The organism is Kribbella capetownensis (assembly GCF_004331485.1).
Taxonomy (GTDB): Bacteria; Actinomycetota; Actinomycetes; order Propionibacteriales; family Kribbellaceae; genus Kribbella; species Kribbella capetownensis.
Map to the genome: position 1 here is coordinate 224,992 of NZ_SJKD01000002.1, position 55,149 is coordinate 280,140.

Annotated in this window: 60 protein-coding genes and 2 tRNA genes (2 of these 62 cut by a window edge); 37 read left to right on the plus strand and 25 right to left on the minus strand. The window is 67.9% G+C overall.

Features of this window, described 5'->3' with window-relative positions:
* Positions 1–192: the 3' portion of an OsmC family peroxiredoxin gene (locus E0H75_RS11315; protein ID WP_131513461.1), read on the plus strand. The gene continues 237 nt to the left of window position 1, outside the view; 192 of the gene's 429 nt are visible here — the last part of the coding sequence; the start codon falls outside the window, past its left edge; the stop codon is at positions 190–192.
* A 93-nt stretch (positions 193–285) separates the two neighbouring features.
* The gene (locus tag E0H75_RS11320) at positions 286–987 is read left to right on the plus strand and encodes a GNAT family N-acetyltransferase (RefSeq protein ID WP_131513462.1); all 702 of its coding nucleotides are present in this window, start codon (positions 286–288) and stop codon (positions 985–987) included.
* On the opposite strand, the gene E0H75_RS11325 is transcribed toward E0H75_RS11320, so the two are convergent.
* On the minus strand, positions 935–1,726 hold the full coding sequence (locus tag E0H75_RS11325) for a mechanosensitive ion channel family protein (RefSeq protein ID WP_131513463.1): 792 nt from the start codon (positions 1,724–1,726) through the stop codon (positions 935–937). The genes E0H75_RS11320 and E0H75_RS11325 overlap by 53 nt on opposite strands.
* A gap of 45 nt (positions 1,727–1,771) precedes the next feature.
* Here E0H75_RS11325 and E0H75_RS11330 point away from each other — a divergent pair, with 45 nt between their 5' ends.
* The 7 genes from E0H75_RS11330 (at position 1,772) to E0H75_RS11360 (ending at position 7,646) form a co-directional block, all read left to right on the plus strand.
* On the plus strand, positions 1,772–2,773 hold the full coding sequence (locus E0H75_RS11330) for a DUF2157 domain-containing protein (protein WP_131513464.1): 1,002 nt from the start codon (positions 1,772–1,774) through the stop codon (positions 2,771–2,773).
* 53 nt (positions 2,774–2,826) lie between these two features.
* Positions 2,827–4,944 carry a 4-alpha-glucanotransferase gene (gene malQ, locus E0H75_RS11335; RefSeq protein WP_131513465.1) on the plus strand — a complete coding sequence of 706 codons (2,118 nt, stop codon included), beginning with the start codon at positions 2,827–2,829 and terminating at the stop codon, positions 4,942–4,944.
* 122 nt (positions 4,945–5,066) lie between these two features.
* Entirely contained in the window at positions 5,067–5,663 is a 597-nt protein-coding gene (locus E0H75_RS11340; RefSeq protein WP_131513466.1) for a lytic polysaccharide monooxygenase auxiliary activity family 9 protein, read from the plus strand.
* An 82-nt stretch (positions 5,664–5,745) separates the two neighbouring features.
* The gene (locus E0H75_RS11345; protein ID WP_131513467.1) at positions 5,746–6,249 is read left to right on the plus strand and encodes a hypothetical protein; all 504 of its coding nucleotides are present in this window, start codon (positions 5,746–5,748) and stop codon (positions 6,247–6,249) included.
* Between the two features lie 137 nt (positions 6,250–6,386).
* On the plus strand, positions 6,387–6,668 hold the full coding sequence (ctaJ, locus tag E0H75_RS11350; RefSeq protein WP_131513468.1) for an aa3-type cytochrome oxidase subunit CtaJ: 282 nt from the start codon (positions 6,387–6,389) through the stop codon (positions 6,666–6,668).
* Positions 6,655–7,053 (plus strand): DUF5130 family protein, encoded by a 399-nt coding sequence (locus E0H75_RS11355; RefSeq protein ID WP_131513469.1) that lies wholly within the window; start codon positions 6,655–6,657, stop codon positions 7,051–7,053. Before ctaJ ends, E0H75_RS11355 begins: the two co-directional genes overlap by 14 nt.
* The gene (locus E0H75_RS11360) at positions 7,050–7,646 is read left to right on the plus strand and encodes a GNAT family N-acetyltransferase (protein WP_131513470.1); all 597 of its coding nucleotides are present in this window, start codon (positions 7,050–7,052) and stop codon (positions 7,644–7,646) included. The genes E0H75_RS11355 and E0H75_RS11360 overlap by 4 nt, the downstream gene beginning before the upstream one ends.
* Here the strand turns inward: E0H75_RS11360 and E0H75_RS11365 are convergent.
* The 4 genes from E0H75_RS11365 to pepN all read right to left on the minus strand — a co-directional run bounded on the left by E0H75_RS11365 (position 7,616) and on the right by pepN (position 12,654).
* Positions 7,616–8,320, minus strand: coding sequence for a hypothetical protein (locus tag E0H75_RS11365; protein WP_131513471.1), 705 nt, complete (start codon positions 8,318–8,320; stop codon positions 7,616–7,618). The genes E0H75_RS11360 and E0H75_RS11365 overlap by 31 nt on opposite strands.
* Positions 8,321–8,565: 245 nt before the next feature.
* Positions 8,566–9,345 (minus strand): SDR family oxidoreductase, encoded by a 780-nt coding sequence (locus E0H75_RS11370; protein WP_131513472.1) that lies wholly within the window; start codon positions 9,343–9,345, stop codon positions 8,566–8,568.
* A gap of 122 nt (positions 9,346–9,467) precedes the next feature.
* Positions 9,468–9,998, minus strand: a complete 531-nt coding sequence (locus E0H75_RS11375; protein ID WP_238162960.1) for a hypothetical protein — start codon at positions 9,996–9,998, stop codon at positions 9,468–9,470.
* Positions 9,999–10,083: 85 nt separating this feature from the next.
* Positions 10,084–12,654, minus strand: a complete 2,571-nt coding sequence (gene pepN, locus E0H75_RS11380) for an aminopeptidase N (RefSeq protein WP_131513473.1) — start codon at positions 12,652–12,654, stop codon at positions 10,084–10,086.
* 108 nt (positions 12,655–12,762) lie between these two features.
* On the opposite strand from pepN, the gene E0H75_RS11385 reads away from it, so the two are divergent.
* From E0H75_RS11385 to E0H75_RS11395, 3 genes are all read left to right on the plus strand, one after another.
* Positions 12,763–13,377, plus strand: coding sequence for a mycothiol-dependent nitroreductase Rv2466c family protein (locus E0H75_RS11385; protein ID WP_272948901.1), 615 nt, complete (start codon positions 12,763–12,765; stop codon positions 13,375–13,377).
* A 75-nt stretch (positions 13,378–13,452) separates the two neighbouring features.
* The gene (locus E0H75_RS11390) at positions 13,453–14,262 is read left to right on the plus strand and encodes a serine hydrolase (RefSeq protein ID WP_238162961.1); all 810 of its coding nucleotides are present in this window, start codon (positions 13,453–13,455) and stop codon (positions 14,260–14,262) included.
* A 16-nt stretch (positions 14,263–14,278) separates the two neighbouring features.
* A complete protein-coding gene (locus E0H75_RS11395) occupies positions 14,279–14,746 on the plus strand; it encodes a ribose-5-phosphate isomerase (RefSeq protein WP_131363925.1) in 468 nt (155 codons plus the stop codon).
* Here E0H75_RS11395 and E0H75_RS11400 read toward each other — a convergent pair.
* Positions 14,710–14,916: a hypothetical protein gene (locus tag E0H75_RS11400; protein ID WP_131513475.1), complete on the minus strand. Its 207-nt coding sequence runs from the start codon at positions 14,914–14,916 to the stop codon at positions 14,710–14,712. The two genes, E0H75_RS11395 and E0H75_RS11400, sit on opposite strands and share 37 nt — an antisense overlap.
* 16 nt (positions 14,917–14,932) lie before the next feature.
* Here E0H75_RS11400 and E0H75_RS11405 point away from each other — a divergent pair, with 16 nt between their 5' ends.
* The 7 genes from E0H75_RS11405 (at position 14,933) to E0H75_RS11435 (ending at position 20,129) form a co-directional block, all read left to right on the plus strand.
* Positions 14,933–15,757, plus strand: coding sequence for an Fpg/Nei family DNA glycosylase (locus E0H75_RS11405; protein WP_131513476.1), 825 nt, complete (start codon positions 14,933–14,935; stop codon positions 15,755–15,757).
* 66 nt (positions 15,758–15,823) lie between these two features.
* The gene (locus E0H75_RS11410; RefSeq protein ID WP_131513477.1) at positions 15,824–16,921 is read left to right on the plus strand and encodes a PP2C family protein-serine/threonine phosphatase; all 1,098 of its coding nucleotides are present in this window, start codon (positions 15,824–15,826) and stop codon (positions 16,919–16,921) included.
* Positions 16,922–16,954: 33 nt separating this feature from the next.
* Entirely contained in the window at positions 16,955–17,404 is a 450-nt protein-coding gene (locus tag E0H75_RS11415) for a hypothetical protein (protein WP_131513478.1), read from the plus strand.
* 43 nt (positions 17,405–17,447) lie between these two features.
* Entirely contained in the window at positions 17,448–17,876 is a 429-nt protein-coding gene (locus E0H75_RS11420) for an SRPBCC domain-containing protein (RefSeq protein WP_131513479.1), read from the plus strand.
* Between the two features lie 69 nt (positions 17,877–17,945).
* On the plus strand, positions 17,946–18,389 hold the full coding sequence (locus tag E0H75_RS11425) for a nitroreductase family deazaflavin-dependent oxidoreductase (protein ID WP_131513480.1): 444 nt from the start codon (positions 17,946–17,948) through the stop codon (positions 18,387–18,389).
* Positions 18,390–18,554: 165 nt separating this feature from the next.
* On the plus strand, positions 18,555–19,283 hold the full coding sequence (locus E0H75_RS11430) for a CDP-alcohol phosphatidyltransferase family protein (RefSeq protein WP_131513481.1): 729 nt from the start codon (positions 18,555–18,557) through the stop codon (positions 19,281–19,283).
* Positions 19,284–20,129: a hypothetical protein gene (locus tag E0H75_RS11435; protein ID WP_131513482.1), complete on the plus strand. Its 846-nt coding sequence runs from the start codon at positions 19,284–19,286 to the stop codon at positions 20,127–20,129.
* Between the two features lie 185 nt (positions 20,130–20,314).
* Here E0H75_RS11435 and E0H75_RS44980 read toward each other — a convergent pair whose 3' ends face one another.
* On the minus strand, positions 20,315–20,866 hold the full coding sequence (locus E0H75_RS44980; RefSeq protein WP_131513483.1) for a histidine phosphatase family protein: 552 nt from the start codon (positions 20,864–20,866) through the stop codon (positions 20,315–20,317).
* 102 nt (positions 20,867–20,968) lie between these two features.
* Here E0H75_RS44980 and E0H75_RS11445 point away from each other — a divergent pair, with 102 nt between their 5' ends.
* The gene (locus E0H75_RS11445; RefSeq protein ID WP_131513484.1) at positions 20,969–22,657 is read left to right on the plus strand and encodes a SulP family inorganic anion transporter; all 1,689 of its coding nucleotides are present in this window, start codon (positions 20,969–20,971) and stop codon (positions 22,655–22,657) included.
* A 15-nt stretch (positions 22,658–22,672) separates the two neighbouring features.
* Here the strand turns inward: E0H75_RS11445 and E0H75_RS11450 are convergent, their stop codons facing one another.
* Positions 22,673–23,884: an MFS transporter gene (locus E0H75_RS11450; RefSeq protein WP_131513485.1), complete on the minus strand. Its 1,212-nt coding sequence runs from the start codon at positions 23,882–23,884 to the stop codon at positions 22,673–22,675.
* 221 nt (positions 23,885–24,105) lie between these two features.
* The gene (locus tag E0H75_RS11455; RefSeq protein WP_165553637.1) at positions 24,106–24,708 is read right to left on the minus strand and encodes a TetR/AcrR family transcriptional regulator; all 603 of its coding nucleotides are present in this window, start codon (positions 24,706–24,708) and stop codon (positions 24,106–24,108) included.
* Positions 24,709–24,782: 74 nt separating this feature from the next.
* Here E0H75_RS11455 and E0H75_RS11460 point away from each other — a divergent pair, with 74 nt between their 5' ends.
* Positions 24,783–25,217 carry a PaaI family thioesterase gene (locus E0H75_RS11460; protein WP_131513487.1) on the plus strand — a complete coding sequence of 145 codons (435 nt, stop codon included), beginning with the start codon at positions 24,783–24,785 and terminating at the stop codon, positions 25,215–25,217.
* Here the strand turns inward: E0H75_RS11460 and E0H75_RS11465 are convergent.
* Positions 25,214–26,362 carry an AAA family ATPase gene (locus E0H75_RS11465; protein WP_131513488.1) on the minus strand — a complete coding sequence of 383 codons (1,149 nt, stop codon included), beginning with the start codon at positions 26,360–26,362 and terminating at the stop codon, positions 25,214–25,216. The two genes, E0H75_RS11460 and E0H75_RS11465, sit on opposite strands and share 4 nt — an antisense overlap.
* Before the next feature lie 112 nt (positions 26,363–26,474).
* Complete coding sequence (locus E0H75_RS11470; protein WP_202872960.1) at positions 26,475–26,996, minus strand: cupin domain-containing protein; 522 nt, start codon at positions 26,994–26,996, stop codon at positions 26,475–26,477.
* 75 nt (positions 26,997–27,071) lie between these two features.
* On the opposite strand from E0H75_RS11470, the gene E0H75_RS11475 reads away from it, so the two are divergent.
* Complete coding sequence (locus E0H75_RS11475; protein WP_131513489.1) at positions 27,072–27,677, plus strand: TetR/AcrR family transcriptional regulator; 606 nt, start codon at positions 27,072–27,074, stop codon at positions 27,675–27,677.
* 97 nt (positions 27,678–27,774) lie between these two features.
* Here E0H75_RS11475 and E0H75_RS11480 read toward each other — a convergent pair whose 3' ends face one another.
* From E0H75_RS11480 to E0H75_RS11505, 6 genes are all read right to left on the minus strand, one after another.
* Positions 27,775–28,704 carry a phosphotransferase family protein gene (locus tag E0H75_RS11480; RefSeq protein WP_131513490.1) on the minus strand — a complete coding sequence of 310 codons (930 nt, stop codon included), beginning with the start codon at positions 28,702–28,704 and terminating at the stop codon, positions 27,775–27,777.
* 85 nt (positions 28,705–28,789) lie between these two features.
* On the minus strand, positions 28,790–30,661 hold the full coding sequence (locus E0H75_RS11485; RefSeq protein WP_131513491.1) for an ABC transporter ATP-binding protein: 1,872 nt from the start codon (positions 30,659–30,661) through the stop codon (positions 28,790–28,792).
* Positions 30,658–32,322: an ABC transporter ATP-binding protein gene (locus E0H75_RS11490; RefSeq protein ID WP_238162962.1), complete on the minus strand. Its 1,665-nt coding sequence runs from the start codon at positions 32,320–32,322 to the stop codon at positions 30,658–30,660. Before E0H75_RS11490 ends, E0H75_RS11485 begins: the two co-directional genes overlap by 4 nt.
* Before the next feature lie 317 nt (positions 32,323–32,639).
* On the minus strand, positions 32,640–33,866 hold the full coding sequence (locus tag E0H75_RS11495) for an MFS transporter (RefSeq protein ID WP_165553639.1): 1,227 nt from the start codon (positions 33,864–33,866) through the stop codon (positions 32,640–32,642).
* 64 nt (positions 33,867–33,930) lie between these two features.
* The gene (locus E0H75_RS11500; protein WP_238162963.1) at positions 33,931–35,715 is read right to left on the minus strand and encodes a vWA domain-containing protein; all 1,785 of its coding nucleotides are present in this window, start codon (positions 35,713–35,715) and stop codon (positions 33,931–33,933) included.
* Positions 35,708–36,769 carry an AAA family ATPase gene (locus E0H75_RS11505; protein ID WP_131513493.1) on the minus strand — a complete coding sequence of 354 codons (1,062 nt, stop codon included), beginning with the start codon at positions 36,767–36,769 and terminating at the stop codon, positions 35,708–35,710. The genes E0H75_RS11500 and E0H75_RS11505 overlap by 8 nt, the downstream gene beginning before the upstream one ends.
* Before the next feature lie 160 nt (positions 36,770–36,929).
* Between E0H75_RS11505 and E0H75_RS11510 the strand changes: the two genes are divergently transcribed.
* The 3 genes from E0H75_RS11510 to E0H75_RS11520 all read left to right on the plus strand — a co-directional run bounded on the left by E0H75_RS11510 (position 36,930) and on the right by E0H75_RS11520 (position 40,089).
* Positions 36,930–38,807 (plus strand): phage tail protein, encoded by a 1,878-nt coding sequence (locus tag E0H75_RS11510; RefSeq protein WP_131513494.1) that lies wholly within the window; start codon positions 36,930–36,932, stop codon positions 38,805–38,807.
* Positions 38,808–38,826: 19 nt separating this feature from the next.
* On the plus strand, positions 38,827–39,348 hold the full coding sequence (locus E0H75_RS11515; protein ID WP_238162964.1) for a DinB family protein: 522 nt from the start codon (positions 38,827–38,829) through the stop codon (positions 39,346–39,348).
* 165 nt (positions 39,349–39,513) lie between these two features.
* A complete protein-coding gene (locus E0H75_RS11520) occupies positions 39,514–40,089 on the plus strand; it encodes a nucleotidyltransferase domain-containing protein (protein WP_131513496.1) in 576 nt (191 codons plus the stop codon).
* Positions 40,090–40,091: 2 nt separating this feature from the next.
* Here the strand turns inward: E0H75_RS11520 and E0H75_RS11525 are convergent, their stop codons facing one another.
* Positions 40,092–40,688 (minus strand): kinase, encoded by a 597-nt coding sequence (locus E0H75_RS11525; RefSeq protein ID WP_337589503.1) that lies wholly within the window; start codon positions 40,686–40,688, stop codon positions 40,092–40,094.
* A 35-nt stretch (positions 40,689–40,723) separates the two neighbouring features.
* On the opposite strand from E0H75_RS11525, the gene E0H75_RS11530 reads away from it, so the two are divergent.
* Positions 40,724–41,104 carry a VOC family protein gene (locus E0H75_RS11530; RefSeq protein ID WP_131513498.1) on the plus strand — a complete coding sequence of 127 codons (381 nt, stop codon included), beginning with the start codon at positions 40,724–40,726 and terminating at the stop codon, positions 41,102–41,104.
* A gap of 89 nt (positions 41,105–41,193) precedes the next feature.
* Here the strand turns inward: E0H75_RS11530 and E0H75_RS11535 are convergent, their stop codons facing one another.
* Positions 41,194–41,826 (minus strand): DinB family protein, encoded by a 633-nt coding sequence (locus tag E0H75_RS11535; RefSeq protein WP_238162966.1) that lies wholly within the window; start codon positions 41,824–41,826, stop codon positions 41,194–41,196.
* A 9-nt stretch (positions 41,827–41,835) separates the two neighbouring features.
* On the opposite strand from E0H75_RS11535, the gene E0H75_RS11540 reads away from it, so the two are divergent.
* From E0H75_RS11540 to E0H75_RS11560, 5 genes are all read left to right on the plus strand, one after another.
* On the plus strand, positions 41,836–42,204 hold the full coding sequence (locus E0H75_RS11540; RefSeq protein WP_131513499.1) for a YciI family protein: 369 nt from the start codon (positions 41,836–41,838) through the stop codon (positions 42,202–42,204).
* A 102-nt stretch (positions 42,205–42,306) separates the two neighbouring features.
* Positions 42,307–42,720 (plus strand): cytidine deaminase family protein, encoded by a 414-nt coding sequence (locus E0H75_RS11545; RefSeq protein WP_202872961.1) that lies wholly within the window; start codon positions 42,307–42,309, stop codon positions 42,718–42,720.
* Positions 42,721–42,814: 94 nt separating this feature from the next.
* A complete protein-coding gene (locus E0H75_RS11550; RefSeq protein WP_131513500.1) occupies positions 42,815–43,402 on the plus strand; it encodes a dihydrofolate reductase family protein in 588 nt (195 codons plus the stop codon).
* Positions 43,403–43,444: 42 nt separating this feature from the next.
* A complete protein-coding gene (locus E0H75_RS11555; protein WP_131513501.1) occupies positions 43,445–43,804 on the plus strand; it encodes a hypothetical protein in 360 nt (119 codons plus the stop codon).
* Between the two features lie 116 nt (positions 43,805–43,920).
* Positions 43,921–44,430, plus strand: coding sequence for a GNAT family N-acetyltransferase (locus E0H75_RS11560; protein WP_165553641.1), 510 nt, complete (start codon positions 43,921–43,923; stop codon positions 44,428–44,430).
* Between the two features lie 375 nt (positions 44,431–44,805).
* Here the strand turns inward: E0H75_RS11560 and E0H75_RS11565 are convergent.
* A tRNA-Gly gene (locus E0H75_RS11565) sits at positions 44,806–44,879 on the minus strand.
* 131 nt (positions 44,880–45,010) lie between these two features.
* Between E0H75_RS11565 and E0H75_RS11570 the strand changes: the two genes are divergently transcribed.
* The 6 genes from E0H75_RS11570 (at position 45,011) to clpX (ending at position 49,766) form a co-directional block, all read left to right on the plus strand.
* Positions 45,011–45,083 (plus strand) — tRNA-Pro (locus E0H75_RS11570).
* 77 nt (positions 45,084–45,160) lie between these two features.
* Positions 45,161–46,564 (plus strand): trigger factor, encoded by a 1,404-nt coding sequence (gene tig / locus E0H75_RS11575; RefSeq protein ID WP_131513503.1) that lies wholly within the window; start codon positions 45,161–45,163, stop codon positions 46,562–46,564.
* Between the two features lie 94 nt (positions 46,565–46,658).
* A complete protein-coding gene (locus E0H75_RS43000) occupies positions 46,659–46,802 on the plus strand; it encodes a hypothetical protein (protein ID WP_165553643.1) in 144 nt (47 codons plus the stop codon).
* A gap of 178 nt (positions 46,803–46,980) precedes the next feature.
* Positions 46,981–47,604: a ClpP family protease gene (locus E0H75_RS11580; RefSeq protein ID WP_131513504.1), complete on the plus strand. Its 624-nt coding sequence runs from the start codon at positions 46,981–46,983 to the stop codon at positions 47,602–47,604.
* A 29-nt stretch (positions 47,605–47,633) separates the two neighbouring features.
* Entirely contained in the window at positions 47,634–48,245 is a 612-nt protein-coding gene (locus tag E0H75_RS11585) for an ATP-dependent Clp protease proteolytic subunit (RefSeq protein WP_131513505.1), read from the plus strand.
* 225 nt (positions 48,246–48,470) lie between these two features.
* Positions 48,471–49,766, plus strand: coding sequence for an ATP-dependent Clp protease ATP-binding subunit ClpX (clpX, locus tag E0H75_RS11590; RefSeq protein WP_131349687.1), 1,296 nt, complete (start codon positions 48,471–48,473; stop codon positions 49,764–49,766).
* 63 nt (positions 49,767–49,829) lie between these two features.
* Here clpX and E0H75_RS11595 read toward each other — a convergent pair whose 3' ends face one another.
* The 5 genes in view from E0H75_RS11595 to E0H75_RS11615 are tightly spaced (at most 24 nt apart) and all read right to left on the minus strand, a layout consistent with a single transcriptional unit that may run on beyond the window.
* A complete protein-coding gene (locus E0H75_RS11595) occupies positions 49,830–51,137 on the minus strand; it encodes an aspartate aminotransferase family protein (RefSeq protein WP_165553644.1) in 1,308 nt (435 codons plus the stop codon).
* A 24-nt stretch (positions 51,138–51,161) separates the two neighbouring features.
* Positions 51,162–52,529 carry a transcriptional regulator gene (locus E0H75_RS11600; RefSeq protein ID WP_131513507.1) on the minus strand — a complete coding sequence of 456 codons (1,368 nt, stop codon included), beginning with the start codon at positions 52,527–52,529 and terminating at the stop codon, positions 51,162–51,164.
* Positions 52,522–53,325, minus strand: a complete 804-nt coding sequence (locus E0H75_RS11605) for an amidohydrolase family protein (RefSeq protein WP_131513508.1) — start codon at positions 53,323–53,325, stop codon at positions 52,522–52,524. The genes E0H75_RS11600 and E0H75_RS11605 overlap by 8 nt, the downstream gene beginning before the upstream one ends.
* Positions 53,322–54,083 carry an amidohydrolase family protein gene (locus E0H75_RS11610; protein WP_165553646.1) on the minus strand — a complete coding sequence of 254 codons (762 nt, stop codon included), beginning with the start codon at positions 54,081–54,083 and terminating at the stop codon, positions 53,322–53,324. The genes E0H75_RS11605 and E0H75_RS11610 overlap by 4 nt, the downstream gene beginning before the upstream one ends.
* Positions 54,076–55,149, minus strand: the 3' end of a protein-coding gene (locus E0H75_RS11615; RefSeq protein WP_131513510.1) for a heparinase II/III family protein. 1,110 nt of this gene lie beyond the right edge of the window; the window shows 1,074 of its 2,184 coding nt (coding positions 1,111–2,184); the start codon falls outside the window, past its right edge; the stop codon is at positions 54,076–54,078. The genes E0H75_RS11610 and E0H75_RS11615 overlap by 8 nt, the downstream gene beginning before the upstream one ends.

The following is a 55,149-nucleotide window of genomic DNA, read 5'->3' on the forward strand; positions in this document are numbered from 1 at the left end:
GACACCCAGGCCGACGTGGACTTCCAGCCGGGTGAGGGCATCACCGGCATCAAGCTGTCCGTGAACGGCAAGGTCCCCGGCATCACCGCCGACGAGTTCGCCGAGTTCGCCGAGACCGCGAAGAAGAACTGCCCGGTCTCCCAGGCGCTGTCCGCCGTCCCGATCACCCTGGACGTCACCTTCACCGCCTGATATCCGCACCCGACACCGACCAGGAGCAGTTGCGCCTGGTCGGTGTCGTGTTTCTGCGAGACAGTTCCGCGCGGTGCTGGGCATACTGCGTCAGTGCGTGACGATGCCGACCTGCTCGACAACCACCTCGCCTTTCTCGCCGCACACCGCGGGGAGGTACGGCGGTCCGCCGCCGCGATCGAGGTGGTGGGGGAGGCGAAGGAGTTCTCGGCGTGGATCCCGCTGACCGGCGAGGCCGAGTTGCCGGAGGGTACGGCGACCGTGCGGTTGGTGCCGTGGAGCGGTGCGGGCTGGGAGGAGCGCCTGTCGGCGGCCGGGTTCGAGCCGGCCGAGGTTCTCGTGCACATGGAGGCGCCGCCGGGTCCGGTCGACGGTAAGCCGCTGCCGGCGATCCAGAGCGACGAGGACGCGCGAGCCTTCGCCGAGGTGCAGGGTGCCGCCTTCCTCGACGACGACGATCCGGACATCGAGTGGTGGCGGGCGATGCTCCGCGAGAAGGCTGTGAAGAACTACTCCGCGCCGGAGCAGTCCCTCTATGTACTACGCGTCGACGGAGACCCGGCCTCGGTGACGCTGGTACTGCGGTCTGGACCGGTGACCGGGATCTACGCGGTCGCGACCAAACCGATGTACCGGGGACGCGGGCTGGCCTCGACGCTGCTCGACCAGGCGCGCCGGGATGCGGCCGGTGCGCGGCTCACACTGCAGGTGGTAGAGGGGTCGGACGCGGAGCGGCTCTACCTCAAGCTCGGCTTCCGTCCTGCCTTCCGCTCGCCGCACTTTCGTCGCCCCTAGCCTCGATCTCCGCTTCGGCCTCCTCCTTCTCGGTGCCGCTGCCGACGCCGGACGACGCGTTGCTGTCCGGGTCGCGGGTGGTCAGGTTGCCGACCCGGAGGACCTCGCCGTTGCGGACGTACCAGGTGGTGCCGTCCTCACCGCGGAGTGTGGTGATCCGCAGCCCGACCGCGACGACCACGCCGGTCGCCTTCTCCATGTCGATCAGGTCGCCGACGCCGTACTGGTCCTCGAAGATCATGAACACGCCGGCCAGGAAGTCCTTCACCAGCGTCTGCGCGCCGAAGCCGAGCGCGACGCCGATGATGCTGGCGGACGCGATCACCGGCAGGATGTTGAAGCCGAGCTCGGCCAGCACCATCACCACCAGGATGGACGTCAGCACGATCGTCACGGTGCTGCACAGCAGGGAGGCGATCGTCTCGGCCCGCTGGGTCCGGCGTTCGCTGGCCAGGTTGTTCTCGACGAAGCCCTGGCCGATCTTCGACTTCGACAGCACCCCTGCGACGGCGCCGTTGCCGGTCCGGCGGGCGAACCGGCGGATCATCTTGTGCAGCAGCCAGCGCAGCACGAAGAAACCGATGATCAGCCCGGCGATCCGGGCCGGGACCATGAAGATCTGGTCGGTCACCTCCAGCTTGCCGTCGTTGCCCATCCGGAAGAACGTCGGGAACTCCGCAGGCAGCGAAAACAGGGGGTGACTGTTCGGGGACACAAGGTAGCTGGTCAGAATAGGCATCTCGCCGCCCGATCTTAGTAAGGCTGACAAGGGAGACGCGACTGCATGCCCAGCCGGCTGGATGACGAGCTGTCCCGGCTCGTGAGCGCTGGTGTGCTGCGCCAGTACCAGGCTGACGCTCTGCGCGACGCGGCGGACGCCGAGATCGCCGTGGCACTGGCCGATCCTGGGCGCGCCCGGCCGGAAGCTCCCGCCCAGCCACCGAAGCCGAAGGCCCCGCCGGTCGTGTCGCACGCGGGCGCGCTCATCGAGGTGCTCGGCTACATCGGCGGTGCACTCCTGCTCGGAGCGGTCGCGCTGCTGACGATCGCGAACTGGGGTGAGATGGGACACGCCGCGCGGGTCACCACGGGTACCAGCGCCGCGATCGTGCTGCTTGGTGCGGCCGCCATCCTCGCGCTGCTGCGTCGTCAGGACCAGCTCAGCTCGGCGCTGGCGGCCCTCGGCTGCTGTGTGGCCGGGTTCGCGACGTACGTCGCCATCGAGGGGGAGACGGGGCGGGTCGTCGGCGTCGCGGTGGCTCTGGCGCTGGTCGCGATCGGAGTGTGGTGGCTGGCCGGCTCTTCGTTGCTCGTAGCAACCTTCGGGATCCTGGCCGTCGGCGTCCTGGTGCTGACCGCGGACGTGCTCACGCCGGACAGCGGTACGGCGACCAACACGGCCGGCATCGCCGGGACCGGGTTCATCCTGGTCGCGTTCGTGATGGCGCTGCTCGGACTGGTGCGGGACCAGGTCACTGCGTGGTCGCTGGCCGGGGCGGCAATGTTCAGCTCGTCGATCTGCTGGCTGGTCCAGGAGCGCGGCGAAATCATGGCTCTGGCCGTCGGCACGGCCGGTCCGGCCGCGCTGCTGGTCGCGTACGGTCGCCGGCATGCGTCGGCGTACGCCGTAGTGGGCTGCGCGATCCTGCTGGTCATCTGGCCGACTGCGCTCTACCAGTTGACCGACAACGTCGCGGGTGTGGCGATCGGTCTGGTCGTGTCCAGTGCCGCGTTGCTGTTCGCCGTACTGCTGCTGAGTCGTCGGCGCTCCAACGCGAACCAGTAAACGCGGCGCGCGGCGTTACGCGGTACGGCGGTTGATGCGGCAGACTCGCTGAGGTGACTGCTCCTACTCCGGCCCTTGTCGAGCTAGCGGTTGCCCATGGGGTGGCGACGGAGTACTGGAACTGGCAGGGCGAGCATGTGATCGTCTCGAGCGAGGTGGTCGCCGCTGTGCTCGCGGCACTCGGGGTGGACGCCTCCACGCCGGAGAAGGCGGCCGACGCGCTCGCCGAGCACCAGCAGACGCGCTGGCGTCGTACGTTGCCCGCCACTGTGGTGATGCGGGAGGGGTGGACGCCCTGGTTCGCCGTACACCTGCCGCATGGGTCCAGTGCTGAGGTGTGGGTGGACATGGAGGACGGTGGGCAGCGGCGGGACATCCCACAGCAGGACCACTGGGTCGAGCCGGAGTGGATCGACGGTGTGCAGATCGGTGAGGCGACGTTCCAGTTGCCGGGCGACCTGCCGCTCGGGTACCACCGGCTCTGCGCGCGGCTCGGGACCAGTCCGGAGATCTCGGTCAGCACGCTGATCGTCACGCCGCGCAAGCTGGAGCCGGAGAACATGCGGCGCACGTGGGGTTGGGTGCTGCAGCTGTACTCCGTCCGCTCGCGCCGGTCGTGGGGGATCGGTGACCTGCACGACCTCGCCGACTTGGCTGCCTGGTCCGCGAACGACCTGGGTGCTGGCTTCGTGCTGGTGAACCCACTGCACGCCGCGGAGACGTCCGGCCGGATGGAGCCGTCGCCGTACCTGCCGGCCTCACGGCGGTTCGCCAACCCGATCTACCTCCGGATCGAGGACATCGACGAGTACGGCGACCTGGCGCCGGCGGAACGGGATCGAGTCCGGGCGCTCAGCCTGCAGACGCGGGCGCTGAGTGAGGACCCGACCGCACTGGACCGGGACACGGTCTGGGCGGCCAAGCGGGAGGCGCTGCAGTTGCTGTTCGGCGTCCGCCCGTCGATCGGCCGGATCGCGGAGTACGGCGCCTACTGCGACCGCGAGAGCCAGGGGCTGATCGACTTCGCCACGTGGGCCGCGATCGCCGACGTGCACGGGCCGGAGTGGAGCAAGTGGCCCGAGGAACTGCAGGAGCCGGCCGCACCGGCTGTTGTTGCCTTCCGCAACGAGAATCCGGACGCGGTGGAGTTCCACTGCTGGCTGCAGTGGCAGATGGACGAGCAACTCGCCCGCACGCAGGCCCGCGCGACGGCCGCGGGCATGTCACTGGGCGTGGTCCATGACCTGGCTGTCGGCGTCCATCCGGATGGTGCGGACGCTTGGGCGCTGCAGAACGTGCTGGCGCCGGGCATCCGTGTCGGTGCACCGCCGGACGCGTTCAACCAGCAGGGTCAGGACTGGTCGCAGCCGCCGTGGCGGCCGAACGCGCTGGCCGAGACCGGGTACGCCGCCTGGCGGGATCTGGTTCGGGCGGTGATGCGGCACGGTGGCGGGCTCCGGATCGACCACATCCTCGGCATGTTCCGGCTCTGGTGGGTGACGTCGCCGGAGCGGCCGACCGAGGGCACCTACGTCCGCTACGACCACGAGGCGCTGGTCGGCATCCTCGTGCTCGAGGCGACGCGGGCCGGCGCGACCGTGGTGGGCGAGGACCTGGGCACGGTCGAGCCGTGGGTGCGGGACTACCTGATCGAGCGAGGCATTCTCGGTACGTCGGTGCTGTGGTTCGAGCGCGACCGCGGCGGCAACCCGCTGGCGCCGGAGCGCTGGCGAGAGCTCTGCTTGGCCACGGTCACCACCCACGACCTGCCTCCGACGGCCGGCTACCTGGCCGGCGACCATGTCGAACTGCGCAACCGGCTCGGTCTGCTCACCAGACCGGTCGAGGAGGAGCTCGTAGTGGACGAGGCCGAGCGCGACTCGTGGCTGAACGCTCTCCGCGAGCGGCATCTGCTCAGCAACAGCGACGGCGACGTGGAGCGCATCGTCGAGGCGCTGCACCAGTACGTCGCTCATACGCCGGCGAAGCTGGTCGGCGTGGCACTGACCGACGCGGTCGGCGAACGTCGTACTCAGAACCAGCCCGGCACCACGGACGAGTACCCGAACTGGCGCGTGCCGCTCGGCGGTCCGGACGGCCAGCCGGTGCTGATCGAGGACCTGCCCAACAACCAGCGCCTCCGCCGACTGATCGGCGCACTGAATATCTAGCTTTCTGTACACGCCTGCTCACGAACCGTTGACAATAGATTTGAACGGTTGTTTTCTATGTGGCAACAAGAAGGCGCCTTCCTTCGCTGTCTCACCGCCCCAACAGTTGAAGGAGTCTTGGCATGCTGCGAGCACGCAAGCTCAGCCTGGCCGGAATCGCCGTCGGTGCACTGGCGCTGGCGGTCAGCACCTCTGTCCCGCTGGCCTATGGGCACGGCTACACGACCACGCCGATCAGTCGCGCGAAGCACTGCGCGAACGGCACTGTCCAGAACTGCGGCGCGATCCAGTGGGAGCCGCAGAGCACCGAAGGGCCGAAGGGATTTCCGGCGTCCGGGCCGGCGGACGGTCTGCTTTGCTCTGCCGGCCTCGCTCAGTTCCACGAGCTGGATGACCAGCGCGGGGGAGCGTGGCCGGCCACTCAGCTCACCTCGGGTGCGAGCTACACGTTCACCTGGCACCTGACCGCACCGCACTCGACTACCGACTTCAAGTACTACATCACCAAGCAGGGGTGGGATCAGAACGCCCCACTCACCCGGGCCGCGCTCGACCTGAACCCGTTCCTGACGGTGCCGATGAACGGTGGCCGGCCGGCGAACGACGTCAGCCACCCCGGCACCCTCCCGAACCGGTCCGGACGGCACATGATCCTCGCGGTCTGGACCATCAACGACACGGCGAACGCCTTCTACCAGTGTTCGGACGTCAATTTCTGATTCAACGGCACGTTTCGTGAATTACTTTCGTGGGAAGTGCACTCCTTGAAATAACCGCCCCGTATTTCGAGGAGTGTCCCCCATGAAGTCAGTGCTCCGTCGTGTCCTCATCCCCGTCGTCGCCGTCGTCGCCGGGCTGCTGCCCGCGGTCGTCGCCGTCGACCAGGCGTCCGCACTCACCAAGATGACGCACTCGCAGGCGACCGCGATCTTCAGCGCCGCCGGCATCACCTGGTCGTCCAGCGGTGGCTGCTCGGACTGGAACAACCCGACCTGTACGTCGTTCACGAACATCAACGACTCCACCGTGTACGGCGTACGCACTCTGAAGCAGGCGAGTGGCTGCGCCATCCGGATCACCGGCGGTACCGAGGTCGGCCACGCCAGCGGCACCTACAGCCACCGCAACGGCTACAAGGTCGATGTCGCGATCACGACCTGTGTGACCAACTACGTGCACAACAACTTCACCCGGATCGCGGACCGCGGTGACGGCTATCCCCAGTGGCGCTCCGGTGCCGGCAACATCTACGCCAACGAAGGCAACCACTGGGACATCACGTACTACAACTGCGGTGGCTGCTGAGTAGAACTGCACGCAGCGCTCCGCGCTGCGCTGGACAGGGAAGCAACTGCGGTGGTTGCTGAGCCTTTCGTCTGACGGTTGCCTCGGGGGTTAGCCCCGGGGCAACCGTGGAGGGGTGGGGGACTAGGCTCTGCAGCGTGATCACTCTGCTCTCCGGCCACACCGTGCTGGTGTTCGTCGGTATCCCCGTGCTGGTCATCGCGGTGGTGGCGCTGCTGGTCTTCGCGCCGTCGATCGCGAAGGGGCCGCGCTATCGCCCGGGCTTGTCCTGGTGGGCTCCACCGGTCTGGATCAATGGTCCGGCCGTGACCAAGCCGGACCCGGCCCATCTGCCCGAGCTGCCCGGTGCGCCGGGGACCCCCGCGACCGCCGGCACCGGCGTCGCCCGCACGACCGGAGGCGCAAGTGCCAGCTGGTGACGCATTCACCCCTGACCAGCTCTACGACATCGAGCGCGCGGTCCGGCACGCCGAGGAGATCTCCGGCCTGCGCTTCTCCGTGTACGTCGGTGGAGCCGACTCCGAGACCCGCCCGTTCGCGCTGGAGCTGCTGAACGAGCTCGAGGACCCCGACCACACCGTCCTGGTGTACGTCGACCCGGCCGGGCGTCGCCTGGAGATCGTCACCGGAGCGCTCGCCAAGCGGCAGCTGTCGGACGCGGCAGCCGGTCTGGCCGCGCTGACGATGCAGACCTCTTTCGCCACAGGTGACCTGACCGGCGGTCTGGTCACCGGCGTCCAGCAGCTGGGCACGCACGCACACCAGCCGACGCTGCTGCACGCGAACGAGCCGCACAAGCAGTGAGCCCGGCGCTCCAGCCACGCCGGATCGAGCTGGGCGACGTCGTACTGCGTCCGTTCGTCCTGTCGGACGAAGCCGCGGTGGCCGACGCCCTGCGCGACCCGGACATCCTGCGCTGGACCGGAGGTACTGCGGTGATCCGCACTCCGGCGGAGCTGCGCGCCAGGCGGTGGCTCGAGCCCCGGATCGACGGCTGGGCACGTGGTAGCGCGGTGTTCGCCATCGCAGACGCCGCGACCGACCAGGTGCTGGGGAACGTGGCGGTCCGGGACGTCAACCGGGTGCCGGACCAGGCAGTCGTCACCTACTGGGTCAACCCCTCGGCGCGCGGCCGCAGGCTCGGCGCCCGTGCCCTGAACGCGGCGGCCCGATGGGCATTCGCGTCGGACGGTCTCCGGCTGCATCGCCTCTCGCTGGACCACTCGCTGGTCAACGAAGGCTCATGCCGGGTCGCGACCCGGGCGGGATTCCAGCTGGAAGGGATCATGCGGGACTACTTCGTCGAGGCGAACGGAGAGCGTCACGACTCACACCTGCACGCGCGGCTCGCGACCGATCCGCCGCCTCAGCTGCCCGGAGCGGCCGCCGGCTCGTAGGTCGGACAGGCGGGGTTGCTGTACGCCTTCTGGGTCTTCGGCGCGGAGCACAGGTCGAGGACCTGCTCCGACGATGCGCCTGGGCCCAGGTAGACGACCCAGCTGTCCGTGATCGGCTCCATGGAACTGTCTGCGAGGCCGGGGTACTGACCGTTGACCAGCATGGCCTTGGCCGGCACACCAGCCGCGATGAGCGTGGCCGCCGTACCCTTCGCGAGCTTGTCGGCCTCCAGGCCGACGTCGGTCGGGTACTTGTCGAGGACCGCGATCCACTGACCGCGTTTGAAGGCCGGCGAGGTCGGCCCGGTGTTAACTGCCGGCGTACTCGCGCGGGTCTTCGGTGCCGGCGTGCTCGGCGGCGGCTTGCGATCCGCCTTGGCCGTGCCGGCCGACGGCTCCGGATCCGGACTCGGTGTCGCAACACCGTCGGCCGGAGCGGCGGCGCCGTTCGGTACGGCACCTGTCCGCAGACCGTCGTCGGTCGTCGGCCCGGTCGATCCCCGCGTCAGGATGAACGCGAACACAGCGAGCATCGCGGCCGCGGCCACGATCGACGCGCCGATGGCGCTGTGCGACCGCTGGGCCTTCCGCGGCTGCTCCGCGGGGGTCTCGCGGTGCCGTGAAGGGTTGTGTTGTCTCCGTGCTGCCCGGGCGGGCGGCCTGCGGTGATCCACGGGTGTCACGGCACGGGTTCCTCCCCACAGTTTCCCCGCAATCGGCTGATTCACCCGCAGCTTAAACCGAACCAGCGAGTAAGTGAGTCTTCTTCAGGCGGCGAGAATCTCCTTCCGCACAAGGGACAGCGGTCCGCGCACGCGTCCTCACGATGCGCCGACGAACAATCGTTTGACCTTTACCGATGGCGTTCGGACTACCACAGTCCGGACACAGCAAGGCCGGATCATCAAGCCCTTGGTCGTCAGAAGGTGGTCTTGGCCAGACCGCCGTCGACCAGGATGTTCTGACCGGTGATGTAGCCGGCGTGCGTGCTGCACAGGAAGGCGCAGGTCGCACCGAGCTCCTCCGGCCGGCCGAATCGGCGGGCCGGGTGCTCGGCGACCCGGCGCTCGTACTCGTCCTCCACTGGGCGACCCGTCTGCTTCGCCAGGAACGCGCTGGTGACCTTCATGCGGTCGGTGGCGAACGGTCCAGGCAGCAGATTGTTGATGGTCACGTTGTGCTGACTGTGCTCGTTGGCGATGGTCGACACGAACGCCGTCAGTCCACCGCGCGCGGTGTTGCACAGCTGATGGATGGCGTTCGGCACCCGCATACCCATCGTGGTGATGTTGATGATCCGGCCGAACCGCTGAGCGATCATCGCGTCGAGGGTCGCCCGCATCATCTCGATCGGCGAGAGCATCACCGCCTGAACGACGTCGACGAACTCGTCGTGGGTGAAGTCACGGAAGTCGCCCATCGGACCGCCGCCGCTGTTGTTGACCAGGATGTCGAGGTGGGGGGTGGCGGCCAGGGCTTCGGCGCGACCCTCGGCCGTGCTGATATCCGCTGGCACGGCGGTCACGGAGACGCCGGTCTCCGTGCGCAGCGCCATGGCGGTGCGCTCGAGAACATCCGGACGCCGGGCAACGATCGTCAGGTCGACGCCCTCCCGGGCCAGCGCCAGCGCAATGGCTCGCCCGAGCCCTTCGCTGGCACCGCTGACCAGCGCCCTGCGCCCACGGATGCCGAGGTTCATCGCTCGGGTCTCCTCCCTTGCGCTGCACCAGCACGGATCGAGGACCCCAAGCTAGGAAATGTTAGGTCTGAAGTCAATAGAATCGATATTTTAAGCCAAAATCTTTCGATGCGGATGTGCGGTCAGGTTCCGGAGGGGATGCCGTCGAGTTTGGGCTGCGGCCGAGTGTCGAGGGCGTCGTCGAGCCAGGCGTCGATGTCGACACCGGCGCCGAGGATGTGAGTCACGTACGACGCACGCTCGTGGCTGAGCACCTCTTGTTCCCAGACACACGCACCCGCTCCGATCGGGGCCGGGCGCAGGTCGTCGGCCTCCATACCGCTGAAGATGCTGAGCCGGGACTGGAAGTCCTTCGCCCAGCTCTGGACGACGAGGTACATCGCGTCGTCGCCCAGATGCAGCACGACCACGGCCAGACCGAGCGCGCCCATCGCGTCGTCGAACTCGAGTTGCCGGGTGGCGGTGGCCTGGGCGACCTCCACCATGTGGTCGTCCCACTGCCGTCCGCGCGCGGTGATCACGTACGGCTTCACCAGCCGGTGTGGGTACCGCCAGGGCATCAGCGGCGTGACAGGGCGCGGACGGTACGCCTCTGCGAGTCCGGTCAGCGCAACGGCTGCCGCACCGGCCAGGGCGGGGTCAGAAGCGGGCACCCCATCAGTTCTACAGGTCACCAGGCCGACCACGACAGCGCCGGCCTCACATCGCAGTGAGGCCGGCGCTGTGCGGGTGGACGGGTCAGCCGACGTCGCGCGCCTGGGCCGCGATCGCGCGGGTCAGGTCGGCCTGGGCCTCGGTGACGTAGCGGAGCGTCGGGGCGTCGACCGACGACGACTCCGCCGACAGCCACCCGGTGAGCGCGTCCAGGGTGGACTGCTCCGGGAGGTGCCGCGGCGACAGGTAGACCAGCACGTTCTCGCCCATCGACGAGCCGAGGCGGGTGTAGACGTCCTTGGCCGCGCTCAGGTACTTCTCGACGTACGGCCGGAGCAGGTCCTCCTGGCCCGGCTGCTGGAAGCCGAGGATGGTCCGGAACTGCGTCTCGTTCGGGGTGTCCCCGGACTCGACCGCGATCCGCCAGGCCTCTTCCTTGGCCTCGGCGGTCGGCCGTGCTGCCCGCGCCTGAGCCGCACGCTCGCCACCGGTGATGGTGGTGTCGCGGGTCAGCTCGTCGTCGATCTCGGCCGCGTCGATCCGGCCCAGCCGGGCCAGCGCGACGATCAGTGTCCAGCGCAGGTCGGTGTCAACGACCAGACCGGGCGGCAGGTCGCGGTCGTCCAGCCACGCCGTCAGCCGGTCCGTGCCGGCGTCGGAGAACACCGCCGAGCTGTAGGCCCGGGCGAACGCGAGCTGGTGGTCGCTGCCCGACTCGGCGTCGGCGAGCAGACTCGCCAGCGTCTCCTCGAACTGCGTCCGCAGCGCCGGCCGGTTCGCCGGGGCGGCGTACAGGTTGATCGCACTCGTCGCTTGCGACAGCAGGGACCGTACGCCGGTCAGGTCGGTCTCGGCGCGGATGCCGCGCAGCACGATGCCGACGTACTGGCTGGCCGGCATCTCCGCGTCGCGGGTCATGTCCCACGTCGCACCCCAGGCCAGTGCCCGCGGCAGCGACTCGGACAGCTGGTCGATCGACTCGACCAGAGTGGCCCGGGACCGCTCGTCCAGGCGGATCTTGGCGTAGGTGAGGTCGTCGTCGTTCAGCAGCACCAGGTCCGGCTGCGTCGCGCCGGTCAGCTCGGGCAGCTCGGTGCGCGGCCCGTCGATGTCCACCTCGAAACGCTCGGTGCGGACCAGTCCGTCGTCGGTCCGGCGGTACAGCCCCACCGCCAGCCGGTGCGGCCGCAGTACCGGGAACTTCTCCGTCGCGGTCTGCTCGATCGCGAACGACGTGAACGCACCCTCGGAGTCCACGGCGAAGTCGGCCCGCAGCGTGTTCACCCCGGCGGTCCGCAGCCAGCGCTCGGTCCAGTCGTCCAGGTCGCGGCCGGACGCTTTCTCCAGCGGCTTCAGCAGGTCGGTCAGCTCGGTGTTGCCGAACGCGTGGTCGGCGAAGTACTCCTTCAGCGCGGTGATGAAGGTGTCCTCGCCGACGAACGCGACCAGCTGCCGCAGCGTGGACGCGCCCTTGGCGTAGGTGATGCCGTCGAAGTTCACCTCGACCGCGTGGAAGTCGACCATGTCGGCTGCGATCGGGTGCGTCGAGGGCAGCTGGTCCTGCCGGTAGGCCCAGTTCTTCCGTGCGTTGCAGAACGTCGTCCAGGCACCGGCGTACTTCGTCGTCGCCACCGCCTGCGCCCAGTGGCTGGCCCACTCGGCGAACGACTCGTTCAGCCACAGGTCGTCCCACCAGGTCATCGTGACCAGGTCGCCGAACCACATGTGCGCCAGCTCGTGCAGCACGGTGTTGGCGCGGCTCTCCATCTCCGCGTGGGTGGTGCGGCTGCGGAACAGGTACTCGTCCCGCAGCGTCACGCAGCCGGCGTTCTCCATCGCGCCCATGTTGTACTCCGGCACGAACGCCTGGTCGTACTTGTGGAACGGGTACGGCGTACCGAACGCCTTCTCGTACAGCTCGAAGCCCTGCTTGGTCACCTCGAACAGGTCGTCGATGTCCAGTGCTTCCTTCAGCGACGGACGGCACAGCAGCGAGAGCGGGTACGACCCGTGCGGGCCTTCGTACACGTCGGTGACGACGTGGTACGGCCCGGCCACGACAGCCGTGATGTACGTCGAGATCCGCTCGGTCGGCGGGAACTCCCAGCGGGCCAGCTCCTCGCCGTTCTCACCCTCGCACGGCGTCGGCTCGGGGGCCGGAGCGTTCGAGATGACGACCCAGCGGGCCGGTGCGGAGACGGTGAAAGTGAAAGGGGCCTTGAGGTCCGGCTGCTCGAAGGTGGCGAACACCCGGCGGGCGTCCGGCACCTCGAACTGGGTGTAGAGGTAGGTCTCCTTGTCGGCCGGGTCGACCGAGCGGTGCAGCCCTTCACCGGTCCGCGAGTACAGGCAGTCGGCGACCACGCGGAGCTCATTGCGCTCGGCCAGCCCGTCCAGCTGGATCCGCGCGCCGTCGTACACCGTGTCCGGATCGAGCGCGCGGCCGTTGAGCGTCACCTCGCGGACCTTCTCCGCGATCAGGTCGGCGAAGCTGCTCGCGCCCGCCTCGGCGGCGAACGTGATGGTGGTCACCGACGGGTACGTCGGGGCGCCACTCGGGGCGTTGGACAGGTCCAGCTCGATCGCGTAGCTCACGTCGCTGACCACGCCCGCACGGGTACGCGCTTCGTCGCGCGTCAGGTTGGTTCCAGGCATGTCGGCATCCTATGCACCTGGCTCCAGGCTTCGCCGACGGTTTCCCCGCGACATTGCGTATGGATACCAAACCGGTGCCTGATTGTTCGATTTTGTATGATCGAGAACATGACTGCCCCCGCCGATTTCTGGTTCGACCCGGCCTGCCCCTGGGCCTGGATGACGTCTCGCTGGATGCTCGAGGTCGAGCAAGTCCGGGATGTGAAGACGACCTGGCACGTGATGAGCCTGGCCGTCCTGAACGATGGCCGCGACTATCTGGACGACAAGTACAAGAGCTTCCTGACCAACGCCTGGGGTCCGGTCCGCGTGCTGATCGCGGCCGAGCAGGCGCACGGCAACGAGGTGCTGCTGCCGTTATACACCGCGCTCGGCAAGCGGATCCACATCGAGGGCCGCGGCATCGACGACGGCAAGGGTGACGTGGTCAAGGAGGCCTTGGCCGAGGTCGGCCTGCCCGCGTCGCTGATCGAGGCCGCCGACACCGACAAGTACGACGACGCGCTGAAGAAGTCTCACCACGCCGGCATGGACCAGGTCGGGATGGAGGTCGGTACGCCGGTGATCTCTGTCGAGGGCACCGCGTTCTTCGGCCCTGTCGTCACGCCTGCTCCGAAGGGCGAGGCGGCCGGCAAGCTCTGGGACGGCGTCCGCCTGGTGGCCGGCACCGAGGGTTTCTTCGAGATCAAGCGCACCCGCGACCGGGGCCCGATCTTCGACTGATTCGGTCTGTGATTCAAGGCTTGAATTCGCCCCGCCCGGATGGTGAAGGTTGCTCACCAAACAATCCTCCCAGCGGTGAGTAGGTACCAGATGACGTTGCGTGACGAGCTTCCCGAGACCGTGGCCGTGCCCCCGGGACTGACAGCGGGGATCGCTGTCTTCGACCGCGGGACCGGGCAGTTCGTCCAGCAACAGAACGCCGACCATCAGTTCCGGTCGGCGTCGGTGGTGAAGCTGCTGATCGTGCTCGACCTGCTCTGGGACAGCGGACCGGCGTACGACGTACCGGCTGAGGATCGGGCGCGGCTCGAGGTGATGCTGCGCAGCAGTGACGACGACGCGGCCAGCTACTACTGGGATCACCTCGGTGGTGCCGGCCTCGTCGAGAGGATGGTCCGGCGGCTCGGGCTGACCCACACGGCCGGGCCGCCGGCCACGCACCCGGGCTTCTGGGGCTACGTCTCGATCACCGCCGCGGACACGGTCCGGATCTATCGCCACATCCTCGACGAGGCTCCGGCGCCGGTGCGCGAGTACGTGATGGGTCTGCTGCATGAGCCGACCCGTCTCGGCACCGACGGCTTCGACCAGTACTTCGGGATCGCGTCGGTCTTCGACCCGGACTTCAGCATCAAGCAGGGCTGGTCCGGATTCCTCGGCTCGAGCGGCTACGGCTCCGACAAGGCCAAGCCGGTCGACGTTCCGCTGGATCTGGTGAGCGAGGCACTGCACACCACCGGGACGGTCGGGGCGGACGATCGCAGCATCGTGGCGGTGTTCACCCTGCACCAGCGCGGAACGCAGTACGACAAGGCCTACACCGACGTGACGGCGCTGACCGCGGCGCTGACCGTGCCGGGCGGCGTACGGCGGACCGCCAGCTGATGCGAGACTTCTGGCCATGCGAGTGCACATCGGCTCTGACCATGCCGGCTTCGAATTGAAGAACCATCTGGTCCAGCACCTCACGGCTGCCGGGCATGACGTCGTGGACCACGGCCCCGCCGTGTACGACGCCGTCGACGACTACCCGCCGTACTGTCTGCGGACCGGGGTGGCGGTGGTCGAGGAGCCGGGCAGCCTCGGCATCGTGATCGGTGGCTCCGGCAACGGTGAGCAGATCGCCGCGAACAAGGTGAAGGGGGTCCGGGCCATCCTGGCCTGGAGCACCGACACCGCGCGGCTGGGCCGGGAGCACAACAACGCCAACGTGATCAGCGTCGGGGCGCGAATGCATTCGGAGGAGGAGGCGACCGGGTTCGTGGAGACGTTCCTGGCCACCGACTACTCCGGCGAGGAGCGGCACACCCGCCGGATCGACATGCTGTCGGGCTACGAGTCGACCGGCGAACTGCCGCCGCTGTCGTGATCCTCCGGCGAGTCGGCGGTTGTCCCGGTCTTCGCCGGGCGGCGGTCGACGGGCCGGCGGGGACGGGAGACGTCGCGGGCCCGCATCGAGCGGCCGGTGCCGACCACGGCCGGCGTGGGCGGACCGCTGCGCCCCTTGGCTCCCGACGAGCCCTGCGTTCCATTGGTCATCCCCATAAGAGGAATCATGCCTGAAGGTCACACCCTGCACCGCCTGGCGAGCGACGTCTGGGACGCGTTCGGCGGCCGCCCGGTCCAGGCGTCCAGTCCGCAGGGCCGGTTCGTCGAGGGCGCCGCGCTGCTGAACGGGCACGTGCTGCGCCAGACCGAGGCCCACGGCAAGCACTTCCTCGCCGACTTCGAGGGCGCCGGCTGGCTGCACATCCACCTCGGCCTGATTGGCAAGGTCGACTTCGGTACGGCGCCGGTACCCGAGCCGGTCGGCCAGGTTCGTCTCCGCCTGCAGAATGCGACGTCGTACGCCGATCTGCGCGGAGCGACCGTGTGCGAGGTGCTGACCGACGGGGAACGCGAGGCGCTGATCGCGCGGCTCGGGCCGGACCCGCTGCGCGACGACGCGGATCCCGAGCTGGCGTGGAAGCGGATCCATCGCAGCAAGCTGCCGATCGGCCAGTTGCTGATGGACCAGGAGGTGTTGAGCGGTGTCGGCAACGTCTACCGCGCCGAAGTGCTGTTCCGGGCGAAGCTGCACCCGATGACGCGCGGCAACCTGGTCAAGAAGCGCGAATGGCAAGGCATGTGGAACGACCTGCTCGAGCTGATGAAGTACGGCGTCGAGACCGGCCGGATCGATACCGTTGCCGACGACCACACACCCGAGGCGATGGGCCGTGACCCGCGGCAGGACGATCATGGCGGCGAGGTGTACGTCTACCGCCGGCAGGGCCAGCGGTGTCACGTCTGTCACTCGGTGATCCGGACCGAGCTGCTGGCCGGGCGCAACCTTTTCTGGTGCCCCAAATGCCAGCGGACCGGTCTCACCCGCAAGTGACGGCAGCCAACAGTTGTATGACGATGTGATGCGCGGACCGGGGAGTGCCGTTATCTTCTTCACACCATGAACTGGCGCGGCGGTCTCGCTGGAGTAGTGCGACGGGTCGGCCGCCGGGTCGACGCGCTGGTTCGTCGTGCGCGCCGGTCGCACCCGATGGCGTTCGCCGCGATCCTCGCGATGACGGTGGTCCTCGCCGTCGCCAGCCTGAGCTGGGAGTCGTACTTCCCGGCGTCGGCGCTGATCATCCCGCTGCTCCTCGGCGGTCTGTTGCTGCGCTTCAAGCAATTGCTCGTCCTGACGCTGTTCACGCTGACGGTCAGTTCGTTCGTCGTCATGTCCCGCCCGGCGGCCCTGCCGAAGACCGGGTTCGTCCTGGTCCTCGGGGTGATCGGCTGGATCGTGATCACCAACGCGAAGGTGCGCAACCAGCTCGGCGTTCCGGGGAACCGCGGTGAGTCGATGCTGATGGAGCTGCGCGACACCCTGACGGCCCAGAGCGAGCTACCCGAGATTCCGGTCGGCTGGCGGCTCGAGGTGGCGATCCGTTCGGCCGGTGCGTCGAAGTTCTCCGGTGACTTCGTCGTGTCGACGACGCACGAGCAGGTGCTCGAGGTCGCGCTGGTCGATGTCTCAGGCAAGGGAATCGATGCCGGCACCCGGGCGCTGCTGCTGTCCGGTGCGTTCGGCGGGCTGCTCGGCGTCGTACCCGCGCAGGAGTTCCTGCCGTCGGCGAACCGCTACATCCGCCGGCAGGACTGGGACGACGACTTCGCCACCGTCGTGCACGTCGCGGTCGACCTGCAGACCGGCGACTTCGACGTACGGACCGCTGGTCACCCGCCAGCGATCCTGTTCGATGCATGGGCCGGTCGGTGGCAGACGCGTGAGTCCGACGGGCCGTTGCTCGGGTTGATGGAGGCGCCGGAGTTCGCGGTGAACCGCGGGCAGCTGAAGCTCGGCGACGCGCTCTTCCTCTACAGCGACGGGATGGTCGAGACGCCTCGCCGCGACATCGGCCGCGGCACCGACCGGCTGGCCGGGCATGCGGAACGCCTTGTCGGGCAGGGATTTCTGGGCGGTGCCGACGAGCTGGTGAAGAATGCCGGTGGTCCCGGCGACGACTCCGCGATCGTGATCATCCACCGCCTGGCCCACGGGTAGGCGTGCGCTCGTGATGGCGTAGCCTGCTCGATCGTGACGAGCGAGGGCTTCGACAAGGATGCTGACCGGGCGGCGCCGGACGTGTCGTTCGAGGAACTGGTCGCGCTGATGCCGGACGCGGTCCGGGACGCGTTCCCGCCGGACCGCTGGCAGCTGGACAAGCTGTGGGCGCTCGACCTGAAGGTCGAGCCGGTGGAGATCGCCGACCTGGTCTGGATGTTCGACCTGCCGCTGTGGCAGCTCGACGGCGAACGGTTCAAGATCACCCCGAACCAGGTTGCGGAGACCCCGATGAACTTCCGCGCCAGCTACCAACGGGTGATGGACGCCGACCTCGACCACCCGATCAACCTGGTCGCGTACCGCGGTCGCCTGGTCGTGCTGGACGGCGTACACCGACTGCTCAAGGCGCACTTCCTCCGCCGGCGCTGGATCGAGGCCACCATCGCCACCGCCAGACAGTTGCAGTCCTGCGCGCCGTGAACTCGGCTGGTCTGTGACTACCCGCGCTGGCAGGGTGGTGGCCATGGAGAGCAGGGTGGGACGTGAGGTGTACGTGGAGGCGCGACCCGACCAGGTGTGGGCGGCGCTGACCCAGGGGGACAACTTCACCCGGTGGTACGCGTTCGGCGGGGCCGAGATCGACCTGAAGCCGGGCGGCCGGATCGTGCTGCAATGGGACGAGCACGGACGCTACCTCGGCTTCGTCGAGAAGGTCGAGCCCGGCCGTCGCTTCGCCTACCGGTACGCCGTCGAGGCGGACACCGACCCGGCGCCGGGCAACGCGAACCTGGTCGAGTTCACCCTCACGCCCGAAGGCGACGGGACCCGGCTGGATGTGGTCGAATCCGGATTCGACCGGCTGGAGTCGCCCGCCGGCGCGCACCCGGATGAGTCCGCGCAGTCCTGGGAAGCCGGTCTGGCGGCGCTCGCGGACCTCGCACCGACGCTGTGAGATCTCCGCGACCTGTCCAGAGGGTGAAAAACCGGCGATAGTGATGCGTCACCGATTAAAATCGATGACATGACAACCTCCAACGACGAGTACGCCCCGAGCCCCAGGGGCTGGGTTCGCTCCGATGTCGACAAGGTCCATGCGGCCGGCACCACCGACGCCATCGACGTGTCCGGGCTACCGGTAGTCGTGATGACCACCCGCGGGGCCAAGTCCGGCAAGCTCCGCAAGGTCCCGCTGATGCGGGTCGAGCACGAGGGTGTGTACGTCGCGGTCGGGTCGACCAGCGGCGCCCCGAAGAACCCGGTCTGGTACTACAACCTCAAGGCCGACCCGAAGGTCACGCTGCAGGACGGTGCGGTCACCAAGGAGTACGTTGCTCGCGAGCTCGAGGGCGCGGAGTACGACGAATGGTGGAAGCGGTCCGTCGACGCGTTCCCGACGTACGCGGAGTATCAGACCAAGACCAGCCGCAAGATCCCGCAGTTCCTGCTGGAGCCGGTCGGTCACTGAGCCCGACCACGCTGGAACCGCCCGTCGGTTAAGTCTGCGAACAGTTCCGTCGCGGAACGGTACAGGCTGCTCAGGGCGGTCCGGGGACTGTGAGACGCTGGGCTCGGTAGTTCGACGCGCTGCGTCGACCGAGTTCTGGGAGTCGTCCTGACCACACACGACGCGGTGCAGGAACCGTTCGTCGGGTCGACGCGGTTGCGTCTGGCCGGACTGGCACTGCATGCCTATACCGCGAGCGGAACGGTGCTCGCGCTGCTGATCGTCATCGCCGCCATCGACGGGGACGCGGTCCGTGCGCTCTGGCTCGGCCTGGCCGCGCTCGTGATCGACGGAACCGACGGGATGCTGGCCCGCCGGCTGCGGGTCAAGGAGACGATCCCGTGGTTCGACGGCGCGATGCTGGACAACATCGTCGACTACCTGACCTACGCGTTCGCCCCGATCGTGCTGCTCTGGACCGGCGACTACCTCCCCGCCGGCGCGCTCGGCGCGGTGCTCGCCGCGCTGCCGTTGCTTGCCTCCAGCTACCAGTTCTGCCGGGTCGACGCAAAGACCGACGACCACTTCTTCCTCGGGTTCCCCAGCTACTGGAACGTTGTCGCCTTCTACGTCGTCGTCCTCGGCCTCAGCCCGCTCACCACCGGCATCATCCTGGTGGTCTGCTCGATCCTGGTCTTCATCCCGGTCAAGTACGTCTACCCGTCCCGGACCAAGGCGTTCCGGTCGCTCAACCTGCTCACCACCGCGATCTGGCTGGCGTCGTACGCCGTACTCCTCGCCCAGATGCCCGACCCGAACGCGATCGTGGTCGCCGTCTCGCTGGCCTACCTGCTGTACTACGCGGTCCTGAGTCTCTACATGACCTTCTGGATCCCCCGACGCAAGGCCGTCTGAGTGGTTCTAGGTCTGGGCGCGGCGCTCGGCGCCGCGGTGCTCTTCGGTATCGCCTCGATCCTGCAGGCAGTCGGTTCCCGCAAGGTCCCGACCGAGTCCGAGCTGGATCCGCGGCGGCTCGGTGGGTTCGTGGCCGCGCTGCTCAAACAGCCGGCGTTCGTTGGTGCGTTGGTGCTGAACCTGGCCGGCTTCGGGCTGCACTTCGTTGCCCTGCGCCTCCTTCCGCTGTACCTCGCGCAGGCGGGGATCGCGGTGAGTCTGGTCGTGACCGCGTTGCTCGCGACGCGGCTGATGTCGGATCAGCTGAGTGCGCTCGAGTGGTCTGCGGTGCTTGCCGTTTGCGTGGGGCTTGGGTTGCTGGCTGTGTCGGCGGGGGATGCGGGGGAGAACACGGAGCATCACGGGCTGACGATCGGGGTCATTGTCGGTTTGGTCGCGATCGCGATCCTGGGTGCGCTCGCTAGTCGGTCGCAGCACGGTGTGTCTACGGCGTTGCTTGGTTTGTTGGCCGGCCTTGGGTACGCCGGGGTCGCGATTTCGGCTCGGTTGTTGCAGGACGGGTCTTGGGGTGAGTTGTTTCGCAGCCCTACGACGTACACGCTGCCTATCAGTGGGGCGATGGCGTTCATTCTGTACTCGCTGGCGCTGCAGCGTGGGTCGGTGACGCTGGCAACCACTCCGATGATCGCCCTGCAAACCATCACCCCAGCCGCCGTCGGCGTCTTCGTCCTCGACGACGCCGTCCGCGCCGGCTGGTGGCCCGCCGCAATAGCCGGCTTCCTCCTCTCGGCCGTAGGCTCCGTCATCCTGGTCCGCTTCGAATCCGTCAAACCCGACCCGAGGTAGTTCCCCACGCGTCCGCTACGCGCGCCCGGTGTGTTGCGGCTGCCGCCGCGGTTGAAAGCTCGGCGGGCTGTGGATGCTGGCGGCGGATGTGGTCGAGGTGGTGGGGGATGTGTTGGCGGATGTTGAGGTCGTATTGCTGAGGTCTCTGCACTTCGAGACCTGCGTTCGGTCGTGAGCCCAGGTCCTCAGGACACGTTGTCGAGAACTCGGATGCCGCAGAGTTCGGTGTGGGTGTGTCCGGTTAGCGCTCGGATGACGACGCTGTGGCAGACGGCTATGAAGGGGTTGGGGTGTTCACTTGCTTGCCTCTGGAGTGCGGAGAGGGCTCGGCGGCGTACCGAGGAGAGAGGTTCCCAGAGACGTGCTTCGCCGCCAGGCCACTCGCCTTCGCATGCTTCGAAGTCTTTGCTCAGGGCTTGGATGTCGGCGAGTGATCCCCAGGACAGCGTGGAGTCCGGACGCCATTCGCGGAGGTCGAACTCGACAGCAGTAAGCGGGAGTTGGGTCTCCGCTGCGATGAGACTGGCTGTTTGCAGAGCCCGAGTCATCGGAGACGCCACGATCCGGTGCGCCCCGACAGCCCGGAGTTCGCGACCGACGGTCTTCGCCTGCTCGATGCCGTCTGCTGTCAGCGGGGCGAGGTCACGGATCGGACCGCGCCAACCTTCTGCGTCGATCTGGGGACAGCCGGGTTCGCCGTGGCGGACGAGGAAGACGCGGGGCATGCCTGCATTCATATCGCAGGAGGCGGAGGACACATCTCAACTGGTCAGCGGTTCGGTGGGGTGGCGGTGTTGTACTTGTGCTCACGTCGACCAAGGCGTGGGTAGGGGATGGGCATGGGTAGATGGTCTGTGTCGTTGACCGGGGTGGCGACGCTTCGGGAGTATCGGCGGGGCTGGTTGCGGCCGGATCTGATTGCCGGGGTCACGGTGGCGGCGTACTTCGTGCCTCAGGTGATGGCGTACGCGCAGTTGGCCGGGTTGCCGGCGGTGACTGGGTTGTGGGTGGCGCTCGGGCCGTTGCTCTTGTACTTCCTGCTCGGCTCGTCGCGGCTGCTGTCGCTTGGGCCGGAGTCGACCACCGCGCTGCTGACGGCTACCGCGATCGGACCGCTTGCCGCGGGTGATCCGGTTCGCTACGCGACACTGGCCGCCGTACTCGCTCTGATCGTTGGCGCCATCTGCGTGCTCGGATGGCTGGCGCGGCTCGGGTTTCTCGCGGATCTGTTGTCCAAGCCGGTGCTGGTCGGCTACCTGACCGGTATCGCGGTGATCATGATGACCGGCCAGCTCGGCCGCCTGACCGGTGCTCCGGTGACCGGTGACTCACCGCCCGCCGAGATACTGTCCGCGATTCGTCTGTACGGCGAATGGCAGGCAGCGCCGTTGGTGTTGGCGTTGGCCTCGCTGGGGTTGCTGCTCGCGTTCGCCCGCTGGACGCCGCGACTCCCGGGCCCGCTGATCGTCGTCGCGCTCGCTGCCCTGGTCACGTGGGCGGCAGGGCTGGGCGACAAGGGAGTGACGCTGGTCGGCAACGTACCCAGCGGCCTTCCGGTTCCACGGCTGCCGGACATCACGGTCGCGGATGTCGGCCTGCTCGCGTTGCCCGCGCTCGGCGTTGCCCTGGTCGGCTACACCGACACGGTGCTGACCGGCCGTGCGTTCGCCTCGCGTGGTCAAGAGCGTGTCGACCCCGATCGTGAACTCCTCGTCCTCGGCCTGGCCAACGTCTCCGCCAGCCTGGTCCGTGGTTTCCCGATCAGCAGCAGCGGCAGCCGGACCGCCCTCGCCGAGGCCACCGGCGCAAAGAGTCAGGTGTACTCGCTCGTCGCCGCGGCCGTCATCGTCGCGACGTTGCTCTTCGCCGGGCCGATGCTGTCGACCTTCCCGATCGCCGCGCTCGGCGCGCTCGTGGTGTTCGCCGCCCTGCGGCTGATCGAACTGGCCGAGTTCCGCCGCATCGCCAACTTCCGCACCAGCGAGTTCCTGCTGGCGGTCGCGACCACGGTCGGGGTGATCGCGCTCGATGTCCTGTACGGCGTCCTGGTCGCGGTGGCCTTGTCTGTCATCGACGTACTGCGTCGCGTGGCCCGCCCGCACGACGGCATCCTGGGCTATGTGCCGGGGATCGCCGGCATGCATGACATCGACGACTACCCGGACGCGAGGCCGGTCCCGGGCCTGGTCGTGTACCGCTACGACTCGCCACTGTTCTTCGCCAACGCCGAGGACTTCCGCCGTCGCGCGATGGCCGCGGTCGACGACGCCGACGGACCGGTCCGCTGGCTACTCCTCAACGCCGAGGCGAACGTCGATATCGACATCACCGCCATCGACGCGCTCGACTCCCTCCGCGAGGAACTCACCGCGCGCGGCATCGTCCTGGCCCTGGCCCGCGTCAAACAGGATCTGCGCGACGACCTCAACGCCGCCGGCTTCCTCGACCGTCTGGGCCCCAACCACCTCTTCTACACCCTCCCCACCGCGGTTGAGGCGTTCCGTCTGGAGACCACAGCGTCGCAATAGTTGCGGCAAGCAACATCACGGCACTTCTGCTGCCCTGCTCGCCGCAGCGAGCCAGGATCGACCGGCGAAGATGGCGAGTAACGCGCCGGCGGCACCCATGACGCCTACCGCGGTGGCCGGTGAGGTCAGACCTGCCACCGCACCGGCGGCAGCGACACCGAGACCTTGGACCGCTTGCAATCCCGCTGAGGCAAGCCCGATGACCTGCCCGCGTTGGCCATCCGGCACCAGGCGTACGAACATCGCGGTGACAAGCATGGTGTACGACGACAGCACGCCGACGAGTGTCCAGAGCCCGATCGCGGTCGGCACCGATGGGATGACGGCACTTACCATCAGCGGGATCCCGGATGCCACCGCGAGCGGTGTCAGCGACCGGGTTCGCCAGTGCGCAGGCATCCAGCGAGTCAGCAGCAATGAACCGACGAGAGCGCCGACAGGGTCAGCGGCCATCAGCAGACCGACCGCGGCCTCGCCTTTGCCTGCCTCGGCCGCGTACGCCGCAGCGAGTCCTTCGGGTGCGATGTAGAAGCCATACAGGTACAGCAGGCCCAGCAGACTGCGCAGCCGACGGTCACCCCAGATCACCCGGAACCCTCCGGACAGCGACCGTCCGACCGTCCTCGGCTCCGCTGCTTGCGGCGGCCGGTGCAGACTTGCGCCGAACCGGACCACAGTCGACGAGATCAGGAACGTCAACGCGTTCAGCTCCAACGCGACATGCGATCCGGTCAGGCCGACCAACACTCCGCCGGCCGCGAATCCGGCTACCTGGACGATGCTGTCGGTCGCACTCGCCAGACCGACTCCGACGACGTACCGGTCTCCCTCCAGGACACTCGGCAGGATCGCATTGCGGGCAGCACTGTAGAGCGGCTGCAGTCCGACCACGACGATCAGCAGCGCGGCCAGTACGGCGACCGGCAGACCGGGGATCGCCATCACGGCCACCAGGCCCGCGCGGCTCAGGTCGGTCGCCACCATCACCGTACGGCGCGGGAACCGGTCGGCCAGCCCGGTCAGCAGGGGAGCGCTGACCAACGGCGGCAGGAACGACAGGGCGTACGTCAGCGCGGTGACGGCGGCCGACCCGGTCCGGTCGAACACCAGTACGGCGATCGCGACCCGGGCGAGCTGATCGCCGAGCCGGGACTGCGCGTGCGCGATCCACAACGCACGGAACTCGGCCACACCCACGACTTCGCGGATGGTCGGGCGGCTGGCCATGCGCCGACGCTAGGCCGCGCATCTTTCAGATCGCTGTCAGCACCGCCCGGACCGGCCGTGAAAGCAATGTGAAGGTGTCCGCTGAGAGGCTCGAATCTCAACCCGTCACGTCCAGCGAGGAGGCCTCCATGCGCGACCGCGAGCTCAAAGCCGCCAACAAAGACTGGTGACTTGTGACGGGTGCGGCCGCGTGCCGCACCCGTCCTCAGCACCTGGCGTGGTCAGCGCTGGGCGAGGTGGCGGAGGAGCGCGGTCAGGCCGGCGACTTGATAGCGCCAGAAGCTGGTGATCGTGCCGCGGAGGTCCGCTTCGGTCTCGTTGTGGAGCAGGATCCGCGCGATGGTTCTCGAGGTGTTCGTCCAGATGGATTCGAACAGGTCGAGGTCGCCCGGCGCGACCGCGCCGGCCGGCAGCGCGTTGACGAGCGCGTCCACGGACAGGCCGTTGATGCGCGCGACGACGTCCGCGTGCCGTGTCCCGGCTGCACCGGAGAGGATCACGACAGACTCGAGCCGGTAGTGAAGCCAGAACTGCATCATCTCGTCGGCGACATCCGTGGTGGTGCCGTTGCGTTTCACCAGCGCGGCGAAGTCCTCGACCCGGCGGCCGACCACCTGCTCCAGTGCGTTGACGACGTCATCCGGTACGACGGCGTCGTACAACTCCTGTTTGTTGCGGTAGTAGCGGTACAGGTTCGCCGGTGCCATCGCGGCCTCGGCCGCGACGCCGGCCATGGTGGCGCCGGCGTACCCGTGGACGGCGAACGCCCGGAGTGCGGCGGCGCGGATGCGGGACCGGACGTCGTCCTTCAGCACCTGCGGCACACGAAAGAGCCTAGCACGAATAGTGAATCTGTGATTCGCTATTGGCGAGAGAGTTCGATCAGAGGAGGCAGGGGATGACGCGCACCGGAGTGTTCTGGGACGGCGTGGAAGGGCGGGCACCGATACCGCAGGCGGCGCGCACGCTCGGGTTCGAGCTACTCGAGGCCGATCCGGACCAGGGCACGATCTCTGTCGCGTTCGCCGGCGTCGAGGCGTTCACGAATCCGTTCGGTGAGGTCCTCGGTGCCTTCCTGGCCGCGATGCTCTACGACACCGTCGGCCCGGCGCTGCTGGCCACGCTCCCGCCCGGCCGGTTCATCGAGACCCTCGACCTCAACACCACCTTCGTCCGTCCGGCGCGGATGGGCCGGCTGATCGGGCACGGTCGCGTCGTCAACCGTGTCGACGACCACGCCACGCTTGCAGGAACTCTCTACGGCGCCGACAACGAGATCGTCGCCACTGCAACCGCCACCGCCCGAGTCATAGACCTCCCATCAGCCGCCTAGCGGGTCGGCCACTTCCATGCGGGTTCGTCGAGAGGGCCTTGGCCGGCGATCGTGGTGGCGCCGTGGTCCTTGACGAGTTCGATCGTGTGCAGGTCGTCGAGGGCATCCAATGCGGCGCGGAACGGCCGGGAGTGGGTGACGACGATGACCTGGGCTTCCTTGGCGGCGGTGACGACGAGATTCGCCAGGGCCGGCAGGAGATCCGGGTGCAGGCTGGTCTCAGGTTCGTTGAGCACCAAGAGCTCTGGTGGTCGGGGGGTCAGCAACGCGGCGACCCACAGCAAGTAGCGCAGCGTGCCGTCGGACAACTCCGCCCCGGACAACGGCCGCAGCAACCCGTGCTGGCGGAACGAGATCTCGAACCTCCCGCCAGCGTTGACGATCGCCAGCGTGCTTCCCGGGAACGCCAGCTCGATCGCCTCATCGAGCGCGCCCTTGATGCCGATCTCACGGATCGTCTGCAACGCGGCCGCGACGTCGGCGCCGTCCGGACCGACCACCGGCGTACGCGTGCCGATCTGGACTCGACGGGCAGGCGCGTCAGCGTCGGTGCGGAAGTGATCGTAGAAGCGCCACGACCGCAGTCGCTCCCGCACCGTCAGCAGCTCCGGCGCGCGCTCCGGATCGGCGAACTCGCTCAGCATGCTGTCGAAGGTCTGAAGCTGGTGACCACCGCGCAACCACTCGCCGGAGCCGGCGCGGATCCGCACCTCGCGGTTGACGCGCTCCACCAGCAGCGATGCCGGCCGCAGGAACGGCCCCGCCCACAGGGATTCCCGTTTGATCTCCGGATCGAGATCGAACACCGAGCCATGCGGCACCGGCAGTCCGAGATCCATCAGATAGCCGTAGTCGTCACCCGCGAATCCCAGTCGCAGGTTCACCGGCCCCGTCCGCACGGTCCCCTGAACCGGCCGGTTCTTCCGCACGTGCTCCGGACCAGCCCACAGCGTCGACTGAAGACCACCCTCCCGAGCCAACGCCGCGACAGCCCCGTTGTGCGAGGCATCGGCGAGCAGGCGAAGCGCCCGGTACAGGCTCGATTTGCCGGTCCCGTTCGCGCCGGTCACGACGTTGAGCCCACGCAGCGGCATCACCACGCGGCGCAGTGACCGGTAGTTCTCAACCGCCAAGGTCGTGAGCATGTCCGTCACGCTACCGACCAGCTCCGACAGAACGAATCGTCAGACACCGGGCATGACTTCGACGGCGATCTGGGTGTCTGCTTTGGTGCTTCCATCCAGGCTGGTCCCGGGACTAAGACGTCGGCATGGAGAGTTGGTAGCGCCCGATGATGTCCGCGAACCAATCAGGTTCCGCCATCGGGACCTCGTAGCGGTTCGCGAGCTCGACGAGCTTCGACATCTCTGCTTCGCCTTGCTCAGTCAGGCCGACGACCGTCCGGAAGAGCTCTTCGAGTCCGGCGGGCGAGATGATCTCGATCATGCGCGCCGGCGTCTGCCCGGCGTTCCACATCGCGTGAACCTCGCCGCGCGGCTTCACGATGTATCCGCCCGGACCGAGCACGATCTCCTTGTCCTCGGACCGGAACCCGATCTCGCCCTCGAGCACGATGGAGAACTCATCCTCGCGGTGGTGGACGTGGGGCGGGACGAATCCACCGACCTCGAAGGGGTGTTCGACGACGGCGAGGGCCCCACCGGAGTCGGCACCGTCGATCTTGAAGATCACGCCGACGCCGGGCATCAATCCACCGCGCCGGCCTTCGCCCGGCTTGACCACCTTGACGGTCGTGGCCGCCACAGTCCCTGCATTCATGCCGCACCTCCATTTCACTGACACATGTGTACAATGAAGCAGCGGTAAGAGCGTCTTGTCAAGATTGGCTAACATATGTGTTCAGCGAATATCGCGTCGCCACGCCCCTACCGGAAGGCGAAGCGAGCGCTCACCGAAGCCGAGACCCGGCAACGAATCGTCGAAGCGACGGTCGAGCTCCACGAAACGCTCGGCCCCGCGAAGACGACCATCAAGGCCGTCGCCGAGCGCGCCGGCGTGCAGCGCGCCACGGTGTACAACCACTTCCCCGATCTGCAGGCGCTCTTCGAGGCGTGCAACGCCCACTACTACGAGCGGCATCCCATGCCCGATCCGGCGTCGTGGATCGGCATTGCCTCACCCAACGAGCGCTTTCGCGTCGCGGTGCGCGAACTGTATCGGTGGTACGAAGAGACCGAGGCGATGCTGTCCGCAGGCATCCGCGATATCGATGCTGTCCCGCCGGCGGCCCGCGAGGCGTTCTTCGGATACTTCAGCCGAGTCGCTGGTTCACTGATGACGGGACGCCGCGAGCGAGGTCGTGTGCGCCTGCGCACAGCGGCAGCCATCGGCCACGCGATCTCGTTCGTGACATGGCGCTCCCTCGTCCGGGAGCAGTCGCTCACGAGCGAAGAGGCCGCCGATCTCATGGAGGCGATGGTCGGCACGCCGGCAGGATGACGGCTTGGTCATTCTCGGCGGACGGGCCGAGGCTCAAGCAGATACCCAGAACGGGCGACGTAGCTGTTGATCTGGCTGGGGTGCGGGCCCCGCGAGCTCACCGGTAGGGGTTGATGCCGAGTGCGGTGAATCGGTGGGCGAGGTCGTCGACCCAGGCGTGGGGGGTTCGGTGATCCGGCAGCGGGACGCCTTGCTCGCTGCGCCAGAGTGCATCGCCGAGGGCTGTGCGCAGATGCCAGGCCATTACACGCTCGGCTGACAGTTCATGGCCGGTGAGCTGGTGGTAGTGGCGCAGGGTGGCGGTGAGCAGTTCGACGCCTGGACCCGTTCCGGGGAAGGCGCGCAGGTCGTACTCGGCCTCGGCCAGGCCGGCAGTCTCGAAATCGACGACCAGGCGGAGGTGGTCACCGTCCCAGACCTGGTTGCCGCCGTGCAGGTCGCCGTGGACCAGTACGTTCGGGCCCGGCGTCGCCAGTACGTCGTCCGCCCAGTCGCACCACCGCATGACGGCGGGACGCTGATCGGGACGCGCCCACTTCATGAACCGGTCGCGCAGGTCCTTGGTCGTGGCTGGTTGCAGGATCGCGGGAGGAAGCTCACCGAGAACGGCTTCGACGCGGGTCGCTGAATGGTTCAACGCAGCGAGGAACTGGGCGAGCTGCCGACCCGCATCGTCCCGGTCGAGCGAGTCCACAACCTCGAACAGCGACTTCCCAGGCACCAGCTCGGTCACCAAGAGCAGTGGATCGGTGCTGCTGGCAACTACGTTCGGCAGGAACGGAATGCCCGGCTCACGCGCCAACGCCGCCAGGACCGCAATCTCATGCGCCAGCCGAAGCCCGGCCGGACGCGACCACGCGAACTTCGCCACGAACAGCCCACCAACAACCGCACTCGCCGCCCACCACAGCGGATCCTCCTCACCCAACGTCTCCCGAAGCACGATCGGGTACTCACCCAACCCAGGCGCAACCTCCCGCAACGCCCCGGCAACCGCCGAAGCCGACCCCTCCTCCAACCACCTCATCCCCCGGACGCTACCCCGCGAGTGGGCCGGGAAAAACGGAACTGCCCTCGGTCTGTTGGGGGACCGAGGGCAGTTCGGGGAGGGGCTAGGCCAGGGAGTCTTCCCAGGCTTGGTGGAGGCCGGCGTAGCTGCCTCCGGTGGTGATGAGGTTGCGCGGCGCGCCGTCCTCGATGATGCGGCCGTGCTCGAGCACGATCACCCGGTCCGCGGTTTCCACCGTGGACAGCCGGTGCGCGATCACGATCGCCGTACGGTCGGCCAGGATGGTCCGCAGCGCGCGCTGGATCAGCCGCTCGCTGGGGATGTCCAGGCTCGACGTCGCCTCGTCCAGGATCAGTACGGCGGGGTCCGCGAGGAACGCCCGTGCGAACGCGACCAGCTGCCGCTGGCCGGCGGACAGCCGGGAACCGCGCTTCTCTACCGAGGTGTCGTACCCGTTCGGCAGCGCGGAGATGAACTCGTGCGCGCCGATCACCTTGGCCGCCTCAACCACTTCTTCCATCGTGGCCTGCGGCTTGCCGAACCGGATGTTGTCGGCCACCGAGCCGGTGAACAGGAAGTTCTCCTGCGTCACCATCACGACCCGCTTGCGCAGGTCGTCCTCGGTGAGGTCCCGCAGGTCGAGCCCGTCCAGCAGCACCTGGCCGTCGGACGGGTCGTAGAACCGCGCCACCAGCTTGGCGATCGTGGTCTTGCCGGCACCCGTCGTACCGACCATGGCCAGCGTCTGACCGGCCGGCACGTCCAGATCGAGACCAGGCAGGACCGGTACGTCGTCGACGTAGTTGAACCGCACGTTGCGGAACTCGAGGTGACCCCGCGCGCGACCGGGCTTGGCCGGCTCGATCGGCTCCGGGACGTCGGGCGTCTCGTTCAGGACGCCGGACAGCTTCTCCAGCGCCGCGCTCGCGGACAGGAAGGTGTTGTAGAACTGCGAGATGTCCTGCAGCGGCTCGAAGAACTGCCGCAGGTACAGCAGGAACGCGGTCAGTACGCCGACCGTGACGTGACCGTGGTAGGCCTGGTAACCGCCGTACGCCAGGATCGCGACGATGGTGATGTTGCCGACGCCCTTGATCGACGGCATGAAGATCGCGTTCAGCTGGAACGACTTCAGGTTGGCCTGCCGGTACCGGTCGTTGACGCCGTGGAAGATCTCCTCGTTGCGCGGCTCCCGGCGGAACGCCTGGACCGCGCGGATCCCGGTCATCGACTCGACGAAGTGCACGATCACGAGTACGACGGCCTCACGCGTCTGCCGGTACACGACCGCCGACCGCTTCCGGAACCAGGCCGTCAGCAGGATCAGGGCCGGGAACGACAGCAGCGCGAGCAGACCGAGCTTGAGGTCGAGCGTGAGCAGCAGGATCGACGTACCGATCAGGGTCAGTGCCGCCGTGACCAGGCCGTCGAACCCGTTGGCCAGCATCTCGTCGATGACGCCCACGTCGGACGTCAACCGCGAGATCACCCGGCCGGAGGTGAACTTGTCGTGGAACGACGGGCTGAGCCGCTGGAAGTGGTCGAACACCCGCTTGCGCAGGCCGAGCAGGATGGTCTGACCGAGCCGGCCGGACCGCATCAGGAACAGCTGCCGGGTCCACGCCTGGAGCAAGGCCATCACGAAGACGAGGGCCACCACGGTGATCAGTTCCTGTGCGCCTTCGCCGGCCAGGATCGGCGGGATGCCGTTGTCGATGCCGAGGTGGACCAGGTACGGGACCGCGAGGCGGGCGCCGTTCTCGATCACCACGATCAAGACCAGCAGCCAGATCAGCTTGGCGTGCGGCCGGAGCAGTTCGCCGAGCAGCTTGCGGGAGTCCTCCTTCAGCCGAACGGTCGTTGCCCTCGACAACTCCCGGTCGGGGTCCTCGTCGAACTGACCCCGCCAGGTGTCCTGCTGCGACTTGTCGTCCTGCGTTTCCTCCGGAGGAGGTGTCTGCTGGGTCGTGGTCATGCGTGCACCTCCTCTTCCTCCGCCGCGAGCAGGTTCCGGTACGCCGGGACCTGCTCGAGCAAATCGTGATGGGTTCCGACGTGGGTGATGGTCCCGTTCTGGAGCAGGGCCACCTTGTCGGCCAGCATCACGGTCGACGCGCGGTGCGCGACCACGATGCCGGTGGTCTCGGAGAGCACGTTGCGCAGTGCCTCCTCGACCAGGGCCTCGGTGTGCACGTCGAGTGCGGACAACGTGTCGTCGAGGACCAGAACGGCGGGCTTGGCGAGCACAGCCCGGGCCAGCGCGAGCCGCTGGCGCTGACCGCCGGACAGGGACATGCCCTGCTCGCCGACGCGGGTCTCCAGACCCCAGGGCAGTTCGTTGGCGAACTCGGCCTGCGCGACCTGCAGGGCCTGCTGGACGTCAGCCTCGGAGGCGTCCGGCCGGCCCAGCGTCAGATTCTCCCGGACGCTCATGGAGAACAGCGTCGGGTCGTCGAACGCGGAGGCGACCGCGGTCCGCAGCGAGACCAGCGACAGGTCACGGATGTCGTGCCCGTCGATGGTGATCCGCCCCGCGGTCACGTCGTACAGCCGGGGGACCAGCGCGGTGAGCGTGGTCTTGCCCGAACCGGTCGCGCCCACCAGGGCGAGCGTCGTACCGGGGGTGAGGTCGAGGTTGATGTCGTGCAGGATCTCGGTGGAGTCGTCGGAGAACCGGAAGCCGACGTGCTCGAAGCGCAGGTGCCCCTTGGACTTCACCAGCTCGTCCGGACCGGACTCGATCACCGAGTAGGTGTCGAGGATCTCGCTGATCCGGTCGGCCGCGGTCATCGCTTCCTGGGCCATCGCCAGGATCGCGCCGAGCGAGGTGACCGGCCAGATCAGGGACAGCATCAGCGTAATGAACGCGACCAGGGTGCCGAGCGTGATCGCCTCGCGGCCCACCGCGAGGGCGCCGAGCAGCAGCACGATCACCAGGGTCAGGTTCGGGATCACGCCGAGGAAGCTCCAGAACCGCGACGCCAGCCGGACCTTCTCCACCTCGGTGGTGTAGAGCGTGAGCGCCTCGTCGTCGAACTGCCGCTGGACGTGCCCGCGCCGGCCGAACGCCTTGATCACCCGGAAGCCGAGCGCCGACTCCTCCACTCGAGTGGCCAGGTCACCCTGCTGGTCCTGGACCTTGCGGGAGATCAGCAGGTACTTCTTCTCGAACTTCAGCGACAGCGTGATGATCGGTACCGCGGCCAGCAGGACCACGACGCCGAGTGGCCAGTACAGCCGCAGCAGGAGGACGGTGACGACTCCCAGCTGCAGGATGTTCATCACCAGGAACAGCAGGCCGAAGCCCATGAACCGGCGGATGATGGACAGGTCGGTAGTGACCCGGGACAGCAGCTGACCGCTCTGCCAGCGGGTGTGGAACTCCATCGGCAGCGACTGGAGCCGGACGTACAGGTCGTGCCGGAGCGTGGCCTCGAGGTCGCTGACGGTGCGGGACTGCGCCCACCGGCGGGCCCAGACCAGCAGGACCTCGGCGAGGCTCAGGCCGAGGGCGAGGAACGCGAGCGGGACCAGGAGGTCCAGCTCGCGGCGGGTGACCGGGCCATCGATGATGGCCCGCGTGACCAGGGGAACGGTAAGGCTGACGCCCACACCCAGCATGGCGGTGGTGAACATCACCGACAGGCGCCAGCGGTGTGGCCGGAGGTAGGGCCGGAGCCGCCAGAGGTTGCGGCTGCGTGCAGGGACTCGGGTGGTAGGGGCAGCGATCGACGGCGCTTGGGCAGGGTGCTCGGACGGCATCTGGACGGGCGCACTTCCCATCATGCTCGGTAAGGGGTTTCGCGACCGGAAAACGGCGCACTTTCCAGTATCGCTCACCAGGTAAGCGCTTGTCCTCTCAATTCCATTCCCCATGGATGAATTACCACTTGTTGCAATAAGCGTCTCCCGCCCCACGCGGTAGCAGCCGTCACACTCATCACGTTTCGCAATCAGTCCTCGGCCATCGATCGCGGCTGCGGGTCGGTGGCCGGGAGCGAACGGAAGGTCCGGAGCGGGGACACGAGCGCGATCAGGACGCCGAGGAGCATGCCTGCGGTGGCCAGGAGGAGGGTCGGTCGGATCCCGATCGCGGTGGCCAGGACGCCTGAGGTGGCGGCGCCGGCGGCTTGGCCGCCGATCACGAGCGTGCGCCAGGTGGCGGTGATCTGACCGAGCAGATGGGTCGGGGCCAAGAACTGACGGAGAGTGCGCTGGGGGACAGCGAAGAGCGACATGCCCAGCCCGGACAACGCCTGAGCGACGTAGATCATCGCAGTGATGCCCGTGGCCAGGGCAACGCCGCTCAGGGAGGCCAGCAGTACGCCGGAGATGTACGCGTGGCCGATGCCGACCCGGTTGCACCACGCGGTCGCGACGAAGGTCCCTGCCACGGCAGCGACACCGAACGTCGTCAGAGCGACGCCGACGAACCCGGGCGACCAGTGCAGCTCACGCACCAGGTAGAGGACAGCCAGCGGCCCCTGCAGCGCCCCGGCGAGGGCAGCCGTGGTCGCGGACAACGTCAGAGACGTCAGGATCCGGTCGCTGAAGATCGCCCGCAGCCCGGTGGTCAGCCGCGCTCGGGTGTGCGCCGCAGACGCCCGTACCGGCTCGCGGATCAGGTACGACGCCGTAGCGGCAACGAGGTACGACGCGGCGTCGACGAGGATCGCGAACGGCGCGGTCACCAGCTGCACCAGGAAGCCTGCCACCGACGGACCGGTGGTCGAGGCGAGATTCAGGTTGAGCAGAGCGGCGCTGTTGGCCCGCATCAGGTCCTCACGCGGCACCAGCGACGGCAGCATGGTCAGGGACGCGGTGTCCGACAGCAGAGTCAGCACTCCGGTCAGTACGGCGACCACATAGAGCTGCTCGATGCGTAGCGAATCCGTTGCCGCGGCCAACGGAATGGTTCCGAGCAGTACGGCGCGGCCGAGGTCCGTGACGATCAGGATGCGGCGCAGAGGCCACCGGTCGACCCAGACACCGGCCGGCAGTCCGAAGACGAGGTGCGGCGCGATACTCAGCGCGGACAGCAGACCCATCTGCAGTGCCGACGCCTGCAGCGTGACGACAGCCACGAGCGGCAGCGCCACAGTGGTGATCGCACTGCCCGACGCCGACACCAGCTGCCCGATCCACAGCTTGCGGAACTCGCTCCTCACCACCCACGCCATACCAAGCAACCTGTCACTCAGCAGAGTCATGCGACTACGGGTGTTCGCCAGCAGCAGAGCGTGTTCACTGCACGCGAAACACGGGACCCCTGGCTGTGAAGGGCAGTGAGGCACCACTCGGGATCAGCCACGCGTGCTCCCGCCGTACCCGGACCACGTCGCACTGCCCGTCGGTGATCAGCAGGATCGGCCCGTCCACCGGGAAGTCGTCTGCTCGCTCCAGCAGATCCACACCGGGCTGCAGCACTGTTCCACCGCGACCCCGCACCTGCACCCGGTCGGCGATGTCGTCCACCGGCACGTAGCCCGCGTCGTACGCCGCGGCGTCGCAATACACCACCCGGGCCGCGGCGACATCCCTTGCGCGCGAGTACGACGCGATCGCGCCGAGTGCCTTGCCCAGGAGTTCCCGGTCCATCGATCCGGAGGTATCCAGGACCACGCCGTACGTCGGGAGCCGTTCGACCTCGACCGGGCGGATCCAGCCGGGCCGTGGGATGTCCGGCGTACCGGACTGGCGTCGGGAGGCGCGGGCGTAGGTGCGGACGCGTGTTACGGCCGGGACGTGCTCCTCGAACCAGCGCGCGAGTTGCGCGTCCCAGTCGAGTGGCGGGTGGTCCAGTGCGCGGATCTCCTCGACCAGTCCGACCGGCAGAGTGCCGCGGGCTGGGTCGTGGTACGCGAGACCGGTGGTCAGCGCGCGCCGGTAGATGTCGTCGAGTCCGGCAGCACGCGCGGCCTCTCCTGGATGCGGCAGCGGCTGTCCGAGTACGTCGCCGAGGCCGACACCGCGCAGAGTCGCCAGTTTGCGGTAGCGGCGCAGGTCCGTGGTGATTCGGTCGTAGACGGTCTCGACGGACATACCCTTCAGCACCGGATCGTGCAGTGCACCGTCCGGCATGGTGCCGACGCCCATCTCCAGCAGCCAGCCGTTGATGACCAGGTCCGCTGCGACGTTCCACAGGTACGGGTCACGGCCGCCGACGCGGTCGCCGTGGCGGAGTGCGGCGTGCAGCATCTCGTGCGCCATCACGAACCGCCACTCGTTCTGGGGCATCACGATGAGCGGGTTGACGTAGATCTCCCCGGCCGCTGCGTTCACCGCTGCCACCCGGATGTCCCAGCCGCGGGCCAGCTCGGCCTCCGCCACGATCGTCATGCTGGAGGCGATCGCTCCGAGCAGCGGGTACGACGAGACGAACCAGCCGAGGGCCACGTCCCACTCATCCCGACCGCTGCGGTGGTCGGCTAGGGACGAGCGGACTCCGCCGGCCACATCGATGGCTGCCGCGGCCGCTGCGGACAGTCCAGCGGCGAACAGCTCACCCCACTTCGGTGGATCGCCCAGCCTGTTCCACGCCTTCAGCAGTACGTCGGAGTGCGCGCCGGCGGCGCCGAGTCCGTCGTACTCGGGAGGGACCCCGGTGTGGCGCCACTGCCGGGCCAGGGCGTCCTCGTCGGTGCCGGGAAAGACATGTGGGAGCTCGACGACCGGTGTGCCGAGCTTGAGCGAGTGGAGGTAGCGGTTCACTGCGACGTCGCACGCGGCGGCGGTGGCGGGATCTGCGGGCTGCCGGTCCCGGTCCGCGTGCCCGAGACCGAGGTGGATCAGCAGATGTGCGAAGACCCAGGCCCACTCGGCCGCGGTGCCATGGCGGGTGGGGTGGGTGAGGATCTCGCCGTTCGAGTCGATGGTCGCCCAGCCGTCGGGCGCGCACGCCTCGCTGCGGACCGGTGTGGAGGCCCACTGCTCGATCGGTGCGAACAGCGGATGGTTGGCGACCCATCGCCAGCCGGAGTGCATGGCCTCCAGCGCCGGGTCCTTCCAGGCCTTCTTCCGCTTAGGCACGTGCGGCTACCAGCCGCGGCAGGTCGCGGCTGACCTCGACCAGGAACCAGGTGGGCAGTACCGGACGGCCGTCGTCGTCGGCCGCGATCACCAGTTGCGCCACCTCGAGCGAGATCTCGGCGAGCTCGACCAGCAGTGCCTTGCCGCGGTGCGCGAGCTGCCGCGCCGCCGGGCTGGCCGATGCCTTGTCGGCGGCCAGCTCCTTGCCGAGGCGGGCGCGGAAGGTCTCGGTCAGGAAGTACAGCAGGTCGCGGTCCTCCGCAGCGGCCGGCCAGCCGGTCTCGCCCTTCAGTACGGCGTCCAGCCCGAAGGCGTTCCGGACCGTCTTCACGAACGCACGGAACGCGGATGCGTGGGCCGCGGAGAGGGTGCCGAAGGCAAGTACCCGCAGAGTCTCGTCGGACACGTCGTCGCCGTACGAGTGCAGCGCGTCGGACAGCATGTGCCAGCTCCGCGGCGTCGAGAACGGCTCCTCGGTCTTCGGCGGGGCGGTCCAGAGGTGGTCCGGGCGGTTGCGGAGGTAGTCCAGCACCCACGGGTGGATGCCCGCCGTACCGGCCCAGAGCAGCCAGTCGGACGCGGACGCACGCAGGTGGACGTGCACCAGGCGGTTGATCAGCGCACTGGCCATCGGCCGGGCCAGAGCGTTGTCGGTGGCTCGGTTGCCGGCGCCGATGACGACTGAGCCCTCCGGCAGCTCGTACTCGCCGATGCGGCGGTCCAGGATCAGCGAGTAGAACGCCTTCTGCACCTCGGCGGACGACGCGTTCAGCTCGTCCAGGAACAGGCAGTACGGCTCGGTCCGCGCGATTGCCACCGGCGGTGCGAACCGGCTGCGCCCGTCCACGATCTGCGGTACGCCGATCAGGTCCTCAGGCGCGAGCTGGGTCCCCAGCAGCGTCACACACTCCAGTCCGAGCGATTCCGCGAACGCCCGTACCAGACTGCTCTTCCCGATCCCCGGAGCACCCCACAAGAACACCGGCCGCACCACAGCCACATGCAGCAATACTTCCGGCAGCTCCCCCGCCGAAACCGAAATCCCCGCCTGCATCCTTTCCTCTCTGATCGCCCAGCGTTCCAGCATCCTCTGGCGGAGATGCACCTGTCACATGGTTTGGCTGCAGGGGGCGACTTCCCTTGGTTGGGGGTTGGTGGCTAGGGTGCCCCCTTGTGTAGAGGTGCTGGGGAGCGCCGCGAGGGGGAGTCTTGTGTTGAATCTGCGGGTCAAGGTGGCTGCCGCCGCCTGCGTCGTCGTACTCGTTCCGCTGGCCGCCAGTCAGGTCATGGCCGCCGATCCACCGGAGCACCTGGGGGAGGGGACGCTGGTCACCGGCCGCACGGTGGCCGATGTCGGCCTGTCCGGGTCGCGTGTGGTCGCGTCGGACAACGCGGACCACGCGGTCTACGAGACCAGCAACAACGGCACCACCTGGACCGCGACCGGCGGCTCCAACGACACCAAGCCGCTCCAACTGGAGGGCTCGTCGCTGCTCACCTTCGATGCAGGTACGGCGAAGGTCGGCGGACTCACGTTCCCCGCGACCGATGAGGTCGTGCTGGGCAAGGGCGGCAAGCTCGTGTCGCACCGCGCCCCGAGCGCCGCCACTGCGGAGGTGTACGACGTCGCCACCAAGGCGAAGGTGGCCGACTACGCCCCGCCGTTCGCCATGGCCGACAGCACGGTGTGGAAGGTGACTGAGCCCGGTCAGCTGGTCGGCAAGGACCTGAGCGCCAACACAGAGAAGGCCATCCTCGTCGCCAGCGCCTGCACGGTCGGTGCGGGGCGCGTCAACGGACGCTGGGCGCTGCTGAGCGGCTGCAACCAGTTGGTCGACGTGAACGGCCCAGAGGCCCCGCGCAACCTGATCGTGGCCGCCGACGCCCAGGTCGGCAACGGGTTCACGGTCCAGACCGCGTCCGGGAACCTGCTCGTCACCGATCTGAACGACCAGTCCCTCGGCCAGCGGCTCTACGGACCGATCCGCACCGCACCGGCCAGCCTCAGCACCGACGGCTCCGGTGCGACCAAGATCGTGTACGCCGACCCGCAGAACCGGCCGCGCGTGATCAGCCTGACCTGGCTGGCTGCCGATCCGCAGCAGCGGCCCGACACCACTGCGCCGGTGCTGACCAGTGCGTCCGCAGGCGACCGGATCCGCGACAACACGAGCCTCTCGTTCGAGTGGGCGTACACCGACCCCACGGACCCGAACTCTCCGGCGTCCGGCGTCGCCACCTACGACCTGCGTACCCAGAAGCGTCCGAACCGCACCTCGCCGTACGGCGCGTGGACCCAGCCGGCAGGCTGGCAGGGGCTGAAGGGCACCGCCGCGAGCACCACCGCGCCGCTCGGCACCGACACCTGCTGGCAGGTCCGTGCACGTGACTACGCGGGCAACCTGAGTGCGTGGAGTACGTCGTACTGCAGCGAAGTCGACGGTACGGCGCCTGGCCTGATCACACTGCGGATCGGGGACCGGGTGCAGCTCGGGTCGGCCGTGTTCAGCTGGGGCTACAAGGACGACACGGACGTCGACTCGTACGACATCGTCTACAAGGTCGCGTCGCCCGGGAACCCGCTGGGCGCCTGGATCTACCCGCCGGCCTGGCAGAAGACCAAGATCCGGTCGATCGCGTGGACCCCGCGCCTCGGTTGGGACGAGTGCTTCATGGTCCGGGCGCGTGACTACCTGGGCAACACGACCGCGTGGTCGGCGCAGCTCTGCTCGGTGGCCCCGCAGGACGATCGCGCACTCACCTCAGCCGGCACGGTGACGCGCTCAACCAGCACGCTCGCGTTCCAGGGCACCACGTCGATCCTGAAGGCGAACGGCGCCTACCTGACCAAGACCGCCGAGGCCGGCGCCCGCATCGCCCTCGTCGCCATCCACGGTCCGGGCCAAGGCCGCGTCGACATCTACCACGCCAACATCAAGATCGGCACAGTCTCCCTGGCCGCCACCACCACAGCCCGCAAGGTCACCTACCTCCCAATCACCCCCTATCGCTCCGGCGCCATCAAAATCATCTCCACCTCCACCGCCCCCGCCACCATCGACGGAGTAGCCTTCCTCCGCCAAAACCCGTAGCCCGACTGGCTTGGCCCACGTGAAGCTGGAGTTGTTGCGGGTGCTGCAGGCGGGCCGCTCACTGATGGTCGAGAAGCTGGACGGGTTGTCGGAGTACGAGCGGCGGCGGCCGTTGACTCCGACTGGGACCAACCTGCTGGGGTTGGTGAAGCACTTGGCCGGGCTTGAGTACGGGTACCTGGGGGAGGCCTTCGGGCGTCCTCCGGTTGAGCGGCCGTCGTGGTTCAAGGACGACCCGTACGACGAGATCGACATGTGGGCGACGCCTGACGAGTCGAGTGAGTACATCACCGGCGTGTACCGGCAGGCGTGGGCTCACTCCGACGCCACGATCGCCCAGCTCGACCTCGACAGCCCCGGGCACGTGGCCCACTGGAGCGAGGGCGGGCAGGACACCACCCTCGGGGTACTGCTGATCCGGATGGTCGCCGAAACCACCCAGCACGCCGGCCACGCCGACATCATCCGCGAACTGATCGACGGCGAGCAGGATCCCGCCCGAAGGACCACAGTCCAGCAAGCCGCGGACGCCTTCCGGTAATTGCCTGGGTGGTCGGCAGCTAGCGCTGTTAGCCTGCGGCCTGAGTCAGAGCGTGAAGGAGGTGGTGCACATGCGGTCTATCTGCGCGGTGCCGCCTCGCCGATCTCCCCGGCGGCTCTGACCCTTAGGGGCTCACCGCAACCAACACCTGCGAGGAGTCCTGTTGTGGATTCGTTTGATCAGTTGCGGCCGGTTCGTGCTCTCTTCGACAGCTATCCGGGTTCTTACTGGGTGGCCGGCGGGTGGGCGCTGGATCTGTTCGCGGGCCGGGTACGTCGGCCGCACAGCGATGTGGATGTGCTAGTTCTGGCCCGCGATCTCGATCAGGTCGCCGCCACCTTCACCACACCGAGTCCGATGGTCCAGCACCCCGAGTCCGGCACGCGCCGTCCGTGGGTACCGGGTGAACAACTCACCCCCGGCCCCGATGCGCTCGTCTTCCCCGAAGACGCCAACCCCTGCCCGATCCAGATCCTGCTCGCCGCATCCGACGCCGACGAGTGGGTCTTCCATCGCGGCCGAGGCACCATCCGCAAGCCGCTCACCGAGATCACGCTGACGTCGCCGGACGGTACGCCGTACCTGCCGCCGGAAATCGTGCTCCTTTTCAAGTCACGCGGTGGCCGGCCGAAGGACAACGACGACTTCGCCGACGTCGTGTCCCTCCTGGACGCCGACCGCCGTTGCTGGCTCCGCAACCGCATCGCTCCCAACCACCCTTGGATCCCCGAGCTGCACTGAGCTCAGTCGAGTGGGTTGGCCGCGCGGCCGCCTGTTGTCCAACTGAGGTCGGTGATGATGCGATCGGTGGTCTCGTCGAGGCTGCTGGACGGGTCGATCACCTGCTCGCCCGAGACGTTGAGCAGGTCGCACGGCTGGTACCAGTCGCGCATCTGCTCGGCGGTGACGGTCTTGGACAGCGGGCGAGTCGCGTGGCGCCGGACTGTTTCCTCGAACGAGAGCTGGAAGTAGTACACGCCGGTCCGGCCCGCGTGATCCACGATGAGTTGCCGCAGCATGTCGCCGTACGTCGGGCTGTAGAGGATGCCTTCCAGCATCACGTGATAGCCGTTCGCCAAGGCGTAGCGAGCGGTCTGATCGATCAGACCGACGTTCGGCGCACCCGGCCGATCGTGCTCCCGCAGCAGGATCCGCCGCAGATAATCCTGCTCGACCCACGCAACCCCACGCCCAACCCGCTCCCGCACCGCCCGCGCCGTAGTGCTCTTCCCCGACCCCGAATTCCCCCGCAAAACCACCAACCGCGAAGTCCCGTCCCCAACCCGTGCCACCCGCCGACCGTAGCCGAGTGGAGGTTCGTCCGGTCCGCGTGCACACACGAGTGACGTACTGCGTGGTGCCAGACTGGCTTGGTATGGAGATCAAACATCGGATGATCGTGTTCGACGCTGCGGATGTTGATGCGGAGAGCGCGTTCTGGGCCGGGTTCCTGGGTGGGACTGTCGAGGAATGGGGCGACAGGTGGCGCGCGATCTGGGTCGATGGTGAGTGGGCGCTTGGTGTCCAGTCCGCGCCGAACCACGTGCAGCCGGAGTGGCCCGATGGTGCGCCCCAGCAGATGCATCTCGACTTCTACTTCGAAGGGCTCGAGGCCCACGACGCGGCTCATGAGCAGGTGATCAGGCTGGGCGGGCGACTGTTGAAGGCCGCCGACGATCGGACGGCCGCACGCGGCGTTCAGGTGTACGCCGACCCCGCCGGCCACCCATTCTGCCTGTGCTGGGTACCGAGCTGAACCGCAGTACTTCAGCGGATCGACGACAGGGAGTGCCCACTTGTCGTACGTCGTCTTCCCGGCGCTAGCCCTGACCTGAGCAGCCGGGGCTATTCGCCGGTGGCGCCGTCGATGCGTTCGCGGAGGAGATCCGCGTGGCCGTTGTGTCGCGCGTACTCCTCGATCATGTGCAGGTAGATCCACCGCAGCGTGTAGTCCTCGCCGGGGCTGGCCTCGTCCAGACTGCGCCCGGCCACGGCCGCACGTGAGCGGGCGACGCTCGCTTGATAGCTGGCCAGGTCGTCGGCGGCGTGCGCGATGTCGACCTTCTCGGAGCCCTCCGTCGAACCGGGCACGTAGTCCCAGAAGAACAGGTGGTCCGGCTGGCCGTCGTACGCGTGGAACCAGGCCTCGACGCCAGACATGTGCCGGACCAGACCGAACAGCGACAGTGTCGACGGCGGTACCGACCGCAGCGCCAGTTTGTCCGGCGTCAGCCCGCCGCATTTCAGCAGCAAGGTCGTGCGGTGGAACTCGAGGCGGTCCTCGAGCGCGGCCCGCTCGTCGATCGGGTTGTGCGGCGGCTCGGGTCGCTCAGGCGTGGTCCATGTCGAGATTCCGGCGATCCTACGTACGGCGCGACTCCTTGACCAACCAAGCGGGAAGATCCAGATGCGGGTCGGATCGGGCTGCCGCCGTTCGTGGAGAAGGTGGAGAGTGGCCGTAGGGGCTGCCCCGCACAAGGAGGAGACATGACGGAGTACCTCATCGCATTCAACGACGAATGGGTGCCCGACCTCACCGACGACGATTTCCGCGAGGCGTCGAAGCGGACCACCGCGCTGAGGGCAGAGATGAAGGCTGCCGGCGTCCTCATCTTCACCGGCGGCCTGGACGACGCGGCCCCTGTGTTCAGTGTCGACGCGTCGAGCGGCAGCCCGCTGTTCACCGACGGTCCGTACGTCGAGACCAAGGAGTACCTCGGCGGCTTCGCCGTCGTCGACGTGCCCGACGAGGAGGCTGCGCGGCTGTGGGCGGGGAAGATCGCGGTGGCCTGCGGTTGGCCACAGGAGGTACGACGATTCCGGTACGCAACCGCCGCCGAGCCCGAAACCACCTGAACGTCGGAATCGAACGGCCCAGGACAGAGCGGCGCGCCTCTGACCTGGGCCACTGGCGAAATCCCATAGCTCCGAGCCGGAGCGGGCCGCTAGGTTCCGTACGTGATCGGTCAAAGTAACGACAGCCTGATAGAGGCGGCCGCCGCCGTACTGCATCCCCATCTTGTCGGTGACCGACTCTTCGGAGATGTGGCGTCGGCTCTCGTCACCGACACCGGCATCGTGTACGTCGGGGTGTGTATCGACACCGCCTCCGGTACGGGCTTCTGTGCCGAGCACGCTGCCATCGCCGCCATGGTGACTGCCCGTGAGTACAAGATCGTGAAGATCGTGGCCGTCTGGCGGGGCGGGGACGGGGACCCGGTGCACGTCGTACCGCCGTGCGGCCGCTGCCGAGAGTTCATCCGCCAGATCGACCCGTCGAACCTCGACACCGAGGTGGTCCTGGGCCGGGACCGAACGTCGACGCTCCGCGACCTCCTGCCCGCCGCCGACTGGTCCACACCGCTGGACTGAGCGCCCCGGAAGCTTGAACGTGCCTTCGGTGTCGAATCGCAGGTACGACGTTCGACATAGGGGTGACCAGCAACATCTTCCGAAGGAGCCCACCATGTCGTTCCAGGCCCACTCCGACACCGCCGAGACGAACGCCGGCCAGACTCCGCGCAAGGTAGTCGCCAAGTACTTCTTGTCTCTCGACGGTGTGGCCGAGGCTCCCGACCAGTTCCTCACCGCGTGGGACGACGAAACGGACGCCAGCGGCGCCAAGCTCATCGAAACGCAGCACACGGTCATTCTCGGCCGCCGTACGTACGACGAATGGGCCGGATTCTGGCCGGGCAGCGAGATCGAGCCTTTCGCCCCGTTCATCAACGCCGTCCCCAAGTACGTCGCAACGTCGACACCGCTCGAATCCGACTGGACGAACTCACGCGTGATCGACGGCGACCTGGTCGATTTCGTACGGCACCTCAAAGCCCAGCCGGGCGGCGACATCGGCATCCACGGCAGCATCTCGATCACCCGGACCCTGCTTGCCGCCAACCTCGTCGACGAACTCAGCCTCGTGATCGCCCCCACGATCGTCGGCACCGGCCAACGCCTGCTGGATGGGCTGCCACCCATCCACCTCGAAACAACCCGCGCCACCACTTCCCCCAGCGGCCACCTCCTCACCAACTACCGCGTCCTCCACTAGCCGCCTTCCGACCCAGGTGGATCAACCAGTGATGATGGTGCGATGCCTGAACGACACTCACGCCCGGTGCCCGGCGGCCGAGCTTTCTACCTGACCGAACGCCTCTGGAAGTTGGCAGAAGATCTTCCGGTCGAGCCCGTGCCGATCGACTCCATCCGCGAATTCGACGAGGACTGCTGGTTCGGCGAAGGGCCGGTCACCTGCCGAATGGTCGCCCAGCACGCCGACCGCATCCAGAAAGCCGATCTCCGCTATCCAGTGATCCTGTCGGCGGATGGACGCCTGATGGACGGCGGCCACAGAATCGCCAAGGCCTGGCTGGCCGGCGCAACAACCATCGACGCGACCCGATTCACCACCGACCCCACCCCGGACTACATCGAGCGAGACCCCGCCACCTGAATCCCGCTCTCCTGCGCATCGACGACCACGGATCGCAGTACGAGGGTGGTCTGTGGCGTACGTGCTCGCGGATAAGCCGGTGGACGTGGTGATTTGTGCGCCCTACGGTCAGCCACGTGACGATCGAACTCAAGCCCCTCGCGGCGGCGGATGCGGAAGCGCACTGTGCGGGGGAGGACGAACTGACCGTTCGTTGGCTGACCGGCGGGTACGGCGACGTCGAGGGGACCATCGAGTTCTTCGAGTGGCTCGCAGGAAATGCCGACGCCGGCCTCGGCAAGCGCGGGTTCGGGATCTGGAAGTCCGGGCGACTGTGCGGATACATCGACTACACCCCTGATCTCGATGACGGACTCGACCCCGACGACGTAGCCCTCGCCTACGCGGTCCACCCATGGGCGCGCGGCCAAGGCGTCGCGGTCGAGGCCGTCCAACTGATCTGCGACGTCCTTCGCGCCAACGAAGTCGGCAAACGAGCCGCCATCCGCGTAGAGCCGGAAAACTCCGCATCGGTCCGCGTAGCGCAAAAGGCCGGCTTCAGATACGTCCGGGACTTCCCATCCAACCGAGACACCCACCCAGACGGAACCCCAACAACATTCAGCCTCTACCTACTGGACCTGTAGGACTCAGTCAAACGACCACCAATCCGCTCATTGACAGCTCCGTGCGTTGGCCGTCCGTTCGGAGGTCGTGCCCAGGCATGGCGCGGTGGCCGCCAAGCGACCCCACTCGACCCCGGCTGCCCCCTCGTGAGCGCTCACGAGTCGCCCGCCGTTGTGGTGGGTCCGTCGGCGGTCGACAATCCGATCATGGGGAGGTTTCTGTGCAGGATCGGCATTCACCGGTGGGTCAACAAGCGCAACTCTGAGGGCGGCGCACGTTACCTGGAGTGCGAACGGTGCCAGAAGCAGAAGGACACCGTCACGCTCGGAGGCAGCGGCGGCGGCTTCTGGGGCTAGGACGCTCGAACCGAAGGCCTGGTCGCCGCCTTCGGTGGGTGGAGCGGGTGACGAGAATCGAACTCGCGTAGCCAGTTTGGAAGACTGGGGCTCTACCATTGAGCTACACCCGCGGTGCTCGGACATGATTCCACAGATCGTGGGGCGGACTCAAAACGCCACGGATGGGGCCCTGATCGGCATGGTCGGTCCGGGGTGGTGGCGCGAGCACTGGTTCGGGTCGACTAGACTCGTCCGGTCACTGCGGGGCGTAGCGTAGTGGCTAGCGCGCCTGCTTTGGGAGCAGGAGACCGCAGGTTCGAGTCCTGTCGCCCCGACAAACCCCCTGCAGCACCGCTGCAGCGCGGGCTGTCGCCCACGCTGTGAACGTCATCGATCAAGGAGAACCGCCACCGTGAAGAGCACCGTCGAGTCCTTGAGCCCGACCAAGGTCAAGCTCATCGTCGAGGTGCCGTTCGAGGAACTCAAGCCGAGCCTCGACGCGGCGTACCAGAGCATCGCCTCGCAGATCACCGTCCCGGGGTTCCGCAAGGGCAAGGTCCCGCCGCAGGTGATCGACCAGCGGGTCGGCCGCGGGCCGGTGCTTGAGGAGGCGATCAACGACGCGCTCCCGAAGCTGTACTCGCAGGCGGTGAGTGACAACCAGGTGAAGGCGATCGGCCGGCCCGAGGTCGATGTGACCGAGTTCAACGACAAGGAGAGCCTGCAGTTCTCCGCCGAGGTCGAGGTACGCCCGGAGATCACGCTGCCGGACCTGGAGGGCCTGGAGGCCGAGGTCGAGGACATCGCGGTGTCCGACGACGAGGTGACCGAGCAGATCGAGGCGCTGCGGCAGCGGTTCGGCTCGCTGAACCCGGTCGAGCGTGCGGTGCAGGACAACGACTACATCACCCTCGACCTGTCCGCCAGCAAGGACGGCGAGAAGGTCGAGGAGGCGCAGGCGACCGGCCTGTCCTACCAGGTCGGCAGCGGTCAGCTGCTGGACGGCTTGGACGAGGCGGTCATCGGGCTGAACGCCGGTGAGAGCAAGACCTTCGTCACCCAGCTGGTCGGCGGATCGCTCAAGGGCGACGACGTCGACGTCGAGGTGACCGTGACCGCGGTCAAGGAGCAGGAGCTGCCGGAGTTCGACGACGAGTTCGCGCAGACCGCGTCGGAGTTCGACACCGCCGACGAGCTGAAGGCGGACGTGCAGGGCCGGCTGGAGCGCGGCAAGCGGCTCGAGCAGGCCGGCGAGGCGCGCGACGCCGTACTGGAGAAGATCCTGACCCTGGTCGAGGTTCCGGTGCCCGAGGGTCTGCTGACCGACGAGCTCGCCGCCCGGAAGGAGAACCTGGAGCAGCAGCTCGGGTACTCCGGGATGACGTTCGACCAGTTCCTGGAGGGCGAGGAGCAGTCCCAGGACGAGTTCGATGAGGATCTGAAGAAGCGCTCCGAGGACGCGATCAAGGCGCAGTTCGTGCTCGACCTGGTGGCCGAGCAGCAGGAGCTGAGCGTGAACGACCAGGAGCTGACCGAGCACATCGTGCGGCACGCGCAGCGCTCCGGCGTCAGCCCGGACCAGTTCGCCCAGCACGCGGTCGAGAACAACCTGGTGCCGAGCCTGGTGTCCGAGGTCGTCCGCGGCAAGGCGCTGGCCCACCTGGTCGAGAACGCCAAGGTCACCGACGCCTCCGGCAACGTGGTCGAGCTGAAGACCCTGCAGCCGGACGGCAGCTACGCCGACCCGGACGCGGAGCAGGCGGCCGAGGCGGCCCCGGCGGAGGAGACTCCGGCCGAGGAGCCCGCGAAGGCCTGATCAGCAGTACGCCGAACGGCCCGGACCAGCTGTGGGTCCGGGCCCGTTCGCCGTTGAAAGGGAACTGAAAGGCGGCCGCCCTAGCGTTGGCGCCATGACCTGTTCCCTCGACGAACCATGCGTGCCGGTACAGGACCAGCCGGCCGCCCGGGTCGACGTACCTGCTGACAACGCCGTTGCTCCCCGGGATCGAGTTCCCGCGGACGCCCCCGGCGTGGTCGCAGTCTGCGGCTGGTGACCCTCGGCCAACCGGGGGTGAACGGTGTTCACCGGAGACCGCAGCCGCCTGTGCAAGGCGCCGCGAACCTCGCAGGCGGCTGCTTCCGGAATTCGCTCAGGGCAGACACGGTGCGCCGTGAGCGAACACCTGTGGCCCAGCCTTAGGTCTGTCGCCGCCGCCCAGTAATGTCGGCTTCGTGAACGAGACATTTGCAGCCAGCCCCACCGCCGCGGGCGGCAACGGATCCGGCGGACTCGACGACCACATCTACCAGCGCCTGCTGCAGAACCGGATCATCTTCCTGGGGTCCGAGGTTCGCGACGACATCGCGAACGCGATCTGCGCGCAGATGCTGCTCCTCAACGCCGAGGACCCCAACAAGGACATCTGGCTGTACATCAACTCGCCGGGCGGTTCGGTCGACTCCGGCATGGCGATCTACGACACCATGCAGTGGATCTCGAACGACGTGGCGACCGTCGGGATGGGCCTGGCCGCCTCGATGGGCCAGTTCCTGCTCTGCGCCGGCGCGAAGGACAAGCGCTTCGCCCTGCCGCACGCGCGGATCATGATGCACCAGCCGTCGGGCGGTATGGGTGGTACGGCGTCCGACATCAAGATCCAGGCCGAGCAGTCGCTGCACATCAAGGCGCAGCTGTTCAAGCTGATCGCCGAGCACACCGGCCAGCCGCTCGAGCAGGTCGAGAACGACGCCGACCGGGACCGCTGGTTCACCGCCGACGCGGCCAAGGACTACGGCTTCATCGACCACGTGGTCGCCAGCGCCGATCAGCTCCCCTCCGAAGGCCCGAACTCCTGATCTCCCACTCCGTCAGTTAAGGACGCACCATGAACTACTTCATCCCGCAGTGGGAGGAGCGCACGTCGTACGGCATGCGCCGGATCGACCCCTACACGAAGCTGTTCGAGGACCGCATCATCTTCCTCGGTACGCCGATCACGGACGAGATCGCGAACGCCGTGATGGCGCAGCTGCTGTGTCTGCAGTCGATGGACTCCGACCGCGACATCAGCATCTACATCAACTCCCCGGGTGGGTCGTTCACCGCGCTGACCGCGATCTACGACACCGTCCGCTACATCAAGCCGGACGTCCAGACGGTGTGCCTGGGCCAGGCGGCCTCGGCCGCCGCCGTGCTGCTCGCGGCCGGTACGCCGGGCAAGCGGCTGGCGCTGCCGAACAGCCGGATCATCATCCACCAGCCGGCCACCGAGGGCACCTACGGGCAGTCCAGTGACATCGAGATCCAGGCGAACGAGATCCTCCGGCTGCGCTCGCTGCTGGAGAAGATGATCGCCGACGCCAGCGGCAAGCCGCTGGAGGAGGTCTCGCGTGACATCGAGCGGGACAAGTTCCTGACCGCTCAGCAGGCGATCGAGTACGGCCTGATCGACGACGTGCTGCAGACCCTCAAGACCCCGGTTCCGGCCGGCGTCTGAGCGTCTCAGTCAGGTCTGACCCGGTTCGACGGTGCTGACACGAGGGCTGTCAAGAGCGGAGCGCGTTCGCCAGCGGCGTAGTCACAACGCGGCGGCGGGCGCGGCTTTTGGGCCATCGGCGCGGTACCGTCGAATCGGGCTCCGGGGCGCCACACGGCCCCCGGCCCGAGCGGCCTACGCCCCCTTGGCCCACGGTTCGACTGCTCAGAGAAGGGATCTGTCCCGGTGGCACGCATAGGTGACGGCGGCGATCTGCTGAAATGCTCTTTCTGCGGGAAGAGTCAGAAGCAGGTCAAGAAGCTCATCGCCGGTCCCGGCGTCTACATCTGCGACGAATGCATCGATCTCTGCAACGAGATCATCGAGGAGGAGCTGAACGAGGGCTCCGAGGTCGGACTCACCGAGCTGCCCAAGCCGCGCGAGATCTACGACTTCCTCAACGCGTACGTCGTCGGACAGGACGTGGCCAAGAAGGCACTCGCGGTGGCGGTCTACAACCACTACAAGCGGGTCCGTGACGGTCAAGGCAGCTCCAGCGCCGGCCGGCACGCAAAGGACGAAGCGGTCGAGCTGGCCAAGTCCAACATCCTGCTGATCGGCCCGACCGGCTGCGGCAAGACCTACCTCGCCCAGACGCTGGCCCGGATGCTGAACGTTCCGTTCGCGATCGCCGACGCCACCGCCTTGACCGAGGCCGGGTACGTCGGTGAGGACGTCGAGAACATCCTGCTCAAGCTGATCCAGGCGGCCGACTACGACGTCAAGAAGGCCGAGACCGGGATCATCTACATCGACGAGGTCGACAAGATCGCCCGCAAGAGTGAGAACCCGTCGATCACCCGCGATGTCTCCGGCGAGGGCGTGCAGCAGGCCCTGCTGAAGATCCTGGAAGGTACGACGGCCTCGGTGCCACCGCAGGGTGGCCGCAAGCACCCGCACCAGGAGTTCATCCAGATCGACACCACCAACGTGCTGTTCATCGTCGGCGGCGCGTTCGCCGGCCTCGACCACATGGTGGAGCAGCGGGTCGGCAAGAAGACGCTCGGCTTCAACACCTCGCGCGAGCCGGAGAAGCCCAAGGAGCTCGGCGGGTACGCCGACGTGATGCCGGAGGATCTGCTCAAGTTCGGGCTGATCCCCGAGTTCATCGGCCGGCTCCCGGTGATCACCACGGTGTCGCCGCTGGACCGCGAGGCGCTGATCAAGATCCTGTCCGAGCCGAAGAACGCGTTGGTCAAGCAGTACCGGCGGCTGTTCGAGATCGACAACGTCGAGCTGGAGTTCAGCGACGACGCGGTCGAGGCGATCGCTGACCAGGCGCTGCTGCGCGGCACCGGCGCCCGCGGCCTGCGGGCGATCATGGAAGAGGTTCTCCTCAACGTGATGTACGAGGTGCCCAGCCGCGAGGACGTCGCCAAGGTCGTCGTCACCGGCGAGGTCGTCCTGGAGAACGTGAACCCCACGCTGATCCCGCGCGACCAGATCGAGCGCAAGCGCGAACGGCGCGAGAAGACCGCTTAGCCCACGTCTCGACAAGGAGGCCGGAGCCCGCTGTACGGCGGGACTCCGGCCTCCTTGTCGTGACTACAGGGAGCGCAGTACGTCGTCTGCCGCCTGGATGGTTTCGTCGATCTGCTCGTCGGTGTGCTCGGTGGACAGGAACCACAGCCCGCGCGGAACGATGTTGATCCCCGCCGCGTACAGCCCGGCGTGGAACCTGGCCATCGCAGCCCGGTCGCAGGCCGCGAACGACCGGTAGTCCGTCACCGCAGCCTGGTCGGTCAAGTACGTCTGGAACACCGGCCCCGGTCCATCCACAAGCATCGGTACGCCGTGCCGCTCAGCGGACTCCCTCAGGCCGGCCATCAGCCGCTGGCCCGCGGCGGCCAGCGGCGGGTAGACGGTGTCGCGGTGCTCGTCGAGATGACGCAGTACGGCGTCTGCTGCGGCCATCGCGACCGGGTGCGAGTTGAAGGTGCCGGCGTGGGCCACGGTCCCGTCGGCGATCGAGCCCATCACCTCACGGGTTCCGACCAGCGCCGAGACCTGCATGCCACCGGCCATCGCCTTGCCGAAGGCAGACAGATCGGGGACGACGCCGAGTAGTTCCTGCGCTCCGCCCGGGGCGACCCGGAAGCCGGAGATGATCTCGTCGAAGATCAGCAGCGCACCATGCTTGCGGGTCAGCTCGCGGAGTCCCTCGAGGTAGCCGGGCTGCGGGGTGATGCAGCCGGTGTTGCACAGCAGCGGCTCGAGAATGACCGCCGCGATCTCGTTGCCGTTGCCGGCGAAGACTTCTTCGACAGCGGGCAGATCGTTGTACGGCAGGACGATCAGGTCTTCCGCGCCGTTGCGGGGCTGGCCCGCAGTACCGCCGACGGCCGCGGGGTGCTGTGCGTCGCCGGCCAGGGCCAGGTCGGGGTGGACGCTGTACAGGACGGGGTCGAGCCAGCCGTGGTAGTTGCCCTCGAACTTCACGATCTTCGGCCGGCCGGTGTGGCCGCGAGCCAGCCGGATCGCGCCGTGCACAGCCTCCGACCCCACGCTGTTGAAGCGCACCAGCTCCGCGGACGGGACCATCGCGCACAGGCGCTCGGCGACGACCGCTTCCAGCTCGTGCTGGGCGGCGTATGCGACGCCGCGGCTGACCTGGGCGGAGACCGCCTCGGCGACCAGCGGGGCGGCGTGGCCGAGCAGGTTGGGGCCTTGCCCGAGCACGTAGTCGACGTACCGGTTGCCGTCCACGTCCCAGAGCTCGGCGCCGCGGGCGTGGTCAACGAACAGCGGCTGGTCGGCGCGCCGGGCGTCACTGGACACGCCGCCGGCGATCACCTGGCGGGCGCGCTCGTACAGGCGCTCGGTGCGTTCGTAGCCTCGGGCAACGGTCTGCACAACATCCTCCAAAAGGGGGGCGGATCAGTCGAGTTTCTCGGTGAGCAGCCGGAACTGCTGGCGGGGACGGCCGCCGCCGGTCGAACGGGCCGGCGGCACCGGCCAGGCCAAGCCGGCCTCGACCAGCTCCTTCAGCATCCGGCGGCCGGTCCGCGGTGTGACCTGCATGATGTCCGCGACGCTCTCGACGTCGACGACCACCTGCTGGCCGGCCACCGGTGTGGTCGCGGCAGCGATCGAGGTGACGATCTCGAGCGCGCGCGGATCGATCGACGGCGTACTGTCCTGCGGCGCGGTCTCGGTGACCGCCGGACCCGGCGCGAGATCGGTCCGCACATTCGCGTCGTCGAGGTACACCGCGACCTTGCCGCCGGCGTTGACCGAGTCCTCGACCGCCATCAACGCGTTGGCCTCGGCAGCTCGCGCCGTCTGTCCCGCACCGGCACCAACGGCAACAGGTACGCCGAGCTGCGCCGTCAGCGCACTCAGGAATGGAGCGACGGTGAACTGCTCGGTCAGCCGGACCAACGCACCGTGGGTCGTGGTGACGAGGAACAGCGTGTCCGACCGGCGCGCCACCGACGCGCCGACCTGACGTGCCTCCGACAGCAGCTTCTGGTGCGTCAGCAGCGCGAGCTCCTGTTGCCAGTAGTCACCCGACTCGGCGCGAGACGTGCCGGTCGGGATCAGCTGGACGGCGATCATCGCGAGTTGGTGTGCGCCCATCCGGGTGCCCTGCCCGAGCAGCACCGCGGTCTCCAGGGCGTCCCGCACGCTTGCTCGTGTCGGGGCGACCCGCAGCACCGGGATGCCTTGGGTCCGCAACTCGCGCTCGACCGCCAGGATCGTGGTCAGTGCGACTGTGGTGTGTTGCTGCTCCCACTTCTCCCGGTGGAAGGCGGCGAATCCCGCGACCGACTCTGGTCCCTCGTACGGGATGTCGTAGACCTTGGCGGTGTCGAGGCCGATCTCGCCGTACGCCTCCTCGACGTCGGCTGCGGACAGCGAGTCGATGCTCACCCGGCTGAGGTCGACGCCCTCGATCGTCAGTGACGCCCGGAGCAGAGCGGCGTACAGCGCGGCGCCAGTCAGGGGGAGGTGCGTCGACGGGACCGTCAGCCAGTGCCCGTCGGTGGCCAGGTCGAACACCCACGGCCCAGGGAACACGGCCGAGTCGATCCGGTCTCGCAGTCGCAGGTAACGCTCCTCGGCCTCACCGGGGTCGTCGTACCCGCCGGGGACGAACCGGACCCGGTTCTGCGGCCGCAGGGCGACGTCGATCGCCACCTCGGACATCATCCGCACCAGCTTGCGCGGGCCGAAGAGCCCGACGGTCACCGCGGGCAGGCGATCACCGTTCGCCGGCTCTGCCGCTCTGACTTCCTCACTCATCGACGTCCTCTCCCGTCCCTCCCGGCAGCGGGCGCCACCGGAACAGTCTGCGGGCATTCCCGCTGAGAACATCTTGGCGTTGACCGTCCGTCAGTGGGGCGCACACCACCCGGCCGAGCGACATCCGCTGGTCGATGAAGGGAAAGTCGGAGCCGAACAGGACCCGCCGGCTACCGACCCGATCGATCATTTCCTGGATCAGCGGGCCCGTCATCTGCGAACCGCACACCTCCAGCCAGAGCGATTCGTACCGGGCCGCGGCCTCGATCGCCTCGTCCACCCCGGCCGGCGTGATGCCCGCGTGCCCGAGGATGATCGGCGCCCGCGGGTACTTCGCCGCGACCGCCTCGAAGAGCGATGGAGCGTCGTACGCCGATCGATGCTCGGAATGACTGAGCACCGGGCAACCGGTCTCCTCGGCGAACGCCCACACGGCGGCGTATCGGGCGCCGGTGACCGGGTACTTGTGCAGGGACGGATGCACCTTGATGCCGACGAACCGCTCGTCGGCGGCGAGCCGCTCGAGCTCGCGCTCCGGGTCCTGCCACGGGTTGATGACCGCGTACGCCGCGATCCGGCCCGGGTGGGCGTCGACAGCGGCGAGGGAGTGGCTGTTGCCGAGGTGCGCGTCCTGCTGGATCGCACGGTTCGCGGCGACCACGGTGACCTCGGTCCCGGTCCGGTCCATCACCGACACCATCGTCGCGGCGTCGGGATCGGGGATGTAGAACAGCGAGTACGGCCCCAGGTGCGCGTGGACGTCGACGACCCGGTGCTGCGGCTGGCGTCCGATCATGAGAGTCCTCCCGCCGCGAACAACCGCTGTGCGTTACCTGCACCGATTCGGGTGACCGTCTCGTCGTCGAGCCCGGACCACGCGAGGCGAACGATGCTCTCGCCCGGATCACGCACTCCGAGGCCGGTTGCGAACAGGAGCCGATCGCTCAACCCTTCCGCAGCGAGCCACTCCACGGCTTGATGCGCGGCGAAGTCGACGAGATCGACCGAGAGGTTGTCGTGGTCGCGCAGCGCCGACCACAGCCTGCGCAACTGGCGATAGCCGAGATTCGACAAGACGATCGGCAGCATCGGAAAGCGAGTCGCGATCGTGTCCAGGTCCGTCCAGCCGATCTCCGCGGCGTCGACGCAGAGCGGCAGTCCGCCGCCCTCGAGTGCTGCATAGAGATCCAGCAAGGCATCTGGTGCGTACCCGTGCGAATGAGGATGGATCCGGAACGCCGCGACGCCTTCGGCCAGTGCCTGAGCGACCAGCTTGTCGAGCGAGTCCAGCTCGCCCGGTGTGGTGGGAACGGCGGTCCAGCAGGCCAACACACCACGGTCGGAGAGGCTGTTGGCCACCGCGGTCGCCTCGGCGTTGCCGCCCAGCGGGTCATGCAGCCAAGACGCCATCGCGCTGACCAGAGCGCCTGACATCGCGTAGGTGTCGAGGTGAGCGGCGATCGCGTCGCGGTCGGTGGACGGCACCAGGGACGACGGGTGCGCACCGGTCACGATGCGCGCGTCGAACCATCCGGTGGTGGCATCGTCAGTCATGGCGAGCCCCATCGACCGTCCAGCGCCCGGCGTACGGCAGGGTGAGGTGCGCCCAGCCGTCGCCATCGCTCTCCGCGGTGACGAGTACGCCGTCGAGGCGAACGTCACCAAGCGGCCGGATCCACAGCCCGCAACGCCCGGAGCAGGTCACCTCGAGGCTCAGGACCCCGTCGACGACTGTTGCCGAGACGTCCACGTCTTCGGAGGTGCGCAGCAGGTCAAGGAGCCCGCGAGTCCGCCAACCAGTTGCCCAGGACAACCTTCCGGACGTGGTCCGGACCCAGGTCGACGCGCTCACCCGGTCGACGATGTCACCGTGGTCGATCGTCAACTCTTCGTCGTCACCGGTGACCGCGACCTCCGGCACCTGCGCTCCCGCATGCGGGAGGAGAACCGTGGTGAACATCCCGCTGTCGCGCGTCAGCCCGAGCGAGTAGAGCGGCCCGTACTCCGCGACCTGCTTGTCGACGAGCGGACGCCGGGCGACCCCCTCAGACGTCTCGACCGTCGTGGTCGAGGGATCGCCAGCCTCGATCAGAAGCAACCCCGGTCCCTCCGCGGCAGAAGCGTCGTACGCGAGGGGACCGACCTGCTGCCACGGGCTGAGGGTGTGCCAGTGGGCGCGGAAGGTGTGCTCCCCGGCGGCGCTGTGGTCGGAGACGACCAGGACGGCAGGCTCCTCGCGGACCATCGCGATGGTCCGCGACTGCGGTACGACGTTGCCGTGGTGGTGTCCGGAGAAGACCGCGACCTGCCCGGTGTCGACCAGCGGATCGACCTGTACGCCGCGATCCGTGCTCAGCTCCTGGTCGTCGACAAGCACGGTGTTGTGACCCCGACCGGACTGGTACCAGGTCAGGTAGTCCGGATCGTCATAGCTCGGCGGACCACCGGCCTCCCACAGCAGCGGCCGCTGCCAGCCCTCCAGCACCAGGTCGAGCACGGCGCGGTGCGAGTGCGACTCGAGCTCGTGCTCGATGTGCGGTCCGTAGTTGATCACGGCCCGCAGATCGTCGCTGCGCAGGATCACATAGCCGGTGTCGGCCAGCACGGTGTGCTGCGGTAG

Excerpts from the sequence above, each read along its gene's own strand:
- E0H75_RS11325 (WP_131513463.1), bottom strand. The coding sequence starts at position 1,726 with ATGCCTATTCTGACCAGCTACCTTGTGTCCCCGAACAGTCACCCCCTG.
- E0H75_RS11330 (WP_131513464.1), top strand. The coding sequence starts at position 1,772 with ATGCCCAGCCGGCTGGATGACGAGCTGTCCCGGCTCGTGAGCGCTGGT.
- E0H75_RS11340 (WP_131513466.1), top strand. The coding sequence starts at position 5,067 with ATGCTGCGAGCACGCAAGCTCAGCCTGGCCGGAATCGCCGTCGGTGCA.
- E0H75_RS11345 (WP_131513467.1), top strand. The coding sequence starts at position 5,746 with ATGAAGTCAGTGCTCCGTCGTGTCCTCATCCCCGTCGTCGCCGTCGTC.
- E0H75_RS11370 (WP_131513472.1), bottom strand. The coding sequence starts at position 9,345 with ATGAACCTCGGCATCCGTGGGCGCAGGGCGCTGGTCAGCGGTGCCAGC.
- pepN (WP_131513473.1), bottom strand. The coding sequence starts at position 12,654 with ATGCCTGGAACCAACCTGACGCGCGACGAAGCGCGTACCCGTGCGGGC.
- E0H75_RS11385 (WP_272948901.1), top strand. The coding sequence starts at position 12,763 with ATGACTGCCCCCGCCGATTTCTGGTTCGACCCGGCCTGCCCCTGGGCC.
- E0H75_RS11395 (WP_131363925.1), top strand. The coding sequence starts at position 14,279 with ATGCGAGTGCACATCGGCTCTGACCATGCCGGCTTCGAATTGAAGAAC.
- E0H75_RS11400 (WP_131513475.1), bottom strand. The coding sequence starts at position 14,916 with ATGACCAATGGAACGCAGGGCTCGTCGGGAGCCAAGGGGCGCAGCGGT.
- E0H75_RS11405 (WP_131513476.1), top strand. The coding sequence starts at position 14,933 with ATGCCTGAAGGTCACACCCTGCACCGCCTGGCGAGCGACGTCTGGGAC.
- E0H75_RS11410 (WP_131513477.1), top strand. The coding sequence starts at position 15,824 with ATGAACTGGCGCGGCGGTCTCGCTGGAGTAGTGCGACGGGTCGGCCGC.
- E0H75_RS11420 (WP_131513479.1), top strand. The coding sequence starts at position 17,448 with ATGGAGAGCAGGGTGGGACGTGAGGTGTACGTGGAGGCGCGACCCGAC.
- E0H75_RS11425 (WP_131513480.1), top strand. The coding sequence starts at position 17,946 with ATGACAACCTCCAACGACGAGTACGCCCCGAGCCCCAGGGGCTGGGTT.
- E0H75_RS44980 (WP_131513483.1), bottom strand. The coding sequence starts at position 20,866 with ATGAATGCAGGCATGCCCCGCGTCTTCCTCGTCCGCCACGGCGAACCC.
- E0H75_RS11445 (WP_131513484.1), top strand. The coding sequence starts at position 20,969 with ATGGGTAGATGGTCTGTGTCGTTGACCGGGGTGGCGACGCTTCGGGAG.
- E0H75_RS11450 (WP_131513485.1), bottom strand. The coding sequence starts at position 23,884 with ATGGCCAGCCGCCCGACCATCCGCGAAGTCGTGGGTGTGGCCGAGTTC.
- E0H75_RS11460 (WP_131513487.1), top strand. The coding sequence starts at position 24,783 with ATGACGCGCACCGGAGTGTTCTGGGACGGCGTGGAAGGGCGGGCACCG.
- E0H75_RS11465 (WP_131513488.1), bottom strand. The coding sequence starts at position 26,362 with ATGCTCACGACCTTGGCGGTTGAGAACTACCGGTCACTGCGCCGCGTG.
- E0H75_RS11470 (WP_202872960.1), bottom strand. The coding sequence starts at position 26,996 with ATGAATGCAGGGACTGTGGCGGCCACGACCGTCAAGGTGGTCAAGCCG.
- E0H75_RS11475 (WP_131513489.1), top strand. The coding sequence starts at position 27,072 with ATGTGTTCAGCGAATATCGCGTCGCCACGCCCCTACCGGAAGGCGAAG.
- E0H75_RS11480 (WP_131513490.1), bottom strand. The coding sequence starts at position 28,704 with ATGAGGTGGTTGGAGGAGGGGTCGGCTTCGGCGGTTGCCGGGGCGTTG.
- E0H75_RS11485 (WP_131513491.1), bottom strand. The coding sequence starts at position 30,661 with ATGACCACGACCCAGCAGACACCTCCTCCGGAGGAAACGCAGGACGAC.
- E0H75_RS11490 (WP_238162962.1), bottom strand. The coding sequence starts at position 32,322 with ATGTTCACCACCGCCATGCTGGGTGTGGGCGTCAGCCTTACCGTTCCC.
- E0H75_RS11495 (WP_165553639.1), bottom strand. The coding sequence starts at position 33,866 with ATGGCGTGGGTGGTGAGGAGCGAGTTCCGCAAGCTGTGGATCGGGCAG.
- E0H75_RS11505 (WP_131513493.1), bottom strand. The coding sequence starts at position 36,769 with ATGCAGGCGGGGATTTCGGTTTCGGCGGGGGAGCTGCCGGAAGTATTG.
- E0H75_RS11530 (WP_131513498.1), top strand. The coding sequence starts at position 40,724 with ATGGAGATCAAACATCGGATGATCGTGTTCGACGCTGCGGATGTTGAT.
- E0H75_RS11540 (WP_131513499.1), top strand. The coding sequence starts at position 41,836 with ATGACGGAGTACCTCATCGCATTCAACGACGAATGGGTGCCCGACCTC.
- E0H75_RS11550 (WP_131513500.1), top strand. The coding sequence starts at position 42,815 with ATGTCGTTCCAGGCCCACTCCGACACCGCCGAGACGAACGCCGGCCAG.
- E0H75_RS11555 (WP_131513501.1), top strand. The coding sequence starts at position 43,445 with ATGCCTGAACGACACTCACGCCCGGTGCCCGGCGGCCGAGCTTTCTAC.
- E0H75_RS43000 (WP_165553643.1), top strand. The coding sequence starts at position 46,659 with ATGACCTGTTCCCTCGACGAACCATGCGTGCCGGTACAGGACCAGCCG.
- E0H75_RS11585 (WP_131513505.1), top strand. The coding sequence starts at position 47,634 with ATGAACTACTTCATCCCGCAGTGGGAGGAGCGCACGTCGTACGGCATG.
- E0H75_RS11600 (WP_131513507.1), bottom strand. The coding sequence starts at position 52,529 with ATGAGTGAGGAAGTCAGAGCGGCAGAGCCGGCGAACGGTGATCGCCTG.
- E0H75_RS11605 (WP_131513508.1), bottom strand. The coding sequence starts at position 53,325 with ATGATCGGACGCCAGCCGCAGCACCGGGTCGTCGACGTCCACGCGCAC.
- E0H75_RS11610 (WP_165553646.1), bottom strand. The coding sequence starts at position 54,083 with ATGACTGACGATGCCACCACCGGATGGTTCGACGCGCGCATCGTGACC.